The sequence below is a fragment of the Dyadobacter sp. OTU695 genome (assembly GCF_038440355.1).
Lineage (GTDB): Bacteria > Bacteroidota > Bacteroidia > Cytophagales > Spirosomataceae > Dyadobacter.
In genome coordinates this window covers 1-57671 of the sequence record NZ_JASATN010000005.1, presented here as the reverse complement: position 1 = coordinate 57671, position 57671 = coordinate 1, and the positions used below count along the sequence as shown (strand labels likewise).

Below are 57671 nucleotides of genomic sequence, written 5' to 3'. Positions count from 1 at the left end.
TCGGGACGATTTACCAGGACGGTTTGTACAAAAACGGTGCTACGAAATACAAGCAGTACAATTTCCGCTCGAACATCGACGCCAATGTAACCAAGGATTTCAAGGTAAGTCTGGGCGTTTCAGGTCGCCAGGAGAACCGCGCTTTCCCAATTTCTTCGGCAGGAAACACATTCCGTTCGATTTACCGGGCATACCCGACGGTGATCGCACAATATCCTAACGGCTATTATTCGACCGGTGTCGAAAACCAGAACCCTGTCGTGTTGGGTACAAACATGGGCGGTACCGTGAGCAATCCGACGTCCATTTTCAACGGTATTCTGCGTGCGAGCTACAACCTTCCGTTTGTGGACGGGCTGTCGGTGGACGGATTTTACTCGGTGGATAAATCGTTCAACTTCTCGAAGTCGTTCAGCACGCCTTACACGCTTTATAACTACAACAAAGCGACCGGGACTTACACGGGCGTCGTGACAGGCGGATCGGCCGGTGCGGCGTCGATCGACCAGTCGCAGCTCAATATCACCAACATCACGCAGAACCTGCGGTTGAGCTACCTCAAAACATTCGGCAAACACAACATCAATGCATTCGTGGCTTTCGAGCAGAACAAGCGCAACGAGGCTAAATTTGGTGCTACACGGATCAATTTCCCAACCACGTCCACGCCTGAACTTTCCCAGGGTGGTGCCGCGGCGACCGACAAGAACAACTCGGGTAGCAGCTTCAACTTTACCCGCCGGAGCTACATCGGCCGTTTGGCATACAACTTCAATGAGAAATACCTCGCCGAAGTACAGGCGCGGGTCGACGGTTCGTCGGTGTTCCCGAAAGGCAAGCAATATGGCTTCTTCCCGTCGGTTTCAGCCGGTTACCGGATTTCGGAAGAAGACTGGTTTAAAAACAGCGTCAATTTCATCGACGATCTGAAATTCCGTGCATCGTATGGAACATTGGGTAATGATAATGTAGGTCAATTCCAGTTCTACAACAACTATTCGTTCGTGAACCAGTATGTGCTGGGCAACAGTGTGATCTCTCCCGGTATCGACCTTACCAAGCTTGCCAATCCGAATATTACCTGGGAAACTTCCAAGAAGCTGGATATCGGTTTGAATGCGGTTTTCCTGAAAAATTTCAATATTGAAGTGATCTATTTCAATCAGAAAAGATCTGACATCCTGGCTGCAAGAAATGCTTCTATTCCAAATACTTCCGGTATCGTAAACCCTTATAAAACCAACGATAATACCCCGTTGGTGCCAGATGAGAACCTTGGAAAAGTGAACAATACCGGGGTGGAGGCGACATTGGGTTATAACCACAATGGCAAGTTCCGTTACAACATCTCAGGAAATATCACTTATGCTAAAAGTAAGGTGATTTTTATCGACGAAGCACCGGGAGCACTTGACTATCAACGTCAGACAGGCGGGCCGCTTTACACCAACCTGCTCTATAATACCCTCGGAATCTTCCGCACGCAAGCAGACCTGGACGCATATCCGCACGTACAAGGCGCGCGTACAGGCGATCTGATCCTCGAAGATTATAACAAAGACGGCAAAATCACGGCCGATGACCAGGTACGCAGTAAATACGGTAATGTGCCTTTGCTGACTTACGGTTTGACCTTCAACGCGGGTTACGACGCATTCGACCTGGCTGTCGTTTTTGCCGGACAGGGTATGGTAAGCCAGTACGTGTTGCCTGAATCAGGCCAGGTTGGAAACTTTTACAGCAGCTGGGCCGACAACCGTTGGAGCCCTTCGAATCCCGACGGCTCGTACCCCCGTGTCGATACCCGCGCTTCGTCATCGATCAATGGTGGTTTGTATGCCAATAATTTCTGGTTGAACAACGCTTCGTTCGTTCGTCTGAAAAACGTGGAGCTGGGCTATACGCTGCCGAAAGCTGCATTATCGAGGCTTAAAATCTCTTCACTGCGGGTTTACGCAAGCGCATTCAACCTGTTCACGATCACCGGCGTGAAGGATTACGATCCGGAAGGCAACAGCAACAGCGGCCAGTTTTATCCGCAGCAACGCATTCTGAACCTGGGCCTCAATATCAAATTTTAATTGAAATCATGATTGACATGAAAATAAAGAGCTTAACATTACCAGCCCTGGCCGCGGCGATGATGCTTTCGCTGTCAGCCTGTGACCAGAATTTCCTGGACGTAGTGCCGACCGACCGCGTGTCCGATGCGTCCATTCTCTCCGACTCTGTACTTTTCGAAGCATATGTTACGAACCGCTACATGGGCGTTCGCCTGGCCGATAAAGAAGCGGAAGGCACATTGCCCGGCTTTGGCCGCGGGTTTGAATATGCGATGTGGTCGTCCGTTACCGATGAATCCATTTACAATAACGACGATAACACCTGGCTGATCCAGCGCGGGCAGCTCGCACCGGAGAATACCGGTATCGCCGGTACATTCTGGGGCCGCAGCTACCGGAGTATCCGCGAGATCAACTACGCGCTGGCCAATATCGATGCAGTGCCTATGAGCGCCGGTCGCCGCAGCCGTCTGAAAGGCGAATTGCAGTTCATCCGCGCATTCCGCTACCACGATTTGCTGCGCAACTATGGCAAAGTGGTGCTGCTGGGCGATAAAGTATATGAAGTAAGTGACGATCTGACGAGCCCTGAACTGTTCCAGCGATCGGAGATTAAAGCAGGACTGGACTATGCGATCGCACAGCTTGACGAGGCAGCCGCATTACTGCCTGCATCGAACGACAACAGCACCTGGAAACTCGGCCGTGCCACCAAAGGCGCCGCATTGGCATTGAAATCACGTCTGGCACTTTATGCTGCAAGTCCGCTTTATAATGCAGGAACATGGCAGCAAGCGGCTGCCGCGGCCAAGGCGGTGATGGATTTGAACAAATATTCGCTTTATACAGGCGGGTACAGCAATCTTTTCACGACTACCGATAACCAGGAGATTATTTTCGGCCGTTTGTACGCAGTGGGTGCGCGCCATGTGTGTCTCGAAATTTCCAATGGTCCGAACAGCTATAATGCATGGGGCGGTAATGTGCCTGTGCAGAACCTGGTGGACGACTACGAAATGATGGACGGGACGCGCATTACCGATGCCAACACCAGCTACGACCCGAAAAACCCATACAAGAACCGGGATCCGCGTTTTTATGCTACCATTCTTTATAATGGGGCACCCTACCGGGGCAGCACGGTGGAAACGTTTACGCCGGGTGGAAAGGATAGCAAGGACGGCCCTTCGAACTGGAATACCTCGAAGACAGGCTATTACCTAAAAAAATTCATGAACGACAACCTGCCGATCGATAACCCCTGGGACGTAGCCGGCACGCAGACATGGATTTACTTCCGCTATGCCGAAATATTGCTGAACTACGCCGAGGCGCAAAACGAAGCCTCTGGTCCCGATGCGACTGTTTATGCGGCTGTGAATGCGATCCGTCAGCGTACGGGTGTGGGAATGCCCGCATTGCCCGCAGGCCTTACGCAGGCGCAGATGCGCGAGCGTATCCGCAACGAGCGCCGCATCGAACTCGCATTCGAAGAGCACCGGTTCTATGATGTCCGCCGCTGGAAAGTGGCCTCTACCACTGAAAATGTGCCTGCATACGGCGTCGAGATCGGCAAGAGCGGTAGCACGTTTACCTACACCCGTAAGGAAGCGCTTACCGGCCGCAGCTTTGCCGACAAGCAATACTGGCTGCCGATCCCGCGTACCGAGATCCAGGCTTCGAATAACAAGCTCGAACAAAATCCGGGCTATTAATATCCTTCACTCCCGGTGACTCAGTCACCGGGAGTTCTTTTTCTTTCCATTCCCTGACAGACCAATTCATGCAAATTTCTCAAAACCTCGGAACACTGTTCCTCGGGGTGCTCATGGCCGCGTCGACAGGCTGCCACGGAAGCGACCCCGTTGCTAAAACCAACGATCCGGTTGCCGAAACGGTGACGATCCGGATCGATCCGTCTAAAACTTATCAAACGATCCGGCATTTCGGGGGCTCCGACGCCTGGGCCTGTCAGTTCGCAGGCAACTGGCCGCTGACTAAAAAGAATGCGATCGCCGACCTGCTTTTCAGCAAAGACACCCTCGCCGATGGTCATCTGAAAGGCATTGGCCTGTCGCTGTGGCGGTTTAATGCAGGTGGCGGTACCGCCGAGCAAGGCGATGCAAGCGGTATCCGCGACGAGTGGCGGCGGGCGGAGTCGTTCTTTGCCAATGACGGCGGCTACGACTGGAATAAGCAAGCGGGACAAATGTGGTTTCTCAATGCGGCCAAAGAGCGAGGAGTGGGTCAATTTTTGCTTTTTCCAAACACCCCGCCGGTACAGTTTACGACCAACGGAAAGGGATATGCAACGAATGGCCAGCCGAACCTTGCCTCGTCGCAGTTCGACAAATTTGCCGGTTACCTGGCCGATGTGATTGATGGTATCCGCAAGAAAACGGGCATTACTTTTCAGTACGTAAGCCCGGTGAACGAGCCGCAGTGGGATTGGAGCGACGGCGGACAGGAAGGCACGCCCTATTTCAACAACCAGGTCGCTGCCATTGCACGCTCGTTAAGCGCTTCACTGTTGAAGAAGAACCTTTCGACCCAAATCAATGTCGCGGAAGCCGGGCAGATCGAATACCTCTATTCTGAACATAACCGGCCGGGACGCGCCAGCCAGATTACCGCTTTCTTTGACAAAAACAGCACCGACTATATTGGTAACCTGCCAAATGTGCTTCCGGCAATTTCGGGACACAGCTATTTCACCACTTCCCCTTATAAAACCGCTGTTGAGAAACGCAAACAGCTTTTGAGCGGGCTGGCGACCGTACCAGGGCTCGAATACTGGCAGACGGAATATTGCATCCTGGGCGATAATGACGGCGAAATCAGGGGAGAGGGTCGCGATCTGAGCATTACCTCCGGGTTGTATATTGCCCGCGTGATCCACAACGACCTCGTAAACGCCAACGCGACTGCCTGGCATTGGTGGATTTCGGTTTCGCCTTATGATTACAAGGACGGCCTGGTTTACATTGATAAAAACAAAACCGACGGTAATTTCCAGTCATCCAAAATGCTTTGGGCGCTGGGTAATTTCAGCCGCTTCGTCCGCCCGGGGGCAAAACGCATAGAAGCGTCGAGCAGCCTGGGTACCGATGGGTTACTGGTTTCTTCCTATTTAAATACCAATAATGAATTGGTTACGGTGATTGTGAACAGCGATAATGAGGACAGGGAAGTGCAGCTGTCACTCGTATCGGGACAAAAGTCGGGAGTGACCAGGGCTTACGAAACTTCCGCGGAGCTTGATCTGGCACCTGTGCCTGTGAGCAGCAACGGCGGCAGGTTTTCGGTAAAAGCTCGAAGTATTGTTACTGTTACCAATAAAATTTAAATGAAGATGCGTTAATTAGCATGGTCCGGACGGGCAGTCAATCCGTGAAAAATAGGTATGCCTACAAGAAATATCCTTGTTTTGCTCGCAACGCTGCTGATTATCGCGGCAGCGCGGTTCAATTTTGTTGAAACCTTCGCCATCCCGCTGCCTTATTGGGACCAGTGGGATGCCGAAGGGGACTTTCTGCTCCGCCCGTGGATCGAAGGGCGGCTTGAACTTCGTCAGCTTTGGCAGCCGCATAATGAGCACCGCATTTTTCCTACGCGGTTGCTGTCGCTGCTGATTTTTAATGTGACGGGTGTATGGGATAATCTGACCGGCGCGCGGGTGAATATCCTTGTCGCGACATGCATTCCGCTCATTATTCTGCTTTTTCTAATGCGGCAAAAGGCTTTGCACGGCCCGCGTTGGCTGGTGCTGATTGCGATGATTGCTCAATTCTCGCTCCCTTTCGCATTCGAGAACCTGCTGGTTGGTTTTCAGAGCCAGTTCTATTTCCTTATTATTTTCACGTTGTTGGCTATCATTCTGGCCGTCCGGTATCCCGACAGCCTTCCGGCTATGGTAGGCGTGCTTGTCCTATCCTGGCTGAGCATTTTAACGATGGCTTCGGGCATTCTTACGCCCCTTGCAGTGACGGGCGTGTTTGCTTTACAGGGTTTCGAGAGACGGGAATTTAACTGGAAACACCTCGGGCTGGTGGTGGTACTGCTGGGCCTTTCGGTTGCCGGGTATGCCATCATGCCGCAAATCGAAGCCAATCAGATCTACCGTTCTCGCAATATTCCGGAGGTAACCAGGGCCTTGCGATTCATCCTCGCATGGCCGGCGTCCGAAGGCTGGTCGGCCGCTATTGCGTTGTGGTTGCCCGCCTTGGCGGTGGTACCCTGGCTCTTGCACAGCCGTACATGCAGTCGTGCGGACCTGTTCATGGCCGGATGTGTGATGTGGTCGCTCGCGCAGGCGTTCGCGATCGCGTACGGGCGAGGGCAGTCAATGGGTAGCGTCTCTTCGCGCTACACCGAACTGTTTACCATCGGGCTGATCGGTAATGCCTGGTTTGCGGCCCGTTTTATAGAGACTACTGTTAAAAAACCGAGCATTGCCTGGCTGGGCGCTGTTTTTTTCTTTGTCTTCGTCATGGGGCACATTACCCGGTATAGCCACGATATGGAAAATGTACACGAGTCGCACAACCTCTCGCTGAAACAGGAATCGAACGTGCGCAAATACCTGAAAACAGGTGATCCGTCCGTGCTGGTCCAACGTCAGTTCGAAATACCTTATCCGGATTCTGTACGCCTGCGGAGTTTGCTCGATGATCCGACGATCAGAAACATATTACCGTCCTACCTGAGTCAATAGCGCTCACATTCTTCCTCGTCGCATTGCCGCGAGGGTGCGCCTTCGTACTTGATTATCAGAGCGGGAAAGCTGGGAGGAAATTCCGTTAAATAACTGAAATTGCGGGAAATGCCCGGATTTCCTCCTTTGGATAATTATAATTGTTAAACAACGGAAGAACGAATAGAATTGCGGCCGAATCCGGACAATGGTGGTCGCAGCCCTCTTAAAAGCCGACTGCTTTGTTTCGGAACAAATGTTCACAAAACAAAAGCTATGAAAATCAGTACATTTTTTGCAGTTGTTTGGCTCTGCGTAGCCACACAATGCTTCGCTCAGGAAAAGCTCTGGACCGCGGCTGACAAACAGTCAACCATCGATCAATTGGTCCGCACACGCGATGCGATCGTAAAGGAAACAGAAAACCTCACACCCGAGCAGTGGGCATTTCATGAATCGCCCGACCGTTGGTCCATTGGTCAGATTGTGGAGCACCTGGCACTCTGGGAAATCATTTGGTCGAGGGAGCTGAGCATAGGCACCCGCAACAAGCCACAACCGGAATTGCTCAAAACTACGCGGCCCGATAGTTATTATCAAGAATTTATCATGGAGCCGAACCCGCACAAATCCTCAGAAATAGCAACGCCGACAGGTTTTATTCAAGGCAAAGACAACCTGACCTTTTTCCTGCGCGGCAGGGAGCAAAACCTGGCGTTTGTACGCAATAGCGAAGCCGATATGCGCGCTATTTTCGAGTTCACCGGCACCCCCGAACCACGCAATATGCACCAGGTGCTCATTTACGTGTGGGGCCATACAGACCGCCACCTGCGCCAGATCTTAAAGGTGAAAAGCCATTCGTCGTATCCGCGGTAAAGGGAAGAAGGGGAAGAAAGGGAGGAAAGGGAGGAAGGGGAGGAAGGGGAGGAGAGGGAGGAAAGGGAGGAAGGGGGAAGATAGATCTATCCCATCCTCTGTTTCTTCCCTTTCATCCATCCTCCCTTTCCTCCCTCTCCTTCCTTTCCCTCTTTCTCCCAAAATAAAAATTGTTTAATTATATAAAAAGGCGTAGGATTGCAGTCCCGATATATAACCGACGTGCCTCTCCTGAATGCAATCCCATCCCGAAAACAATGCTGATGACGCCGACTTGTGGAAGTCGTTTCGTGCGGGGGATGATGAAGCGTTCGGCAGGATCGCGCGGCATTACTATAAGAGCCTTTTCAGCTACGGAGCGAAGTTTTCACGCGACAGGGAGTTTGTAAAAGACTGCATCCAGGATCTTTTCATGGAGCTCTGGGCCAAACGGGAGACGATCGGCGATACGGCATTTGTAAAATTCTATCTCCTTAAATCCCTCCGCCGCAAAATATACCGCGAAAGCCAGCGTCAGCAATGGATCAACGAAGGCGAAGACCTCGATTTTTCCGCCCAAACCTCCGGCGACGCATCCATTGAAGAGCATATCATTGAGATAGAAACCAATGAAGAGATGCTCAAAACACTCAACCAGCAAATCAACCTGCTAACCCGCCGCCAGCAGGAGGTGATTTACCTCCGTTTTTTCGAAAGCATGGATAACGAGGCCATTGCACAGGTCATGGGGATCTCCCGGCCCGCCGTCGCGAATCTGCTTTACCGCACCATCCAGGAGCTGAAAGACCGTCTATAAACGCAAACAAACATATCCCTTTCCTCTTTCCTCCCTTTCCTCCATCCTCCCTTTTAAAAAATTTTTGAAATATTTTGATTATTCCAATGCAAGTGCTGCCTATGTATGGTTAGAAAACAATTATAACATGGATCAGTACCAGGAATACACCCTTGAAGATTTCGTTCTCGATGTCCGTTTCCAGGCCTGGGTGCGGTATCAGGAAGCCACGGATGCGGTATTCTGGCAGCAATATATCGATGAAAACCCCGCGCAGGCGAAGGATATTCAAAGTGCGCGCAAGCTTCTGGACAGCGTCTACCGCCATTACCGAACGGAAATAGATGAGGCGGAAATCGATCTGGAAATACACGGACTTCTGGACAGGATGCGGGCGGAAAAACATCGGCTTGCGTCGGAGGTGGTCAGTGGGTCAGGAGTTGTCAGGGAGTTGGCCGTGGTTATAGAATCGGATGATGTCAGGGAGTCAGGTTTTGTTAATGGATCAGATCTTGTCAAGGAAGAACCCTTGGGCAGACCCTGGTATGCGGGGATATGGGCGCGTGTGGCGGCTTGTGCGGTGCTGGCGATCGGTTTGGGATGGGCTGGATGGCAATATTATCACTTCGATGGCGGCTATAACGGGCTGGTTTCCGGCAAGGAGCTTGTCGAGCGGGTAAATACTTCCGGTAAGCAGCAGGTGATCAGGCTGATGGACGGTACCCAGGTGGTGCTTTACCCGCAATCCAGATTGAGCTTCGCTGAAACATTTCCGGCGGATCAGCGTACTGTGTACCTGTCGGGCGATGCTTACTTTCAGGTCGCCAAGGATCCCAAGAGGCCTTTTCTGGTGTATACGACCGATTTAGTGACAAAAGTGCTGGGTACCAGCTTTTTTGTGCGCGCAAAAGACGCTTCGGACAAAACACTGGTAGAAGTGCGGGAAGGAAAGGTTTCCGTATTTAAACAACAGGAATTTGCAGGCCGGAAGAACGCGCAGTCCAAAACGCCGAATGGGATGGTGCTCACGCCCAATCAGAAACTGATTTTCGAACACGCCAGCAGCGAAATGCGCAGGACGCTGAGCGACAACCCGGAAATCGTGCCTTCCGACAGCCCGAAATCATTTGAATTTGTAAACACACCCGCTTCCTCCGTGCTTACCGACATCGAAGAGGCTTACCAGATCGACATCATTTTCGACCGTGATGTTATGAAGGGATGCCCTGTAACTGCCTCGCTCGGCGGGCAGCCGATGTTCAGCAAGCTGAGCATTCTCTGTGAGGTGCTCGAAGCGAGGTACGAGGTGCTCGACGGAAAGATCGTCATTTATAGTAAAGGCTGTAAAAGCTAGAAAACCCTTTCAATCCATTCAAACCCCGATATCGATGCGTATATAGCAGAAAGTGACCACAAAAAAGAGTCGGACAATGCTACCAACATATCCGACCCTATGAATCCCCATATTTGTTTTCGACCGCAAATACTATCCATCCTAAGAAGGATAACGGGGATTGTTTTATCAAAATCTAACCTCAATAAAACAGTCAAATGTATGAAAGAAGCTTTTAAGTTTCAATTTATTTTAAGTGTCATGCGGATCTCGCTGTGCCAGTTTTTACTTGTTGGATTGTGGGCGCTGGGTACGGCCAGGGCGACGGACGGTCATGCGCAGGCGCTTTTATCCAAAAAAGTGACTGTGGATGTCCACGAGCAGGAGATTGAAAATGTGCTGGGAAGCCTGGAAAGACAGGTGAACGGCAAGTTTGTTTATAGTGCGAAAATGATCGGCAGCGAGCGCAAAGTAAGTATTAAAGCTGCTCAGAAACCATTATATAAAGTGTTGGATGAAGCCTTGAAACCGCTGGGGCTGCATTACAGGGTTACGGATAACCTGATCATTATCAGCCGGTCGGATAAGTCGGCGGGAGGGCCCTCGACAGGTATCCGGAGCCGGGCGGCGGGATATACCGTGTCGGGGAAGATCACCGACGTGTCGGGCGAAACGCTCAGCGGGGTAACAGTGGTACTCAGCTACAACAACCTCGGCGTCGTGACGGACATTAACGGTACTTACAGCTTCGCCGATATTCCCGATGGTACTTATACGTTGAATGTGACCAGCATTGGTTTTACAGCCATCAAAAAGGAAATACAAGTCGCCGGCCAGGACGTACAGCTGAATATCGAAATGAAAGACGACATTCTGCAATTGCAGGAAATCGTCGTGACGGGCGGTAACCCGAAGAAAAAGATCGAGAGCAGCGTAGCGATTACGACCATTAATAATAAAGACATTCAAACCCGCGCGCCGTTGAACAGTACCGACCTCCTGAAAGCTATCCCAGGCCTGACGGTGGAAAGTACTGGAGGCGACGGGCCCGGCAATGTGTGGGTGCGCGGTTTCCCTCAGCAGGGCGGCTACATTTTCCTCGGCATTATGGAGGATGGTCTGCCGGTGCTTCCAACAGGTTTCAACTCGATCCCTTCTGTGGATCAGTATTATAAGACCGACTTGACTATCAAGAATATAGAGGCTGTTCGCGGCGGCAACGCGTCGATCGTGATGGCCAACACGCCGGGAGCGGTGATCAACAACCTCAGCTACACCGGGGCGGACAAAACTTATGGCAAATTCAAAGCCACTACCGGTCTGTCCCAGGGCCTGTACCGCCTCGACGGCAATGTTGGCGGCAAGGTGAGCGACCAGATCCGCTATAACATCGGGGGCTTCTTCCGTACCGACAAAGGCATTGTGCCTCCGGGCTACACAGCCAACCAGGGAGGTCAGTTGAAAGGCAATATGACCTTCAATTTCAAAAATCAGAAAGGCTTCGTGCGGGTGTATGGGAAGTATCTTAATGATAAAGTGCAGTGGATGCTGACGAGCTTCTATCCCTACGACGGGACCGGTAAACCTACCAAAACCGATCATTTCGACATGGTAACACAGTCGCTGGCGACGATCGATACTAAGTTTAGTTATACCGATGCGAATGGTGTGACGCGCAACTACGATTTTTCCGATGGCATCCATACGAAGCAGGGCTCGGGTGGCTTTCAGTTTAATTACCTGCTCGATAACGGCTGGGAACTGAACAACAACTTCCGCTACCAGCACACCAACCGGACAGTTACCGCGGGCATTCCGGCCAGCATTGTAACCTACAACGGATCAACACCTTATTATTACCTGGATGGCAGCGAGGCCGGTCTGAAAGCGGGAGACAGGATTGTGAATGTGACCGGCATCGGCCAGCAGGGCAAGGATGTGCAGATTGTGGATTATCTGGATTTGAAAAAAACGATCAGCAACCACAGCCTGGGATTTGGTGCGGGCATTCACCAGTTCAACCGAAACGATGGGCCAAACTACAACTTTTCGTACCAGCAGGAATTTAAGGAGAATCCGAAAAGGCTACTTGCCTCGCCTGCTGCCGCAAAAATCACGGCTACGAATCTCACGACTGTCATAGGCGATACCCGTACGCTATCGGCCTACGCATCTGACGAGATCACATTGAACCCCAAATGGCGCCTCGACCTCGGCGTGCGCTTGGACAACCAGAATGTTTCAGGGAAACGGCCGTTCTACGCCTTCAAAGCGGACGGTACGCCTGATCATACCAAAGGCGCGGGCCTGACCATCGCCGGATACACCGATTATTCCGAAACGATCACCAACTGGGCCGCTACCGCGGGTTTGAACTACAAAATCAACAACGAAGCGGCGCTCTTCGCCCGTGCTACACGTGCCTACAATGCGCCTACCATCGCGGATTACAACGCTACTGCGTACGATCCCGCGAAGATTAAGAAACGTCCTGTGTACCTGGGTGAAGTGGGAGTGAAGTATGCGAAAAACGACTTTTCACTGTTTGCTTCTGCCAGCTATTCCGCGATCAAGAATGTGTCGTTGTCCATTACCGTACCGACCATTTCCTCGGGTAACCAGGTACTCGTCGCATTTGGCTCCACGCGCACTTACAGCGCCGAGTTCGAAGCGTCTTACAAGCTGACAAAAGCCCTGAGCCTGCGCTGGACGGGTACCTTGCAGGATTCGAAATACACCGATTATACGGCCAACACCAACACGAACTCGGCCATTGTGGCGATCCTGGGCGACACCACTTACAGTTTTACTGGGAAAAGAACAGAACGCGTCCCAGTTTTTAATACCGAGTTGTCGGCGACTTACGATTACAAGAAGTTCAATATTTACCTGGCCGGAAACTATATCGGCTCCCGCTTTACCGCACCGAGCGACAGCTACAAGCTACCCGCTTATATGTTGATGAAAGGAGGAGCAGGTTACAACTTTACAAAGGCCATCAATGCCCGTTTCTGGGTGGATAACCTGCTTAATGCAAGAGTTTTGACAGAAGGCGATGTCCGCGGAGACCAGTTCCGCAACTTCGCTGCCGTGGAAAAAGGAACAATGATGCCGGGACGCACGATTCTCCCGAGGAGTTTTTGGCTCTCGTTGTCTTACGAGTTTTAATATGATGGATGAAAGGAGGGCGGGGGAGCGATCCCCTGCTTTCCGCTTTTGACGCGCATTCAATGAAAGTCATATACTAAATGGTTCATTTTGATGTACATATCTATGCTTAAACCTTTCCCGATTTCGCGCAAAAGCCTTGCCTCGTCGGTTCGCTGGTCAGTTAAACTGATCATCGTCGCCGCCCTCGCCGCATTTACGATGCAGGACACCGTCACCAAGCCCGACGAAAGCCGGTTCACGCCCGTAGTACTGGCCGATAACCTCGATGAACCGATGGCATTCGAAGTGCTGCCCGACGGTAGTTCCTATATCATCGAGCGCAAAGGCGCTCTGAAAAAGTACAACCCGTCGACCAAAACGACCGAGCTGATCACGACCATTCCCGTTAACACCAAATACGTCAGCAAGGAAGGCGTATCACGGGAGGCGGAGGAGGGTTTAATGGGTATTACCCTTGACCCGAACTTTGCCAAAAACCATTGGATTTACCTCTACTACGCCCACCCGGCCGAGAAAAAGCACGTTCTGGCACGCTGGGATATGGTTGACGACCAGCTGGTGGAAAGCTCCAAAAAAGTGGTGCTGGAAGTTATCACCCAGCGGGAAGTATGCTGCCATACCGGCGGCGGAATGACCTGGGACAAAAACGGCAACCTTTTCCTGACCGTCGGAAACAACACGGGTAACGACCGTGCCGCCCAAACCGACGAGCGTCCGGGACGTGAGAGCTGGGACGACCAGGGACATGCCGGAAATACCAACGATCTGCGGGGTAAGATCCTCCGCATTCACCCCGAGCCGGATGGTACGTACACGATTCCCGAAGGTAATCTCTACCCGAAAGGCACTGCTAAAACCCGTCCGGAGATTTACTCAATGGGCCATCGCAACCCGTGGCGTATCTCGGTCGACAGCAAGACAGGCTACATTTACTGGGGCGAGGTCGGGCCGGATGCCAACGAGGATTCCGAGATCGGACCGAGGGGATATGACGAGCTGAACCAGGCGCGTAAGCCGGGAAACTTCGGCTGGCCGTGGTTTGTGGGTAATGATCAGGCATTTCCCGTTTTCGATTATGGAAATAATAAACCGGGTGAGAAGAAAGATCCGAAAAACCTGGTCAACACTTCGCCTAACAACACAGGCTTGAAAGAGCTGTTTCCGACCGCGCCGAGCTTCATTTACTATCCTTACGGCGTTTCCGAAAAATTCCCGCTCGTAGGTTCGGGCTCGCGCAGCGCGACAGGCGGGCCGGTTTACCACCGCTCCGATTTCAAAGCGCCGAAACGTCCGTGGCCGGCCTATTATGAGAACAAATGGATCGCGGCCGACTTCTCGCGCGGCTGGATCATGGCCATAACCATGAATGCACAAGGCGACTACGAGTCGATGGAACGTGTCCTGCCAAGTTATCACCCGGTACAGCCGATCGATGTCAAATTCGGGCCGGACGGCGATTTGTACATTCTCGAATACGGCAGCAACTGGTTCCGCAAAAGCGACAACTCGCGCCTGGTGCGCATTGAGTACAATGGCGGTAACCGCAAACCAATGGTGGCCGCATCAGCGGATAAGAAAGGCGGAACCGTGCCATTTGAAACGGTTTTGTCTTCCAAAGGCACGAAGGATTTTGATAACGACGCATTGAAATACAGCTGGAAAGTAACCAGCCCCGGTGTCGCACCAAAGGTATTTACTACTGAAAATCCTTCGGTAAAGTTCGATAAGGCAGGCGTTTATACCGCCACGCTGACTGTAACCGACGCCAAAGGAGCCAGCAACAGCCAGTCGTTCCGTATTATCGCAGGCAACGAGCCGCCAAAAGTGGCGATCAGGCTGGACGGCAACAACACGTTTTTCTTTCCAAAGAAGCCGATCGGTTACGCGGTAGGCATTTCGGATAAGGAAGACGGCAGTACGGACGACGGTAAAATCAAGGCGGACCAGGTTGCCGTCAGCATCGATTACACTGCGGAAGGCTTCGACTATGCCGAAGTGGCCCAGAGCCAGCGCAGCGTGGATGCCACAACACAATTCGCGGTAGCACAGACCTTAATAGGTAAAAGCGATTGCAAAGTGTGCCACCAGCCGAACACCAAGTCGGTTGGGCCTTCATTTGCCGATATTTCCAATAAATACAAAGCCGACCCGGGTGCATTGGACAAGCTTGTAAAAAAAGTACGGGAAGGCGGATCGGGTGTTTGGGGTGAAGTGGCCATGGCAGCGCACCCTGCATTGCCGGTAGCCGATGTGGAGGTAATCGTTAAATACATCCTGAACAGTACCGAAAAAACGCTTTCGACACTGCCGCTGAAGGGACAGTATACCCCTGAAATTCCCAAGGGAGATAATGGCAAGGGTTCGGTCATCATCCGTGCGGCCTATACGGATCGTCCCGTGGGCACGACAAAAGCGGTTCCTGCCCAAACCGCCGAGGAAATGATCGTGCTCCGTAGCCCAGAGCTCAATGCGGCCGAAGCACCCGTCACGAAAGGGGTGGAAACCAAGGCATTGGGCGTGGCGGGACAGGGATTTGCCGTAGTTGCATTTGAAAACAGCTACATAGCCTTCCCGTCCATTGACCTCACAGGTATCGATTCCCTGGAACTCAACGCCGCAGCGCAGCAACGTGAAGGGAGCGTGGGAGGAACGATCGAAATCCGACTGGGCTCACCGACAGGCACGTTGATCGGTCAGCAGAAACTTGCCGTAGCCAAGCCGGTAGACGTAGCCAAAATGATGGCTGAATTGGAAAATGGCGCCAAAAAGGAAAGTCCGGCCGGTACTGCGACCGCGGGAGCCGCCGCTCCGGGAGCCGCCGCTGCCAAGCCTGCAACGACGCCCCAGGCGCCTCGTAACCGGTTCGCCCAGCCGCCGGTCCGCATTGCTTTACAGCCTACAACCGGTAAGCAGGACATCTACCTCGTATTCAGAAACGCAGAAGCCAAGCCGATCGAGCCGCTGATGTCTTTCTCTAAAATCAAATTTAAAAACAAACCTTAATCCATTGAAACCATGCGTAATACCATAAACAGAAGGAACTTCCTCACCCGCGCAGGCGCGATGGCGGCAGGTACGCTGTTAGCCCCCTCGTTAGTAGAAGCAGCTCGTCACGCAGGGATTACATTAGCCGAGAGACCAGCCGGTATCCAGCTTTTCACGGTTTTTGAAAAAATGAATACCGACCCGAAAGGCACTTTGGAGCAGATTGCAAAGATTGGCTACAAGGAAATCGAATCCGCATTCAGCACGCGGGGCAAATATTATGGCTACGAGCCGAAGGAATTCAAGGCATTGGTAGAAAGCCTCGGCATGACCTGGCGCGCGCACCACGCAATAGGCGCGCCGTTCAAAATGCAGCCGGGACGCAAGCTGCCTACCGGCTCTGATGGTAAACCCATTACGATCCCGCCGATGCTCAACCTGCGCGATAACTACCAGCAACTCGTCGACGACGCTGCCTCGGCGGGATTGAGCTACCTCGTGTGCGCGAGCACGCCCGTAGGCACGACCGAGGAAATCAAAAACTCCATTGAAGTATTCCAGAAGACGGGAGAAGCCGCGAAAAAAGCCGGAATCAGTTTCGCCTATCACAACCACGCCACCGAGTTCGACCCCGTAGATGGCGGCAAAACGCCTTACGAACTGGTGTTGTCCCAAACCGATAAGGACCTCGTGAAAATGGAGCTCGATCTGGCCTGGGCCACGAAAGCCAAAAAAGACCCGGTCGCATTGTTTAAGGAGCATCCGGGCCGTTTTCCGCTCTGGCATGTGAAGGACATCAAGGCCGATCTTTCGACGATTACCGCGGTAGGAACCGGTGTGGTGGAGTTCAAACGCATTTTCGAAGCCGCTCAAATCGCCGGTTTGAAATACTTCTTTGTAGAATACGACCTTGTGCCAGATATGGAAACGGTGGGAACCTGTTACAAGAACCTGCAAAAAATCCTGGCCTGACAATTTGGGTTTTGTAAAAAAGCACACGCCCGGTGGTTCCGCTGGCGTGTGCTTGCTTTTTAAGGGGCGGGCGGGAAAAGTTGGAACTCGTTCACACCGAAATAACCGTGGTATTCCTGAATGGCGAGCCTGAATTTCTGTGCTTTAACGGGGGCGATGGTCTTGTCCCAATCACCCATTTTGCTATCCTGCGCCAGCGAAACCCATTGATTTCCTTTTAAATAGAGTACTTCGAACTTTTTGATCTCCGATTGCCCGTACTTCGATTCCCCCAACTTGATGCGGCCTACCGTCTCCGGCTTGCCCAGATCCACTTCCAGCCAGCCCGTAGGTTCATACAATGCCATGATTTCGGGCGACTGGTAATGGATGTTTTTGCCATAATATTGGGAGAAATCCACGTCCTTCCTGCGGCCGATCTTCCAGGCTGTTTTGGGGTTATCGTCAAATGCAGCCGTCGCGTCGTGGTAAAACTGGCCTACCGCGCTTGAAGCCGTGGCCCTGCGCGCATAGGCAAGCGAGCCGGTGGCGGGAAGGGGCACGGTGGGCGTTATGGTCGAGGCATTTTTGTCGAGCGTTAATACGGCAATGGTGGCGATCGGATCGATTTTGCCGGCAGGGTACGCGAGGCTGATGTTTTTATTGTTTTGGGTAAACCGGACCGGTGTGCCGTCCAGTAGCCTTGCACTCAATATTTTCGCCGGAATGGCGGGTAATGCGATCGTCGTTTTGTCTGCGTTCAACAAATGGACGAATACTTCTTTACCGCGGTATGAGCTCACATAATCGGGGGCCGGGGTGAATACGCCGCCCCTGGTATTGTAAATCGCGGTCTGGTTCTTTGCGATCCAGTCGCCCATTTCGTGTGCCCGGGCCGCGAAGTCGGTAGGGAATATGCCGGTGCTGTCCGGACCGATGTTGAAAAGCAGGTTTCCGTTCCCGCCCACACAGCGCAGCAGCGTGTGCACCGACTCTTTCAGGCTACGGGGCTGGTCGCCAAACCGCCACGCCCATTGGTGGCCCATATTGGTACAGGTTTCCCACGGTACTTTGCCATAACCGGCCACAAAGCCCTCAGGCGTTGCGTAGTCGGCATATTTGCCTATATAAGCATGCGATTCGTCGGGTGTGAACGGTTCGAGGCGGTTGTTGATGATAATTTCAGGTTGAAGCTTTCTGGCCAGGTCATACACCTTCTTGGGCTCTACCGGTGTCGGCCAGCCTTCGTAGTCGATCCACAGCAGGCTGATTTTGCCGTAGTTGGTCAACAGCTCCCGCACCTGTTCGAGCACACGGTCGGCAAAGATGCCGTTGGTCTGGGGATTGCGGCAGTCGGGGTCCTTCCAGTCGGCCACCGAAAAGTACCAGCCAATGGGCATATTGGCCTCGTGCGCGGCCTGCGCGAGTTCCTTGCACACATCGCGGCCGAATGGCGTGTGCATGATGTTGTAGTTGTTGGTTTTGGTGTCAAAAAGCGAGAAACCGTCGTGATGCTTGGCGGTGAGCACCATATATTTCATGCCTGACGCCTTTGCAAGCGCCACCCATTCTTTGGCATTAAAACGGCTGGGGTTGAAGCCGCGGTAAAGGGAGTCGTATTTAGCCTTACCATAACCTTCTCTCGACCAGCTGATCTCTTTTCCGATGCGCGAGACCGGCCCCCAATGAATGAAAAGGCCCATTTTGGCATCCTGCCACCATTTCAGCCGTTGCGCTTTCGGTATGTCGGTCTGAGAAAATCCGGGTAGAGCGAATGCCAGCAGGAGTAGTGCGGTCAGTCGCGTCGCGAGAATCGTTTTTTTCATCGTTATAAAAATTCAAATTAATGCTTCAAACCCACCACGCTGGCCTGCGTGATCGCGTGCCCGGCGCGTGCGTAATACACGAGGTAGACGTAGCAAAGCACAGGTACGATAAATGCTTTTTGTATTCCAAAACTGTCGGAAACCAGCCCCATTACCGGCGGGATTACAGCCCCGCCCACAATGCTCATAATGATCAGCGAGGAGCCTGTTTTAGTATAAATACCTAAATTTTTAATGCTGAGGGTAAACAGGATAGGGTACATCACCGAGGTGAACAACCCCACCAGCGACAATGCGTACACCGACACATAACCGCTGGTTGTCACGGAAACGCATACCAGCACCAGTGCCGCTGTCGAGCAAAAGGCCAGGGTTACCGGCGGGTTCGCGCTCCGCAGCCAGTAGGCCCCGACCAGTCGCCCGAGCAGCACCAATGCCATGTAGAAGGTGATAAACAATGCCGCGTTCTGCTCGGTAAGCCCCGGAATACCCGAGGATTTGGCATAGCGGATCAAAAAGCTTACAATGCCCACTTCCGCTCCCAGGTAGCAAAAAACGCCCAGCGCGCCGAGCACGGTATGGCGGAATTTCAGGATGTCACGGATGCTTCCCGCATGGTGGTTTTCTTCCTCGATTTCAGGTAGTTTTATAAAATATAGTAGAAGCCCGATCGTCAGAAATAGGCCCCCAAGGCTCAGATACGGCGTTTTGACGAGTTGTGCCTCCGCATTCAGATAGCCTGCGAGCTGTTCCGGGCCGAACTGTCCGACTGCTTCGGGCGAAACCTCCGTCGCGTGCAGCAAAAAGCGGCTGCCGATAAACGGCCCAAGCGTAGCGCCCACGGAGCCTACCGCCGAGGCCAGGCTCAACCTGCTCGACGCGCGCTCAGGATCGCCGAGGACGGAGATATAGGGGGTTGCTGTCACTTCCAGGAATGTGAAACCGGCGGCCATGATGAACAACGCCGTTAGAAATAACGGGTAATAACGCATATCGGCAGCGGGGAAGAACAGCAGGGCACCCGCCGCGGCAGTAAGCAACCCGGTAACCATGCCCGCCTTGTAGCCAAACCGGCCGATAAACTGGCCCACCGGCAGAGCCAAAAGGAAATACCCGCCGAAAAACGCCGATTGAACGAGCGACGACTGAAAGTCGGTCAGTTGACAGGCCCGTTTTAAATGCGGGACCAGTACGTCGTTGATATTCCGGCTGAGGTTCCAGATAAACATCAGGCTCATCACTACCAGCAGCGGCACCACTACATCTTTGCCGTTTTTCATAACAAATGCTCGTTAGGGAAAAACACGGAGTCTTTTGTTGCCATGGTTTACCTTCTATAACCTAACTCGGCCCCGCCGCTTACCGGCATAATGCAACCTGTGACAAACCGCGCCGAATCCGAAATCAGGAACACGGCCGCATCGGCGATCACGTCCCCACCGGGACAATAGCCGAGCGGGTGGATTTCGTCCAGGTACTGTTCTATTTCACCCGTATTGGGCTGTTCACCTGCCCATTTGCGCAGCATGGGTGTCCATACGCCCGCGGGGCAAACCGCATTGACGCGGATGCCGAAAGGGGCGTAATCCAGTGCCATAGCCTTTGTCAAAGTGCTCATTCCGCCTTTGGTAGCCGCATATGCGGCGTGGTTCTCCTGACCGATCTCGCTTACCAGGCTGCTGGTATTGAGAATATTACCGCGGGTTTGTTTGAGGTATTCCAAACCATATTTCGTCGTGTAGTAAACACTTTTCAGGTTGATTTCGAAAAGGCTGTCCCACTCTTCTTCGGAAGTCTCGTCGAGCGGCTTGGAGGGGCTGGCGATACCTGCATTGTTGTGGATCACGTGCAGGTCGCCGAATGCAGCCACGGTTTTTTCGATAGCGGCTTTAATATCTTCTTTTACCCTGACATCGCCCGTGAATGCAAGCAAGACTTCGGTGCCAAATTGCGCTTTCAACTCGTTTAAGGCATTTTCATCACGGTCGAGCACGCTCACGCGCGCGCCCTCGCGCACGTAGGCGGTTAAGCACTCACGCCCGATGCCCGATGCTGCGCCTGTGATGAAAATCGTTTTATTGGTCAGATTCATAATGCTCGTTTTGTTGCGGTCAGTCTTTCAGGTCGCTGCTGCTGCCGGGTGTCTGCGGTGTGTGGTAGTAGCCGTCGCTGATTTCCGCAGGATTTACAAAATACGGCCGTAAATGCGGAATATGCTCTAAAAACAAATGCTCGTGTCCCATGCCGATATGGTTGAACAGCACCAGGTGCTGGTGGATCTGCCCCATATCGCCCACGTGCGGCACGACGGGTATGCCCATTTTCCGGGACAACAGGCTGATCGTCAGGAATTCCGATACCCCGCCCACCCGCACCGCGTCCACCTGGCAAAAGTCCATGGCCCCGGCTTGCAGGAAGTTTTTAAATATCACCTTGTTAGGGATATGCTCCCCGGTAGCCACTTTAAAGGGCGCAATGGCGCGTGCGATTGCCTGGTGGCCCGTCACGTCGTCGGGGTGGGTAGGTTCCTCGATCCAGAACGGATTGATATTGCCCAGTCTTTCACAGATACGCAAGGCCTCGGGCAGGTTCCACTTCTGGTTGGCGTCCACCATAATGGTCGCGCCGTCACCCGCTGTTTTACGGATCAATGCGGCCCTGCGGATATCACGTTCCGGGTCGTCGGAGCCGACTTTGAGCTTCATTGCGTTGAAACCGTTATCCATTGCCTTTTGGGTATTTGCGACGATCTCCTCATCGGGGTAGTTGAACCAACCCACCGAGGTATCGTAGCCCTTGTAACCCGATGAGAGCACCGACCTACGCGCGTCTCTGGTAGGCAAATGCTCGGTCAGAAGTGAAATGGCCTGGTCGCGGTTCAGCACTTCTTCAAGATAGCTGAGGTCGAGGGTATTCACAAGTTGCACGGGAGTGAGATCGAGCAGAAGCTGCCACAACGGAACCCCGCGCGATTTTGCCCAAAGATCATAACAGGCATTCACAATGGCCGCGAGCGCCAGGTGGATCACGCCCTTGTGCGGGCCCAGCCAGCGGAGCGACGGAGAGTCGGCCATACGACGGTATTCGTTTCCGAAGTCGGCCATCAGTTCTTCAATTTCTCTTCCTTTTAGTGCAACAGAAAGATATTCAACGGCTTTGCAAACGAGATCGGTGCCGGCTCCAAGCGTAAATGCGAGACCGACACCTGTAACTGGCGTGTCGGTATGCAGGCTGCAAACGGCGTAAGCGTATTGTGGGTTGGTGTGTGTCGCATCCGAGCCAACCCCATCTGCGAGGTCGAACCGCTTGTCTTTGATCCCGATCGATGTGATATGCATGTGTTTAGCGGATGTTAATATGATACCAGTTCAGGTCCGGATCGACGTTGTTGCGTGAGTGAAATGGAGAATGCTTGCAAAAAGTGTAATGAATCGGGCGCTTATCGGCGTTTTATTTTATTTTAATGTTAAAAGGGTTTTAGGAATTTGGATATCAATTTTTTGCTTGGTTGGTTTGTTAATGAATTTATACAAAATTATGGGTGATAAGTCCTGTAAGCTAATGGCAGATTGATAACTTGTAGTACTATGTTTGCTTAACCTTTCAAACCATGAAAGCGACTTACACCCTGCTCCCCGAATTTGCGCCCTCCCAGAAGCCATTTTTGGTCAAAAAGATCGTCAGACCTTATTTTTCGACCGATTTTCACTTTCATAAGGAGTGCCAGCTGGTGTATGTGTTGTCGGGTTCCGGCACCCGTATTATCGGCCATTCGATCGAACGGTTCGAAGAAGGCGATCTCACATTTGTGGGCCCGAATGTGCCCCATGTCTGGTATAGTGAATCCAGACCCGACGAACCTGCTACCGAGGCCATTTCACTGGCACTTTATATCAACCCCGAGGCTGTTTGCGATCACCTGGATGCGCTGACGGACACAATCGAGCTGAAACAGTTTTTCAGGGAGTCGGAGCGGGGGATACGTATCGGCGGAGAGAAAAATGTACTGGTTACCGATATTCTGAAACGAATGCTGTCGCAGCAGGATCGCCAGGTGGGGATGCTGGCGTCGTTTCTGCAAATCCTCGATCAGCTGCTCGACCCCGGGGACCTGGTCTGGCTCAACGCTCCGGACCCGATCTCGAGCTACACCGCCCAGACTTCCGGCCGTGTCCCCAAGCTCATGCATTATATACAACAGAATTTCAAGGAGGACATTACATTGCAGCAGGCCGCGTCGGTGGCAGGTTTGCAGATCCATTCGTTCTGCCGTTTTTTCAAGACACTCACTAACCGCACTTTCTCCGACTTCCTGAACGAAGTGCGTATCGGTTTCGCCTGCAAGTTGTTGCAGCAATCGGATCTGTCGGTAACACAAATAGCGCTGGAATGCGGCTATACGAATATTTCCTATTTCAACCGGTGTTTCAAAAAGATCAATAAAATGTCGCCCAAAAGTTATCGGCAAGAGAGTGTAGCGAAAAATAAGCCATCCGCCACGGAGTGACGGATGGTGGTAAACGTTATTACAGCGCCGAGCCGACAAGGCTGACAATGCTGCTCAGCTGCTTCGACGATGCTGCCGCTGCGAGTTTGGCAGCAGGGCCTTTTTTGTCAAGTGCAGAAACGCTTTTGGTAGCTTCGCCCAACAAGCCATTCAATTTCGACTCATTGGCATCGCCCAGCACGGAGCTGCCGGCTTTGATCAGTCCGAGGCTGCTTGTGAGGCTGGCCGCATTCCCCAACAGGCCCGAATCGCCCTTTCCAAGCAATCCGCTGATACGGTTGGCGCCGATCAGCATTTTTACAGCGTTAACCACCTTACCCAGCGTGCCGCCCGACAGCTTGCCCGACGACGCCAGGGGGATCAGGTTTTTCAGGTCGCCTGCTTTGCCCAGCAGCTTGTCTTTCAGACTACCATTGGAGGATTTGGCTTCTTTTTCCAATGCGGAAACCCCGTCGGTAAGCGCGCTGGCCGTGCCGGCCTTGTCCCCCTTTTGAGTCAATGATACTGCCTTGTCGAGCAGGCTCTCGACAGAAAGGCCTTGTGCGATAGCGTTGGATGTTACTGCGAACAGAAGTAATGCAGCAGTGAGGGAAAGAAGGAAACGTTTCATAGTTTTTAAATAAAAGATAGTGGTAAATGGCCGGCAAAATAGGTGAAATAGCGTAAAAACCCTCTAAAAAAAACCGGTGGCCGGGCCTAATTTCGACATTCCTCCCTCTCCCGTCTCCCTTACTCAATATTCATCTAACTTTACACCCCCTTATGAAAACATCGCACAGCTACTTCTCCGCTGTATTCAGCGTTTCTGTTTTTTCGCTTCTCACACTGGCTTTTTCCTGTACCGATCACGATGTGCCTGTCAACCTGCCCGAATCCGAATGTACGGCCGTAGACGGTTCTCCGAGGCTTTATCCCTGCGAGTTTGTGGTTGAAAGCATTACATTTCTGGGAAAGGACGGCGTCGACCTCGGCATGGTTACGGGCTCTTCACAAAACGTGGCCCTGTCGCGTTTTCTGGCTAAATCCAATACGAACACCGGGAGTGTTGTGGGTACAAATGGTGCGGCGAAATTCGATCTGAGAATGCGGATCAAAAGAGTGGCGAGCCCTTCGTTCCCGGTTGCCGTGGGTTACCTGATCGGTTACACGCACAACGCGGCGGGGAAAATGATCCTGCACACGCCCTCATCTCCCGGCGATACTTATGGTGAGCGCACGAAAATCGGGTCGCCGGTGACGCTGGATATGCCGATCGGGGAGAGCCGTGAAGTGACCTTTGAACAGACTTACCCTTATGAGCTGGTCAATACCGGTCCCAGCGGTGTCAAACCAATCGCTTTTTTTTCCTCCACATCCTATTTCCTCGATAACGACGTCACTACCCTGCAATTCAACCGCCTGGTGCCTCCCTATTTTTATGTAGGAAGTGTGGTGGAGGATTATTATGAAAAGCTGGGCATCCGCATTACCGACTAGCGGTTTCAGCTTTTAACCAGCCGCCAATCCTTGGGAGATACCCCGAAATGGTTTTTAAAAACAGTCGAAAAGTAGCTCTGGGAGGTAAATCCGGTCTGGTCGGCGATTTCCGCGACGGTCAGGTCCGGGTTTCGGAGTAATGCGCAGGCTTTTTCAAGCCGGATATTCAGGATGAGGTCGTTGGTGCCGCCACCCAGCAGCGCTTTCGTTTTTCGGAACAGCTGCACGCGCGATAGGCCCATTTCCTTGCCGATGGATTCCACCGTGAGGGTGGGGTCGTCGAGCCGTGAAACGATGAGAGCACGTAGCTCGTTCACGAACTTCTTGTCCAGACGCGACAGCCCGCTTTCCGAGTCCCCGATATTCCGGCCGACCTGCGCGGATAGCAGCAATTGTCTGTTAGTGAGAAGGCTGCGAATGCTTTCCTGTAAAAACTGCGGGCTGAATGGCTTTGTCATGTACATATCCGCCCGTGCCTGCATGCCCTCGACCTGCTGCTCGGGCGTATTTTTGGCCGTGAGCAGTATCACGGGAATATGCGAGGTGCGCATATCGGCTTTCAGCGCGGAGGTGATCTGCAAACCATCCATACCCGGCAGCATTACATCGCAAACGATCAGGTCGGGCACGATATCGAAACATTGGTCGAGGCCGGCCTTTCCGTCGGTGGCTGTGATAACCTCGTATTGGTTTTGCAAAAGGCCGCTAATGAAGCTGACCAAATCTTCATTGTCTTCGATCAAAACCACGGTCGGCAGGTCGGGGTGCCGTGGCGTGGCAGGTTGATCTTCCGGTTCAAAGCCGGTGGAAGTCCAGGCGACGGATTTTTCAATGGCCCCGGCTGCCGGGTCGGCCATATCCTCTGGCCGGAAATGGGTGTTTCCGAGCGGTAATGTAACGGTAAATGTCGCGCCGTCGCCTTTTTTGCCGTCAGCAGTGATGGTACCCTGGTGCAGTTCCACAAACTCGCGCGAAAGCGGCAAGCCGAGCCCGGTACCTTTGGTGGAGTTTTTTCCCTGGTAAAACATTTCGAATGCGCCTGCAATGTCCGCTTCGCTCAGTCCCGAGCCGTTATCCTGTACTTTAATGGTCACTTCGGAAGACGTGTGGGTGATATGAATGTAAATATGGCCCCAGTCGGAAGTAAACTTGAATGCATTTGAAAGCAGGTTGAATAGCACCTTATCCATCATATTCCGGTCGAACCAGACATTCAGTTCGTGCAGCGTGGTGACGAGTCGGAAATCGATCCTGCGTTTTTTGGCCACCTGTTCAAAAGGGAGCATCAGCTCGCTGATAAATGCGACGATATCGTTTTCCGTAACCTGCAGGCGGATCTTGCCGCTTTCGATTTTGCGGAAATCCATCAGCTGATTGACGAGCCACAGCAGCCGCGTGGCGTTCTTTTGTACTAGAGAGAGGTTTTTCTTAACCGCCGGGCTTTCGTTTTTCTGTCGCAGCAATTCTTCCACAGGAGCAAGGATCAATGTTAGCGGCGTCCTGAATTCATGGGAGATGTTGGTAAAAAACCTGAATTTGGATTCCGTCGCTTCCTGCGCTTTTTCGGCAATGTCCTGAATACGGTTCCGCTGGATAACGATTTCCGTGTTTTTGGAATTCAACTCCCGGTTGATCTTCTTGTTTTCGATCAGCGAATACAATGCGACCGAGCCAAGGATGATCGAGACGATAAACAGGACGGTCATCACATAGAGCAAGCCGCGCTGGGTTTGGTAAATTTCCAGCTGCTCGTCGATTCGCGCCTGCTGGCGTTCGATATCGTTCTGCTGGGAGATCATCTTGTCGGTCTGCATTTTGATCATCCGCACATTTGAAGAATCGATAATGGCGGTTTGCAACAGGTTTTCCTTTTGATAAGGCTGTTTTTGCAGGATATTCATCGCTACCCGTGCCGCTTCCTCACCGCCGGTGGGGTAAAGTGCCGTCGCGGTAATGTGGCCGTCGTACACCATCTGAATATCGCCAAACTGCCCCGGTAGCCCGTCCACACCGATCACGTGGATCTTGCGTTCGGGGTATATTTCGTTGCAAACTTCCCGCGCGCCCATCGCCATTACCTCGTTCTGGGCGAAGATCAGGTCAAGGTCGGGAAAGCGGGGAAGGACCTTGCGTAATTCCTTTTTGGCAATATCCTTTTCCCACTGGCCATTCAATGTGGCCACGCGCTGAATGCCCGGCCGGGTCGCGAGCGCGTCCACGAGGCCGCGGTGGCGGTCGGAGGCGGGTGAGGAGCGGGGAAGGCCCGTGATTTCGATCATCTTGCCCTTGCCGCCGAGCAATGTTGCGGCATATTCGCCCACAGTTCTGCCTACCTGGTAATTGTCGCCGCCGACATAGGCTGTATAATAGGGCGAAGAAGTACGCCTGTCGACTACCACCACCGGAATGCCCTTTTTGTAAGCCTTTTCGATCACCGGCGTGAGTGGGTCCGATTCATTGGGGGATACGATCAGTAGCTGAATGCCGCTCCGGAGCAATTCTTCGATCTGTTGTACCTGCACGGCGCTGTTGGCGTGCGCATCCTTGAAAATCAGCTTCGTATTGTTGTGAAATGCGAGCTCGCGCTGCATACCGTCGAGCATGGCACGCCGCCACTCGTCGTCGCCCGTGCATTGGGAAAACCCGATGACATAATCGTCTCCCTGTTTTTCGGCACAGCCCGCAAACAACGTCATCAACAGGAAAGCGATCAGCGCGAATCTCATCATGATAGAATACCCCGGGGTCGGCCGGGGTATCACTTTTTTTAGAAGAAATAATTCCTTTTCAAATATAATACAAAATCAGGCGCAGTTCCCCGGCTATTCGATCGACGGTTTCAAGGCACTGTACTGCAAATCTTCCACACGAATGCCCTTCGCTGACTTGATACTCAGACCGGACATCGGCGTGTCGGGAAAGAAAATGTCGGTCATTACAATAAGACCACCGTCGGTGAAAAGCTCCACGGAAGCCACGTCGGCAACGAGCGTCAATGCAATTTTGCTGTCCTTCGACAATCTTGGAGCCGTATGTTTTTGGCCGAAGCCAGCTTCGAAATCCGTCTTGCCCGACTTGGAGCGATCAATATAATACTGGTTGCTGGCTTTGTCGAAACCGATCAGCAGCTCGTTGCCGGCCTTGTTGGACAGTACGAGTTCAAAATCGTCGGCCGTCGCGGTCTGGAGATCGAGGCGGAAGAGACCGGACGCATTGCCGCCCTTGGGTGCCAGGTCGACAGGCGATTTGACAGTCAGGTCCTTTTTGGAATAACCTTCCGTTTTAATCGCATCCAGTTCTTTGGCGGGTACCGAGGTCAGGCACAGTTCTTTATCGACGGATTTCAGACCCAGTTCGCGGGAAATGGTGTTGGCGCTGCGCCACGGGTCGGTGGGGACCTGGTTGGCGTATTGCCAGTTGCTCATCCAGCCCATCAGCAGCGACCGGTTCCCGGTGTTAGAGAACGTGACGGCGGCATAGTTGTCGGCGCCCCAGTCGAGCCATTTGGTTTTTTTGGAATACGCGGTAAATGTCTTGCCGTCGAAATCGCCAAGGAAATACTGTCCGGCCGAGCCCTTGTTGGGGCCGCCGGGGTTGATGTTGACGATGAGCACCCACACCTGCTTGCCATTGTGCATGAGCGGGAGAAGGTCCGGGCATTCCCATACGCCCCCATGCTCTCCCGCGTCGGCCCCGAACTCGCTTTCTTTCGACCAGCTTTTAAGGTCGGGAGAGGAGTAGAAGGTAATGCGGTCTTTGGTGGCAAGGGTCATGATCCACTTTTTCTGCGGCTCGTACCAGCGCACTTTCGGGTCGCGGAAATCGGTGATGCCGGGGTTGGGCAATACCGGGTTGCCGGCGTATTTGGTCCAGGTAACCCCGTCATCAAGACTGTATGCAATGCTCTGGTACTCGTGGCGGCCGGTTTTCTGTTTTTCCAAAACCGGGTTATGGTGTGTAAAAATGGCCACCAGCGGCGCTTTGCCATCTTTGCCAAAGCCGGAGGTATTGTTTACATCGACCACGGCGCTGCCCGAGAAAATGTAGCCGAGGCTGTCGGGATAAAGCGCGATCGGCTGTTCTTTCCAATGCAACATATCCTTGCTGGTAGCATGGCCCCAGTGCATCGGCCCCCAGATTTTCGCTCCGGGATAGTATTGATAGAACAAATGGTAGGTGCCGTTGTGGAATACCATGCCATTCGGGTCGTTCATCCAATGCGCTTTCGGGGAGAAGTGGAACTGGGGACGGTACTTTTCGGGAACGTCCTGTGCGTTTAATAAATGCGCCGCCAGCAGCGCGGTCAGTATGAGTAGTTTTTTCATATTTTTTGATGCCACGAATGCACGAATGGCCACGAAGCCCTTCGTGATCATTCGTGCATTCGTGGCTATTTAAATTTAATATCCCGGATTCTGTACATAAAGCCCTTTCGTAAAGCTGATCTCCCGTTGCGGAATAGGCAAATATTCATCCCGGCCCGCAGTAAATTTCGCAGTCGCAAGGAATGGCCGTCTCACTTTTTCCTTTTCAAGATACGCATTCAAAGTTTGCGCTGCGATACCCCAGCGCACGAGGTCGAAGAAACGTGGGCTTTCCGTCGCGAATTCGAGCCTTCTTTCCCAGCGCAGCGCCTTTCTTGCATAATCCTGCGTCCAGCCGGAAGCGGAATATTCTTTGATATTATATTTCGAAGGCAGGGTACCATCCGTTTTTTTCAATCGTCCGGTGCTGGCAGCCGCGCGTTTGCGGACCTGGTTGATGAGCGGTAATGCAAGCGCATGCTGCCCGAGCTCGATATAAGCTTCGGCCTGCATCAGCAGCACATCGTCGTAACGGATAATGTCGATGTTCTTGGAGCTGCCGATAAACGGTCCTTCTTTGTGGTACGACGAACTTGTCGCCAGCTGCTGCTCTTTCATAGTATGGAAAAAACCATATACTCCCGGGTCACGCACCCAGCTGTTACTAAACGGCTTGGTAGCGTCGTATTTGTACGGGTGGCCGTCGATGCCGATGGTATGGTCTACACGCGGGTCGACGGTTTCGGTTTTGAAATCGACATTCTGATCGTTAAATGTCTCGAAAAGCGGCAGGCCGTTCGCATCGGTGCGGTAAGCGTTGGCAAGGTTCTGGCTTGGCTGATGGAACCCGCAGCAGCCATATTGCGGCGCGCCGTGGGGGTAGTTCAGGCCGGTCACGTAGCTGAGCCGCCCCACGGCGGTTCCATCGTTGATCGAGTACTGGATCGCGAAAATGGATTCGGGGCCGTTCTCGGTTTCGGCGATGAAGTTCTCGGCGAAATCGGGTTGCAGGCTGTACTGGCCCGAGGCGATCACCTGTTGGGTGAGCGTCACCACTTCCTGCAAACGGTTTTTGTTGATAGCCGTCACTTTATGGTTCGCATCCTGCTCGTATGCCTGGAAAAGCCTCAGTTTGGCCAGGTAAGCGGCTGCCGAAAGCTTGTTGGCCCGGCCGATCTGCGCCTGCTTCTGCGGCAGGTTATCGACCGCAAACTGAAAGTCTTCTCCGATTTTATTCCAAAGCTCGTCGTTGGTGTACTTTACATTCGACTCTTTCAGGATGTCATCGCTGGAAAGCTTTTCGTCGATATAAGGCACATTCTTGAACAGCATTTTAAGCATGAAATGGGAATGGCCGCGCAGGAAACGCATTTCCGCAATGCGGGCGGAGCGGAGAGGGAAGTCCGCGTCGGTTAGTGCATTGAGGCTCGTGAGTGCCGCATTGGCGCGGGAAATGGCTTTGTAAAAGTTCTCCCATGTGAATGGGTGCATGATCCCGAGGTCGGGGCGCGTGAGGTTGTAATGTTCGTAAAAATCCACTTCCGCTACGTCGGAAACGCCGCCTCCTCCCTTGTAGGCATCGTCGGAACGGACGCTGCCATATACCCACATGCTCGTCATGGGGCCGATCATATCGTCGTTGCCGATGCCGGCATAGGCAGCCGTCACGAGCGATTCTACCGCCGAGGCCGATTTAACATTTTCAGACGACAGCAGCCCCTGCGGCTGGTAATCGAGAAAATCATTACAGGAGGTGGTGATCAGCAACGTGCCGCCGATGACCAGACCGAATATGTATTTGCTTTTCATAACAATGCGCTTTTGGAATTAGAAAGAAATGTTCAACCCGAATGTGAATGTCCTCGGGATCGGGATCGCATTAATGTCCGTCCGCTCAGGGTCGGGGCCGCTAAACTGCTTCGATTTGATCAGGAACAGGTTTTCGGCCATCACGTACATCCGTACGCGTTGCAGTTTGATCTTCTGGACAAGCTCCGGGTTCAGCGCGTAGCCCAGCTGGACGTTGCGCAGTTTGAAATAGGAGGTATTTACATTGAAATAATCCGAAGTACGTGTCTCGTTATTGGCGTCCGAAAGCGACAATGCAGGGATTTTGGAACCGGTATTCGTCGGCGACCAGGCATCGAAAACCCCGGGGCCTACATTCTCGCGGCCGCGGATGAAGTTGTTATAGAAAGTATAGATGTCGAAACCCTTCCTGCCTGCGATACCGGAGCCGAAAATGGAGAAGTCGAATGACTTGTAGAATGCCTCCACTTTCAGATTGTACTCGAATGCGGGTAATGTAGTGCCGAAAAATACGCGGTCGAGGTCGTCGATACGGTTGTCGCCGTTGGTATCCACGTAGCGGATGCGGCCCGGGCCTGCGCCCACTTGTGCGGGAGCGGCGTCCACTTCGGCCTGGTTCTGGAAGAGGCCGTTGGTCTTATAACCGAACAAATCGAACTGCGAATGCCCCAGGATCGTCTGGATAGCATTGCCGGGATAAGCTGCACGCACTTCTTCGGGCAGCTCGGTGATCTTGTCACGGAAGCGGCTCACGCCTGCCATCACATTGTAAGTGAAATCGCCTTTCGGACGGGCATAGTAACCTGCCGAAAACTCGAATCCCCGGTTGGACTTGGCAGCCCCATTGAGCACGCGCAGCTGTCCTTCGCCCACCGCGGAAGCTACCGGCGGGGTGATCAGGATGTCGCTCGTTTTGCGGGTAAAGTAGTCGAACGAGCCCTGGATCATGCCATCGAAAAGCCCGAAGTCGAGCCCGACGTTTGCTTCATCGGTCGTTTCCCATTTCAAATTCGGGTTAGCACCCTGGATCGACACGAAGCCGGATGGCAGGTTACCCGTGTTGGCACCGTTGAGGTCATAGGCCGTACCGATGTTATAAAACTGGTCGAAAAAGCCATTATGACCATTCGGGAACTGCGATTGCCGCGCACCGTAACGCGTGTCGTACAATCCAAAGCGGGCGAGGTCACCGATCTCCTGGTTTCCAACCCTGCCGACCCCGGCCCGCAGTTTCAGATTGCTTATTTTAGTTACACCCTTGAAAAACTGCTCCTTGTCAATGCGCCAGCCAACCGATGCCGCGGGGAAAATACCGTACGCATTCTCCAAACCAAAGCGGGAAGAACCGTCGCGGCGGATGGTGATCGCCGCCAGGTAACGGTCGGAAAAACCGTAGTCGATCCGGGCGAACTGCGAAAGCAGTCTGCTGCCTGAGCCGCTGCCAGTCACATTGGTATTGCCGGTTCCCGCATTGAGTACAAAATACTCCTTGGTTTGCACGGCAAAGCCTTCTTTACGGGCTATTTCAAAATCAGCGTCGTTCTTGATGGCTTCGATACCGGCCAGGAACTTGAAATGGCTGTTGCCGAGGTCGAGGTTATAACGTGCCGTGTTGGACCAGGTAATGCTCAAGTAGCGGTTTTGATCGATCGTCAGGCTATTGTTGGCCCGGCCGAACGAGCCTTCTTCAAAGGACTGTTCGATGTTTTTGAAACGGAAGGCTGCATTATCCGCGCCGAGGCTGGTTTTCAGGAAAAAGTTTTTCAACGGCTGAATTTCCACAAACACATTGCCAAACAGCGTGAGCCGGTGCGCATTATCCCATTTGTTGATCTCCTGCATATGCAGCGGGTTGTTGCGGTCGGAGTAACCCGAGCCGATCGCGCCGCCCCAGGAGCCGTCTTTGGCATACACCGGAATAGTAGGGGCGAGGGTAACGGCCAGTCCGGGCGTCGCCGCGCCACCAATGTCGGTCGAAGCGAGCGTCTCGTTTGAGGAAGCGATCTGCATATTCGCGCCGATTTTCAGTTTGCCGTCGAATGCGCTGGTCAGGCCATTGATACGCCCGCTGATCTTGTCGTAATCGGTATAGCGCAGCATGCCCGTATTTTTGTAATAACCCAGGTTGATTTGCAGCGAAGATGTCCCGTTACCGCCCGAAATCGTCAGCTCATTGTTGGTCACAATGCCGGTTTTGTACATTACTTTCTGCCAATCGGTATCTCCGGCGGGCATATTGGCATTGCCGCCCACAAGGGGCTGTACTTTTAAACCATTCAATACGGGGTTGGTGAAATCCTTGTTCCAGTCGAACTGGTAAAGCGCCCCATAACCGTCCTCCGGATTAACCTTATCGTTCACAGAAGCCTGCCATAATGCCCGACCCCGGTCGACCGCGTTCAGCATTTTAAACCGGGCATACTTCTCCGATTGCGCGGAAATGCTGGTGTTGAAGTCGATATTGATCTTTCCATTGGTATTCGCACCGTTTTTGGTGGTAATGATAATCACCCCATTGGAAGCCCTCGATCCATAAATAGATGACGCCGAGGCATCTTTCAGCACCTGAATCGACTCGATGGAGTTCGGGTTCAGTCCCTGGAACACCTCCGGGCGCTTGGTAGGCACGCCGTCGATGATGTACAACGGGTCGGTATTGCCAAGCGTATTGGCCCCGCGGATCAGGATACGCGAGTTGGTACCGTTCGGGGAGCCCGTTTTTTCGATGTATAAGCCCGGTACGCGTCCCTGCAAAGCCTGCATCGGGTTACCGGAACTGATGTTTTTCAAGGGGGCCATATCCACTACGGCAATGGCGCCGGTCAGGTCTTCTTTTTTGGAAGAAGTATAACCGACCACTACCACTTCATTGAGGCTTTTCTGGTCGTAGTCGAGGGTTACGTTAATCGTCGTCTGGTTACCGGTCGCTACTTCTTTGGTTTGCATGCCAATATAGGAGAACACCAATGTCGCGCCAGCTGCGGGAGAAATGCTGTAAGCCCCTGAAACGTCGGTAACGGCACCATTTGAAGTCCCTTTTTCGAGGACATTCACACCGGGAAGCGGCTCGCCGTCGGTACTCTTGACGACGCCCTTGATTTGCGCCCTGTTTTGCGCGTGGGCGGGCAGGTGCACCACGCAGGCGACCGCGAGGGCCACCAGCAGTAAAATTCTTCGCATACGGTTTGAGATTAAATAGGGTAAGTTGAAAATCAGTGGGTAACGGGGTACTGCGGCAGCGACGGCTGCTGTGTGTGAATGAAGTCCAGGATATCGGTTTCGCCGAATGCGGGCAGTGCGCCCGCTTTCCCGGCCACGAATGCACCGGCGGCGCAGGCAAATTCCAGTGATTCGGAAAGTGGATGCCCGGTGGCTGTTTGGTACAGGAATGCGCCCAGGAATGCGTCGCCGCTGCCGATGGTGTCGGCTACTTCCACGGTAAATCCGGGATGCTGATGGTATTCGCCACTGCCGGTAAGCACCCTGGCGCCTTCGGCGCCGCAGGTAAGCACGAACATATCCAGTTTGAAGTGATCGATGAGGAATGCCATAGCCTGTTTTTCGTTTTCGAACGGCGTGAGCCAGCCCGTCACCTCGCGGATTTCGTGTTCGTTCATTTTCACGATGCCGGCGAAACTCAGGAGTTCCAGCACCTGTTCGCGGGTGTAATGCGGCGGGCGCAGGTTCACGTCAAATACGGGTATACATGTATGCCCGGAGCCTGGCCGTGCGAGATAGCGCAGGAGCGTGTCACGCGTGGTATGGTCGCGTGCGGCGAGCGTGCCGTACACGAAGAAATCGCTGTCTGCTACCTGCTGTGCGGCAGCGGCGTCGAACTGAATGTAATCCCATGCCACCGGGTGCAGGATTTTGTAGGTAACCTCGTTGCTGTCCGATACGTTGGCTTTGGCAATGCCGGTCAAATGCGTTTCGCCCGTTTGCACCCATTGCGTATCGAGCCCCTGCTGCGTCATGAATGCAAGCAGTTCGGCGCCCAGCTCGTCGTGGCCTACGCGGCTGATGAACGAAACGTCCATGCCGTAGCGCTGCAGGTGTGCGGCGACGTTCATTGTGGCCCCTCCGGCGAGGCGCACATCAGGCAGAACGTCCCAGAGTACTTCTCCAAAAACAGTCAGTTTCGGTGTCATATTCGATCGGTTAAAGTGGAGATTTTAGTGGAGAATCAATGTTTTTTCAATCTGTTCAAGGGAAGTGCCTTTGGTTTCGGGCATGAGCTTCCAGACAAAAATCAGTTGGAGTACCATCATCCCGCAGAAGATCATGAAAGTGTTGCCGCCGCCGAGCGTTTCGGCGATATAGGGGAATGTGAAGGCGATCACCGCCGCAAGCAGCCAGTGCATGAAGCTGCCCATCGACTGCCCCGCAGCCCGTACCTGGTTAGGGAAAATCTCGGAAATAAAAACCCAGATCACAGCGCCCTGCGACAATGCGAAGAATGCAATGTAGATGAACAAATACACCGGTACCGCGTAACCGCCCAGGTTGCCGCTGTAAAATGCCTGCGCTACCAGCCCCAAAGTGGCGATAAGTCCGAAAGACCCGATGAACATCAGCGTGCGACGGCCGAAACGGTCGATCAGGTTGATTGCGATGAATGTAAAGCAGAAATTGACCAACCCGACGCCAGCCGACGACAACAGGGCAGAACTTTTGCCCAGCCCGGCCATTTCGAAAATACGGGGCGCGTAGTAAATGATCGCGTTAATGCCCGAAACCTGGTTGAAAAAAGCAAAAAGCAACGCCAGCGCCAGGGGTAGTTTGTATTGGGATGAAAAAATGGACAGGCTGTTTCCGCTTTGCTTACCCGCGTCGGCTGAGTTCTGAATGTCGGAAACAATGCCGCTCACGTCGATTCCGCCATTGGCAACGGACAATATATGCCGCGCTTCCTCCACTTTGCCTCGCTTCACGATGAGCCAGCGGGGGCTTTCAGGTACGAAAAGGATCGCTACGAGGAAAATCAGTGAGGGGAATGCCTGCACGCCCAGCATCCACCGCCAGTCGTTTTCGCCCATGCCCACGAGCAGGAAGTTGGATAGGTAGGCGATGAGTATCCCCAGCACGACATTGAACTGGAACATAGCCACGAGGCGGCCGCGGGAGTTGGCGGGTGAAATTTCAGAAATATATAACGGGGCGGTGACCGACGAAATGCCGACGCCGATGCCGCCCAGGAAGCGGAAGATGAGGAACGAAATCCAGTCGGAAGCGAGCGCCGAGCCGATCGATGAAAGCAGGTAAAGGACAGCAATCGCGAAAAGGGTGTACTTGCGCCCGTAACGCTCGGAGGGGATGGCGCCGGTGAGCGACCCGAGGACCGTGCCGATCAATGCGATGGAAACTGTAAACCCGTGCTGTACCGTGGTGAGGCCCCACAATTGCTGGATCGATTTCTCGGCGCCCGAAATGACCGCCGTATCAAAACCGAATAAAAAACCGCCCAGCGCTACTGTGAATGCCCAGAAGATTACCTTTTTGCTTGTCATGATTGTTGAATTAATTTCTGACGAAGCTACCGGCTCTCCGGGCAATCTGTTTTAGAATCCGTACCAAATGTTTTTAAATTTCACATTTGATGTTTTTCTAAATAACTAGCTGGTTTAAAGGTTTTTATATTAATTTAAAAAGAGGCTGTTTTTGAATTTGCTCCAAAATTTTCAGGAAATGTTTCAGGCTCTGTCAGTCACATAAAACCGGTAAACCCGGATCGGCAGCGAATGGCAGCAGCAGGCTGATCTGCGAATAGGCAACCCGGTTCACCGACAAGTCCAGGGTGGGCAATGCATCGAACTTTATCCATTCGACGCCGGAGGTTTCATTGGTCTGGTCGAGTATTTCGCCGCCGGTGACCCGGCACAGGATGAAGAATTTGTAAACATACCAGAGCTCTTCCGGGTGGTCGTGTTTGCGTTTGTCAAAAACTGCGAGCAAACGAACGGCTTCCGCTTCCAGGCCGGTTTCCTCCAATGTTTCTTTTACAGCTACTTCAAATGGGGTATAACCTACGTCCGCCCAGCCGCCGGGCAAAGTCCAGCGATCGTGATCGATTTTTTCCTGCACCATCAGGATCTCGTCGGTGCCCCGGAAAATCACGGCGCGGATATCGACTTTCGGTGTAACATAACCGACTTCATACGGCAGGAGGTGGATAATCTGCTCAATAGGCGCATTACTCATATCGGCCAGCAAGCCCAGGCTGATCTGGCGGATTTCTTCGTAACGCTCGCGGTCATATTCTCCGGGCTGGAAAGCAAGGCCCGTTTGCGAAAGGGCAAGAATGCGTTTGACGGCGGCCAGCCAGGGATTTGCGGACATAGCAATGAAAAAGGGACAAGCGTAGATCGATTGACACAGCCGGCTCGGATAACCGGTACCGTGTAAGTAACCGGCGAATATCTGAAACATTTGTGTGAAATCAATCCTGCTTGCCCCGCTATCAACGTTGAGTATTAGCTTTTGTACTACTGCGAAACCCCGAGTTTCAGGCTATACCGGTTCCCATCTTTCATTTCTATTTCAACGGCGTAAGTGCCTGATGGGAGCCTGCCGACGTCCATAGCACCTTCCCGCAATACAGGATGCAGAACAAGCCTTCCGGCGGTATCGAACAGTCTGACGTTCCGGATGTTTTCGGGTTTTACGCCTTTCACGCGAATCGCCGGTACGCCGGTCGCCGGTACGCCGGTCGCCGGGTTGGGATAGACTGCCACAGTTTCACCTTCAAACTCCAGCACGGCAATGCGACTGTACGAGAAGGAGCCGTCCATGCCGTCCGCGGCCCGATCTATCATTTTAAGCCGGTACATATTGGTACCGGCCTGTGGAAGGGCGTCGGTATAGGAATAGTCGGTGTGGGTCGCTTCGCTGCCTTTCGAAGCTACCTGGCCCAGGTACTGCCAGTTTTTGCCATCGCCGCTGCGCTCGATTTCGAATGAGGCGGCGTTGATTTCCGAGCTGGTCTGCCATTGCAGGTACGCTTTATTTTCGCGCTTTTGGGCCTGAAAGGACACGAGCGTAACCGGTAATGCGGCCTCGGATTGTCCCGAAATAAAGAACCCGCTGAACCCGCTTACCTGGAATGAAACAAGGTACATGGTGTGGTCTTCGCTTTCGGTCACCGTCACATTTGAGATCAGCTGTGTAGGGCCGGAGTAAGTGCCCGGGAAGCCGTACGGACTGGTGCCATGGTATTGTACCACTTTCAGGTTTGCCGGAAGCGAGGCATTGTTAGCGTTGCCGTAGGCCTGATTGTAGGCATCGAAATCCTGTTTGGAGAAAAACAAGGTCACTTTGGCGGGGCCGTCGGTTCCGGAAGGGGTGATGTCGTAATGTCTTTTTACAAACACTTTTTGCCCCTCGGATACGGTATTGCCCGCCGCCAGAAAAGTTTTCACCGTCACGTTGCCCAGCGAGCCCGGTGTGCCTGTGGGTTCGATGAGTCCGAAGGTTTTGCAATCACTGGTAATGGCGGTCGCACCTGCGTACACGGGCAGGGTAGCCTGCTCGCCGCTTGCAGGTAATGTGCCCGGGCCAGGTACTGCCTGCAGTTCATACGCGCCCATGTCAGTCTGTGTATTGAAAATCCTCGGATTGTTTGCCAGGTCGGTAGGCGGCATCAGAAAGTCCGGCAGGGGCTCGTCGGTGCCGCGGTTAATGGCCGGGGAGCAGGGAAGGAGCGTCCAGTCGGTTTCGCCGGCGAACTGCGGGTTGGTGGTACCAGCGAGGTTATGGTCTTCATCGCTGGCGTTCATGCCCTCTATCAGGCTGTATGTGGCCAAAATGGTGCTTTCCTCGCTGGTAATGCCGCTGTCGTTGCCATAGATAATGCTGTTGCGGACGGTTACATTACCATTATATCCGGTGATGGTACCGGGATACGCCTGCGTGTTGCCCGCAACCGTACAGTTTATTAGGGTCAGGTTGGCGTCGTTATTAAAAACGGCTCCGGCAAAATCGCTGGCCGAGTTATCGGCGATCAGGCAATTAATCAGTGAAGCAATTGAACCGTCCTTGTTCATGATCGCGCCCCCACTGCCGAAACTCGCGTAATTGCCCTGAAACACGGTATTGGTAATCAGCAACGATGCATTGTCATTATAGATAGCGCCGCCGTCAGAAGCAGAGTTATTCAGGAACGCGCAATTGGAAATGGTCAGTGCCACACCGGCGTTATGCATGGCCCCGCCGTCGTTTCCGAAAACCTCTGTGATGGTAAAACCATCGAAAACATCGTCCCGCGTGAGGTTGTTGTATGAGTTGTTGATAAACGGACCAACGGATGAGGTCAGCACGGTAGCGGTCGCGGGATCGCCGTGGGCAATGGGCATCGGGCGCTGGTCGAGCGCGGTTTCCGTGCCGGCAAAGCTGCCGTACATTTTTACCCCGTGGATAAACTCCAGTTGGCCGCCGTTGTTTTCGTATTCTCCGCGCGCCACCCACACCTGGTCTCCTTCGGATGCGACATTCAGTGCGTCACGCAGATTGGGAAATGCATTGGCCCAGCTATCGCCGGCAGGGTCGGGCATCGAGCTGGTCGCGCTTACGTACCAGATCGCGCTCGGCGTCACTTCATAAGGTCCCAGATCGATAGCCTGGCTGGTGAGCCGCCGGTTACCATCCAGGCCAAGCGGCGTATCGTCCACATTTTTTGCAAAAGCTGAAAGATCGGTTGCCGGGTTACCCGCATTGGTCGCCGGGCTGCCTTTGCGTTGCACGAAATTGTACTGTGCAGGATCGGTGAACTGCGGGTCGGTGTCGAGGATGTTGGCACCTCCGGCAAACCCGCCCTGAACGAGCGAGTAGGATACGACCGGCGTTCCCCCTCCGCTGATGCTGCTGACAGTGCCGGGAGAAGCGGGGTCGGTGTTGTTCCAGATAATGCTGTTTTCGATAACGGGCGACGAGCCCGCCACTGCATACAATGCGCCTCCGTTGTCCGCTCCGGCGTTGCCGCCCACTTCGTTGGTCGAGAAAGTACAGTTCCGGATCGTCGGGGATGAATTGTCGAGAAAGATCGCACCGCCTTTGCCACCAGCAGTACCTTTGGCCGAGTTGCCGGCGAAAAGGCATTGTAGGATAAATGCATTTGAATTGAGCAGGTAAATCGCCCCTCCTTTTCCTTCGGTTGCCGCAGGATCAGTGGCATTCTCGCCGAATGTGCAGTTGGCGATCACCAGCGAGGAGTTGGTCGCGTGCAAAGCGCCGCCGCGCCGCTCGTCGCCGACGGAATGCCCGGTACCACCCGTAATCGAAAATCCGTCGAGGCGTGTGGACGCTCCGGCGCCTGACGCGGTTATAACGGCACCTCCCTGGCCCATGAGCACAGCCTGACCCGTGAGCGTTCTCTCGCGCAAATCACTTTCATACCCCTCGAAACCACCGTAATAGGCCACACCGTCGGTTAGTGAAAAAGGCGTGTTGGCTGCTTCTGTCTGGTACTCGCCATTCGTCACCCACACCTGCTTGATAGCCGGGTTCATTGCGGCTGCCTGGGTAGCATAATACATACGTTTAAGCGCCTTATCCCAGCTGCTGCCATCGCCGGGCGTGTTAACGTTGCGGTCGACATACAATATCCCGTTGCCATCGGGCGTGGCCTCGGCCGCAGGGTCGTAACTTGTCACGGACCCATTGAGCGTGAAATTGTCGATAGCCGAATAGTTTTGATAGGGCGTCGTGCTATTGGTCACGGCGATCCTGATCTGCATGCCGTTCCGCAGTTTGGAAACGGTTTTGGTACGGGTAACAGGAAGCATATCCGAACTCGACGAAAACGAGTTCCCGTAATTGACGCCGTCGACCTGGATCTGGAACGTCGCATTGTCCGACGAGAACCGGGAGAACGTAATGCTGGTTAGTTCCACCTGGTAGCCTTCCTTGATCGTCAGCGTAAGCACGTACACGTGGTTATGTGCAACGAGGGCCATGGCGTTGTTTCCATTGTAGCTGTACGAGTAGGGCTGGTCACCAATCCCCGTCCAGGCGCTCGTGAGGTTGGCGTTGATGGACGTCGGGGAATTGAAATTGCTGTTAGGAAAGGTGTGGTTGTAGATCACCGCCGAATGGGCGACGGTGGCAACCAGCAGTGCGCAAAACAGTGTGAAAAGGGGTCGTAGTAGTTGTGCATTCATAGCGCGGTCCGGAATTGATGAGTGATCATTTTTTGAGCCGCAATATGGGCGGTGCGCATGCCCGGGGATTGTCAAATTTTAATCAGAAACTGTTCATTTTTCGTCATACAAGGCTGTTTTGTCGTAAATTAGCCTCAAAGCACGCCATTTGAAGAAATTCTACATGCTCCGTACGGTTTTCGTCTTTTTACGGTATTGGCTGGCTGCCGCCTGGTGCCTTCCGGCAGGCTTGTCGGCGCAGCCTGCCGGCCTGCCGGTTCCCGAAAGTATCACGGCCAAGCAGGGACTTCCGCAAGGCTTTGTTCCCGGCATTGTTCAGGACAAACGAGGCTTTATGTGGCTCGCCACCCGCGACGGACTGTGCCGCTACGATGGCCGGAGTTTCAGGGTATTCCAACCGTCCGACACGCAGGAAATATCGCTTTCGTCCTTAGGCCTTGAAAATTTACAGACCACCGCCGACGGAAAAATCTGGATCACCACCGACCAGGGCCAGATCGATCTTTTTGACCCCGTACGGGAGACTTTCATTAATTTTTCCCGCCAGGCATTTTACCAGAAACAGTTCGGGAAACGCTATCTGAGGGATATGTATGCCGATCGGCAGCAGCGGCTCTGGCTGACGTCGGACGGCGAAGGACTTGCCTGCGTTCACTTAAATACCCAAAAAATCAGTCGCTATTACGCCACCGATGGCGATACCAGCGCCATTGCGCACGCCCACGTACGGTTTGTGAAGGAGGACAAAGCCGGTAATATCTGGGCGGTTACGAACAAGGGGCTTTTTTTGCAGAAACAGGGCACGGATCGTTTTGTAAAATACCATTCAACCACGCTTACAGATGCTATTGATCAGAAAATTAATGCATTGAGCGAGTTGACCGACGGCCGCCTCCTGTTACTCTTCAATACCGGGATGGTGCTGCTCGACCCCGGTACCGGCATCGGGCAAACACGGGAGCTCGTTCTGGATACCCGGGCCCAGTACAGGCATCCGATCGTGACCGATAGCAAGGGGAATGTCTACTTTTTTCGGGTGAACTACCTGTACAGGCTTGGCAAGGACGATAGCCTTGCTGAATTTCCCGTTCAGGACGATGTAGATGAATTCAAGAGCCTCTATGTAGACCGCTCGGATCTGCTTTGGGCGGGTACCAACGGGCAGGGAATCCGGAAGTACAATCTCAGGGCAAGCTATTTCAATACAAAAGCTTATTCCTCCGATTTCATTTCCGATCTCCTGCGTGAATTTTTGAAAGTGCCCCAGGCTGAAATGGCTAAACTGCCCACCGGTCTGTTTTCCTACAATTTTCGTTACGCATTCGATAGCCCGCAGAAAATGTGGTTCAGTGCCGGACGGACGCCGTTGTATGAGCTGGATCTGAGCACGCACGCGTTGAAAAGCATTCCGTTTCCCGTGAAAATCATGGATATCAAGCGGTCGGAGCTGGCGATCAGCCTGGCGAAAGATCCCGACGGCCGGATGTGGGCCATGCACGACAGCCTTTTGTTTTCTTACAAAAATGGTGTTTGGACGCATTTCCCGCGCGATATCCGATCGAGGCCAGACCACCCGGGAATCGAATCGGGTATCTACCAAATCGTGGCTGACAGGCAATATCTCTGGGTCGCGACGACGGCGCGGGGGCTGTACCGCGTCGATAAAACCTCGGGCGCGATCAGGCGGTACGGACAAGGGGCCGGTTCGCTCAGTAGCGACAATTTGTATTGCCTCTTCGCCGATCCTCTTGACGACAACTTGCTCTGGATCGGCACATTCGGCGGCGGTCTTTGCCGTTTCGACAAGCGAACCGGGCATTGCCAGCGGCTTACCAAACAAAATGGCCTGCCTAATAATGTCGTGTACGCCGCAATCCCCGACCGCCAGGGCAATGTATGGGTCGCCACCAACCAGGGATTATGCCAGGTGAACAGGAACACCCTGCATACACATACCTACACGCGCGAGGATGGGCTGATGGCCGACGAATTCAACCGTTTCCACGCGCTCGCTTTACCGGATGGCCGCATTTTTCTGGGCGGAATGGAAGGAATAACCGCTTTTGATTCAAAACAACCGAATGAAGACCAGTACCGGCCGCCGGTGTACATTACAGGCATTTTCATCAACAATGCGCCCTTGGAACCGCGTCCGTCTGCTGGCGAAGCGCCGGTTGCTGCGATGCGGGGGCTCGACCTGGCCCACTGGCAGAACTTTCTTACGATCGAGTTTGCGGCGATGCAATACAACCGGAGCGACAAGATCCGCTACCGGTATCAGCTGAAAGGTGTGGACGATCGATGGATCGAAACGGAAACGCCTGTGACCAAGTACACCGACCTCCGGCCGGGGCATTACGTCCTCCGGCTGAATGCGTCCAACACGCTTGGAGTTTGGAGTCCGGAGATCCGCGAACTGCATATTCGCGTCAGTCCGCCCTGGTGGCAGACCTGGTGGGCCTACTTCATTTATTTTTTGGCATTTCTGGGAGTGGTTTATGGTTTGTTGCGTGCTTACGTAAATCGTGTCAGAATGCAGCAGTCTATTCTTTTCAAACAAAAAGAAATAGACCTGAAAGCGCGGGAAGCAGATCAGTTACGGGAACTGGATGAAATGAAAACCCGGTTTTTCTCTAACATTACCCATGAATTCAGGACGCCGCTGACGTTGATCCTCGGGCCTGCGGGACAAATGCTGGAAGAGCCGCGGGAGCAAAAGGACAACAAGCGCCTGTCGCTGATCGACCGGAATGCGCGGCAGTTGCTCGGGTTGATCAATCAGCTACTCGATCTTTCCAAGCTCGAAGCCGGTACCACGCGCGTGGTACCGGCCTGGGGCGATCTGGTGGGTTTTATAGAATCGCTCACCGGCACATTTCAGCTGGCGGCGGAAGCTAAAAATGTGGCATTGGAGTTTGGCAGCCATCTTGAAAACCTGTATTACTGGTTTGACCACGAAAAACTGGAAAGAATTGTCACTAACCTGCTTTCCAATGCGGTAAAGTTTGCGAATGAAAACGGACGGATACTCGTCACCCTGAATGCGACCGGTCCGGAAGTAACGGAAATAACGGTCGCGAATACAGGCATCAGGATTCCGGACGCTCAGCTTAGCCGCATTTTCGACCGGTTCTATCAGGCCGACGGGCCGGGTGGCTACCATGAGGGTACGGGCATCGGGCTGGCCATTGTGAAGGAGCTGGTAGGTTTGCAGGGCGGCACTGTTTCGGTCAAAAGCGATGCGGAAGGCTTCGATACCGTTTTCACCGTGACTTTACCTTATCGCCGGGCTGAGGAGCGGAATGCAAAAGAGCGTGTAGCCCCGGAGATCAATGGAAACGGCCATATCCCTCACAATGCAACGGATTTACCGAAAATCCTGCTAGTGGAAGACAATGCGGGTCTGGCTGAGTTTGTTTCCGACAGCCTGGCGGAAAATTACCGGTTTTACCATGCGCCAAATGGGGGGGAAGGACTCGCAATGGCTGGCGAAGTGATGCCGGATCTGATTATCAGCGATGTGATGATGCCAGGTATGGATGGTTATACTTTTTGTAAACACATTAAATCCAATCTGGAAACAAGCCATATTCCGGTGGTATTGCTGACGGCCAAATCGGCCCTGGAAAGCAGGGTGGAGGGGCTGGAACTCGGTGCGGACGATTACATTACCAAACCTTTTCACCTGCCCGAGCTGCGCCTGCGCATACGTAACCTGCTCGACAGGCAGGCGCGCCTGTATGAACGCCTGCGGACGGTGTTCGCGACGCCTACCAGCCTGTCGGCGGAGGAGGAAATGGTCACAGATCCGTTTCTGGGCAGACTGTATGATATCCTCGATGCCCGCCTCGACGATCCCGATTTTGGGGTGACCGAACTGATCCGCGAGATCGGCATGAGCAACAGCAGCCTGAACCGGAAACTCAAAACGCTGACGGACCTTTCGGCGGTGGAACTGATCCGTAATTACCGGTTGAAGAAAGCGGCGACATTACTTTCGGATGGTGTTCAGGTGTCGGAAGCTGCCTACGCGGTGGGTTTTGATAACCTTTCCTATTTTGCCAAATGCTTCCGTGACCTGTACCATATGACACCCCGCGAATTTGCTGCGGGCAGCCTTCAATGAGCCGTCAGGCTGCGTCCCTGCCCAGCGCATCAAATTTGGCGCAAATACCACCGCTGATTGTCGTTAAACCCCGCGCATTTTCACCGGCAATCGTATTAGGTTTGTAAGATCATCAGCACATCTTAAAACATGAGGGTTAAGGACTATCACCACACGATCGACATCTGGCTTCAATCGCTGGAACCTTACGATATTGCCAGACTGCTGGCCCAACCCGGGCCGGGTGCCTGGTCGCTGGGCCAGGTTTATGTGCATATTCTGGACGAAGCCGAGTTTTATTTCAGCCAAATCAAAATCTGCCTTTCGTCGAATGACCATGCCATGGAGGACTGCACGTCCGAGGCCAAAGCGATGCTGCGCGACAATGCGTTTCCCGATGCCATGCTGGAAGGGCCGCCTTCCAATGCTTTTGTCCGCCAGCCGGGAAGCAAGCAATTCCTGGTCGACCGGCTGGTCCGCCTGAAAACGGTTGTCGCCGAGACAGACCTTCTGATCGCCCAGAGCTTGTTTCATGGAAAAGCAAAACATCCTGGTCTGCACTATTTGTGCGCGGAAGAGTGGTTTCAGTTTTCAGAAATGCATTTCAGGCACCATTTGCGGCAGAAAGCCAGGATAGAGTCGTTTTTGGAACGTACATTTGGGAAGTACGAGCCTCAAAACTGATTTGAAATGAAACTGAACCTCCTGATTCTTGTCTGCTGGCTGGCATGCGCTCACGCTTACGCGCAGGCGCCCTCGCGCGTAAAACCGGACACCGCATTGCTGGGGCGTAATCCCAAGGCAGGCCATTTCGCCGATTTACGAGGTGTGAAGTTGTATTATGAAGTGTACGGCGTCGGCTCTCCGGTACTGTTTATCCACGGTAACGGGGGTTCGATGCACGATTTCCGGCATCAGCTCGGCGCATTCGCTAAATCTTATAAAGTGATCCTGGTCGATAGCCGGGCGCAAGGGAAATCAAAGGATGCGGGGGATTCCTTGTCCTATGAAATGATGGCCGACGACCTGCATGCATTGCTCGAACATCTCAAAATCGATTCCTGTAATGTAGTGGGGTGGAGCGATGGCGGCATCAATGCCCTACTGCTGGCATTGCGGCATCCCGAAAAAGTCCGTAAACTGGCTGCCACCGGCGCAAATCTGTGGCCGGATTCGACCGCGTTGGACCCATGGATATATAAAAAGATTTTAGAATGGGACGCCGACCTTTCCACCCAAATCTCTGATCCGGTGAAACGTAACCAAAAGAAGCTCATGCACCTGATGGCTGTTCAGCCGAATATAACGCTTGACCAGTTACATGCCGTTCAATGCCCGTCGCTCATCATCGGCGGTGATCATGATGTGATCCTGCCCGGGCATACCGTTCAGATCGCAAGGGCCATTCCGAAGTCCTACTTGTGGATACTGCCCAATTCGGGGCATTCGACACTGGTGCATTACGCGGCAGAGTTTAACCGCATGACAATGGCATTTTTTGAAAAGCCGTTTCGCGCGATCCGGGAGGAGAAGATGTTTGAATAGCGACTCAGCGAATGACCCATTCGGGTCCGAAAAACCCTACAACCCCGAAATGGTATAGGTGACCGTCGTCGTGTAGGTTTTTACCGGTAACATGACCGACAGTCCTTCGATTTTATATTGAATAGGAATGTTGTCGCGGTGAGCGAGGAGGTTGAGAAGGCCGGTGAAAAAAACCTGCGGGGTGCTGCTAAGCTGCATGTAGGTGGTACCGCCGCTCACAATGGCGATACCTGTGCCATTGCCAGTCCGCTGCACGTAAAGTTTGAGTGAGGAGTCCCAGTTGGAAGTCGTGCTGAGGTGCGCGCTGATCGACCATCCGATCAGGGCATTCACTTTCAGCAAGGTTTGGGAGGCGCTACTGGTTTCGACATGTTCATAGTTTTTACCAGCCTTTGTGATCGTCGACGACAGCGTGGGAATAGACCAGGTTGTTCCGCTGTTGATCGAAATCGTCTGGGCGGAGGAAGCGAAGGCATACAGGCTTGCAATGCAGAAAGCGATTGTGTATTTCATCAGTTGTCGACCATAGTGTAACGTACCGTCACATTGGATGTGCCGCTGCGGATATTGGCATAAGTCTGTATTTCAAGTGAATATGTCAGTTGGAAGCCGCTGCTGCCATAGGTAATGCCGGTGTAGGCACCTTTAATATTATCGATGAAACTAACGGGGGTGTTGCCCAGGTATTTGTTGGCCGTAACGTAACTGTTGCCACCCGTGAAGCCTAGTCCCGTGCCGACGTATGCCGATATATCCAGGCGCAGGCGGATGCCTGCCGGCAATGTTCCAATCACATCGCCCTTAATGCTCCGCGATGCCCCGTTGGTGACAGCCGAAGTAAATATGAGCCAGTTGGCGTTGTTCGAAGTGCCTGTTCCGATGGTGTTGCCGGCTTCCGTCGGTGCGGTCATTTGCAGGGTAACGCTGTTGGAACTTGACGGCAGAATGTCCACCAGGGCTACCGACGGCATGGTAAGGCTCACGTCCACGTTCGCGACCGTCTGTGCATGAGAGGCCAGACCGGATAAAACACAACCTATGAGCATTACATACTTCATTTTTTGACAGATACTTCAAAATTTCTTTCCGAGAAATGGATCCGCTTCTCGTTCGGCCTGATCCGAAAGGTCAGATCGAGCGTTTTGTCTGTTTCTACTATGAGTTCACGGCTGCTTTCTTCCACCACAAACCGGTCCTGGCTGCCGGGAATGAATACCGATATTTGCCAGGCTCCCGGCCGTATCTCGCGGAACGAGAACTCGCCTTTGGCATTCAGTTCCGTGAGGTAACTTCCGTTTTCGCCGTTCAGTTTTACCAGCACGGGTGGCTTTTCGGCGAGTACCGCCGACAAGCCGTTCTGTTTGGCCTTTAAAAACTCGATCTTGCCGACGATGCTTCCCGTGCGCGTCAGCGGAATTTCTAACACATTAAGACTGTCGGGCCGCACATCTACCAGCATAGGCATCCGCGTCACCGGTACCACGCCTTCGCTGCCCGATTCGTTTTGGGTAATGCTGAGGTAATAGCGATCGGGGGCCACGCCTTCGAAGGAGAACATACCCGTGCTGTCGGTCATAAACTTGTGGCTCCCCAACTGGATGAGGTTACCCTGCTTACGGTAACCGAGACCTGTAAGTTTTCCCTTTACTGTACCGATGTTCTTTTTTCTTCCGAGCGGTACATTCAGTCGTAATGCATATCTGAGGTTGAAAAACAGCGTGTTCTGTCCCGTGTTGGTTGCGTTGGGAATGTAGGAATGCCCGCCGGACAATGAGAAAACGTGCCTTTTCAGATCCAGGATGACCGAGGCGTCCAGAAAAGTCCTTCTCATGTAGAGCTCGTCGGGCGCGTAATTATTGCGATAAAGAAAGCTTGCATAGAGGTTCCTTTTGACATTGACTCTGGCATTTCCTCCGTAAAAGAACAAATTCTCAACCACGCCCGAGGCCGAAAATTTGCTCGTATGCTGATGTTCGAAATACCCGCCGACCCAAATCCACGGGAAAAATCGTACGGTCGGTTGTACGAGGTTCGAGAACGACTCGTTCAGTCCGCTGTTGTCGGGCGCAAGGTGGTTTCTGGAATAACCGTACCGGCCTTGATAAAAGAGGGTAAACTTCTCGGATGTGAGGTTATAGGAAAAATTGCTGAAATTTTCGGAGTAATGAAATGCCGCGGGTTGCTGCCGGTCCTTGCGTTCAGCCTTGGAATAGAAGAGGAAAAAGCGGTTCCGCTGGTCGGGCTGGTAGGAAATGTAGGCCATATAGCTGCGGTCCTTTGGCGACACACTGTACAGGTTGGCATCGAGACCCGGGTTAACGTCGGAAAAGTTATTGCTGGCACCGATTATCAGTTTACGGGTGATATTGAAGCCGACATTGTTGTTGAATAGCCGGCTGTTGTTGTAAAAACCATAAAAGTGTTTTCCGGCGTAAATAACGTTGCTCGTAATGCTGATCCATTTCTTCGCCAATTGAAGCCGCAGAAATGCGCCGTAATCGGTTTTCCCGATTGCCCGGCCGGTACTCACCTCGCCTTCGAGATTGAATTCCCTGGTGTGTACGTTGGCTGCGAGGCCCGCCATGTGCGACCAGAAACGCTGGTGGTGAAACAGCACATTTTTGGAAGCGTAATGCGCCCCGATATTGGCAGACTCATTGATTTTAAATAAAAACTTGCCTCCCAATGCTTCCTTCTGGTTCATGAAAAACCGGGCCCTCTGGTAAAATACGGTATAAGCCACTTTCTTAAACTGCTGCTCGACCCGCAGTCCGCGCCCGAAACGGCCGAATTCCATCAGGTTGTTGAGTTGTAAAGTGTAATCGCCCGCCGATACGAACAGTCGTTTGCGCCAGGCATAATCCAGCGAGTACTGGTCGTAGGTGCCTATTGCCGGGAATACGAACTGATTGGGCCCGCGGACAGTGAAATCGAGGTAATGACGTTCTTTCTGGTCGAGGAAACCTTTGCCGGTGGCCTGGTACTGGTAAGCTGCGACCCGCCTGCCGCCGAAGCTGTACGACAGGTACGCGCCACCTACTTCTACGGGAAAGCGGAAGTAGCGGTCGATCTTTCTGATTTTGGAGGAAAAAACGGGTATGCTGGTGACGGAATACACCGGCTCCACGCCGCCTGTCATCATTACGGAGAGGCTCGACGATGCTTGCCATGCATTATGGTCGGTGGCCGGGATGACCTGGGAAACAGTCACATTGGTACCGGCTCCCGGTTCGAGGGCAAGACTGTCGGTCATGTTGTCGATCTTGCCGTGGTCGGACTTTAAAAGAAATTTCTCGAGGTTGTTGCCCGAATTGCGGATCAGGTAATTGATCCGGAGCGTGTCGCCCTCGCGGATAAATTCCGGCTGCGTCACGACAAATAGTTCGATGTTGCGGATCTGGCCGATCGCCAGCGGAACCTGGGTGCTGATCTCCTGGCCGCCCGTGTGCACGTCGCCTGTGTGCACGTCGCCTGTATGCACGTCGCCTGTGTGCACGTCGCCTGTGTGCACGTCGCCTGTATGCACGTCGCCTGTATGCACGTCGCCTGTATGCACTAGGAAGCGCACCTGGTAGTCGCCCGAGGGACAACCCGCCGGGGTGCCTATTACATAAATGTAGCGCGCGCTCAGGTCGCCGGCTGTTCTTATGGGTCGCCGCTGGGAAAGCAGCCGCCATTTTTCAGGCAGCCGGATCTCTTCCCGCAGCGAATCCGGTAGGGGTGAGGAGGATTTTACGTCAAAAAACAACGTGAAATGTCCACCCGGCACGACCGTGCTCGTTGTGTTGGCCAGACCAACGGTTATGGGCGATTGCCCATAACCATTCAGTCCTGTCATTAAAAGCAATATGGCGCTGAGCCGGTACAATAGCGGAGGAGGATTATTCAATCTGTAAAGAAATGTTCGAGCCGAACAGGTCCTTTTTCGTGTCGGCGACGATCACGCAATCGTATTTGCCTTTCGGCACGTCGGTAACGGGTATTTCAAACGTGCTGCAACTGCCCGGATAAAGCATACGGGTATTCGGTTGCGTAGTTTTGAGTTTGTTACCGTTGCTGTCGTAAACTTCGAGGATCACATTGGTACGTGCACCATACGCGCCGTTGTTCTTCAAAACGACTTTCAGAACCGACTGTTCAGCCGAAACCTTTTCATAGGCAACGTTTTCATAGGACAGCGGCGGCCCTTCCACCGGCCCGATGTCCAAAATCACCTGAATGGCATAACGTACTTTCGAATTGACCTGAATGCCCTTGTGCGTTTCCTCGCGCACGGGATCGGCCACTTCCACCATGATCACCTCCCAGTAGGTACCGGGCTGACGGTTCGGATCGGCTTCGATCGTGTACCGCAGGTCGTACTCCTCGCTCATGGCGATCACCCGCTCATCGACATTCGTTTTCAGGCCAGCCGCGAGCGACCTGCTGTGGCTGCCCACTTCCGGGTAGGCCGCCTGCTGATTACACAGGGATACGAGGTCCTGACGGTATACCAATATACGGGAGTCTTTACCACCGTCATTTTTGACTTTAATGACCCCTTGAACCTTCGTGGCGGCTGTCGGAATGCTGTGGTGATGCGTCAATCCGTTCAAGATCACTACCGATGCCCGTACATACTGGGGCATCAGTAGCATCATGCTGAGTAAGGCAATCCATTTCATCGGGATCTCAATTGTCCGCGAGTGTATAAGTCACGGTAACCGTCGTAGACCCCGAGCGCAGGTTTGCGTAATTGGCGTCGTCAGCGATGAAAGTATAGGTGAGCTGGTGTCCGCTGGTTGGCCCAGAAGAAGTATATGCGCTTCCAATGTCGGAAACGAGCACCTGATCGGTTGTAAGCAGGTTGAAGCCGGCTGTCGGCGTTCCTTTCGTGCCGGCACCGCCCACCGCAGCCGCTGCCACGAGGTGGATGTCTACGCCTGCCACCAGCGGGGTCGCTTTTACATTTACATTTTTGGTTGTTGTTCCTGCCTGGATAGACGTGTAATTGAGCCAGATCGTGGCATTTGCTGCCGGAGCCACGATTTTTTCACCTGCCTCGTCATTGGCGGGTTTAGTAAAACTGGCCGTGAAATTTTTAGTTGCGGAAGTTTCAAGATCGAGTAGAGCTACTGTTGGTACAACCACGGAGATCTGATGGTTATCGGTTTGGGTATCCACCTGCGCAACCGCACGGCCCGACAGGCCTGCCAACATCACCACAAACAATAAAGAGACGAGGGTAAAACGTGTTTTCATAGTCAAGAAAGAATTAAAGTGAATTTGCCCACCCTGGGGAAAGCTCTCAAATGTAGAAGTACTTTTATGTATAAACAATAGTAGTCCGATTTTTTTTTGCTACAAACTACTGGTTTATAGCACCTTCGGTTACATGTGCCCGAAAAGGCAAGAATGGACGATTAAGCACTAGTAATGAGCGCCGCTGACTTTTATCCGCAGATCATTTTGACGGCTACCGGGAGGGCATTATTATTACATCAAAAACTGAAACGATGAAAATAACCTATTATGGCCATTCCTGTTTCTCCGTGGTTGCGGGAGGCAAAACGATCCTGTTCGACCCTTTTATTTCGGGCAACGAATTCGCCAGCGGCATTAATCCGGACGATATCCGGGTAGATTATATTTTTGTTTCGCACGGGCATTTCGATCATTCCCACGACGTGGTGCGGATCGCCAACAACAACGATGCGATGGTCGTGGGCAGCTGGGAGCTCTACACGCATTTTGGAGCGCAGGGCGTGAAAAAAGTACATCCACTGAATCCGGGCGGTAAATGGGCGTTCGATTTCGGAACGGCGAAGGGGACGTCTGCCGTGCATTCGAGCAGCTTCCAGGACGGTAGCTATGCCGGTGTGGCGGAAGGGTTTGCATTCAAGACCGAGGACGGTAACTTCTATTACAGCGGCGATACCGCCCTGACGCTCGATATGACGCTCATTCCCAAATGGGCAAAACTGGATTTCGCGGTATTACCGATCGGCGATGTGCTCACGATGGGGATCGAAGACGCCATTGAGGCAGCTAAACTGCTGGATGTGAAGCAGGTTCTGGGCGTGCATTACGATACGTTCGGGTTTATCAAGGTCGATAAGACAGCGGCGATCGAGGCGTTCAGCAACGCCGGCCTGACGCTGTATTTGCCCGGAATAGGGGAAACGATCACGATCTAGTTGGGGAAGGCGCATTTTTAATTCATTTTTAATCACACCGCCTTCTTCTTAACGATATATTTCGAACACAATAACAAATGCACCAAGTGCGGTTATTGCTATTGAGTTATGTAGTTAAAAATCCATTGTTCATATTTATGTTCAATGGATTTTTTTATGCAATGTTCAGCGGTTTTCGAGCCAGTTCAGAAAATGGCTTACTTTTTCCTTTCCTATCAGCAGTTTTTCGGGTGTCGGGATCGTCAGTTTGATAAACAGCTTTCTTGAAAAATAATGCTCCACTTCTTTCACGGCATCAAAATTGACAAGATACTGGCGGTTTAGCCGGTAAAACTGCGACGATGCCACCATACCCTGCACTTCTTCCAGCGGCTGGGTAATCGTATAATCCTGGTTATCGAATGTGCGCAGCCACGTGGTTTCGTTGTGAATGTAAAAGAATGCGATTGTCTCGGTTTTAATGGTGATGTATTTGTTTTGCTTGAAAACGAGGAAGCTCTTTTTGCCTTCGGGTTCGCCGAGTTTCTTTAAAAGTATTTCCAGCTCGGGTACCAGCGGTTTTTCACTGGAAAAATAGCTTTTCAACTGGCTCAGTTTGTCGAGGGCTCCTTCAATGTGTTCTTTTTTAAATGGTTTGAGCAGATAATCGATGCCGTTGGCCTTGAATGCTTCGATCGCGTAATGATCGTAAGCCGTGCAGAAAATGACCGGCGGCACCACTTTCACCGACTCGAAAATTTCGAAACAAAGCCCGTCCGAAAGCTGGATATCCATGAAAATGAGGTCGGGCTGGGGTTTTTCGGTGAGGTAGGATACGGCCCGTTCCACACTCTGGATCGTGGCTACTACTTCTGCTTCGGGGCGAAGGGTGGTGATTAGCTGCGCCAGCGAGCGGGCCGTCTTGATTTCGTCTTCAATGATTACGATTTTCATGAATAAGCGGCAGTTTGACCCTGAAATATTCCTGGTCGTTTTCGATTTCTACTTTTTGGTTCAACAGGTGGAAATACCGTCGATGGATATTGTCGAGTCCCACTTCGGTCGAATGCTCGGGGTTCTTTTTCAATTGCAAAGGGTTCTCGACGATCAGCCGGCCATTCTCTTCAAATATCGCGATATGCAGCGGGTAATCGAGCGAAACGACATTGTGTTTGATACAGTTCTCGACGAGCAGTTGCAACGTGAATGGCGGTATCCAGGTCTTGTAAACGTCCTCCGGAATGCGGTATTCCAGCTCTATACCTTCCTCGAACCGCGCTTTCAGCAAATACATATAAGCGTCGAGTATTTCGATCTCCTCCGCCAGCGAGATGAGGTCGAGTTTTCTGTTTTCGAGGGTAAACCGATAGAAATCGGACAGTTTGAGTATGAAGTCAACGCTGTTTTTATCTTCCAGTTCCACCATCGATTTCAATGTGCTGAGGCTGTTGAAGAGAAAGTGCGGATTGACCTGCTGTTTCAGCAATTCGTATTGCGCGCCGAGGTTATCGGCCTTGCTGCGTTCGAGTTCGAGGATTACCTGCTGGTTGCGGTGCGTCTGGTAAAGCAAATGCAGCAGCATATAGAAGATCAGGTTGATCATGATGCCCCTTACTTCGAACATGAGTACCACGGGCCCGAAATCCACCGAAGGGATCGCCAGCTTCTGCGCACCTACCATCAGGAACATAAGCACCATACCGATAGCAATGCTCCGGAACAGCAGCGTGTACGAAAAGCCCGTGGACGAATGCTCTTTCGTGAATTTGGGTAGCGAATAAATATTGAAATACCACACAAACAGCGTGAACGAGGTGGTGATCAACGCGCTCGTAATGGCCTCGAAACCATTGGGATGCTTCTCGGCTATTTTGGGGACGGTGGTGAGCACGCCCAGCGACAGCGAACTCAGCCAGACGATCACCGCCGAAACCCTGAATGTCTTTTGTAGCATGATTGTTCGTGAACCGGTTTACGGAAAAACAGACGCCTGTTGGGCAAATATAAAACTAATCCGCTCTGCATTGCCAGAAACGGCATTTCCGCCATTTTTTTGACCAGAATCCTCCCGTGTATAGTCGACAGCCGGACCCGCGTCACCGGCAGAAACAGTAACCGTTTCCACCGACTGCAAGCCACCATTGATATTGCTGCCGAACCACAGCGGATTCAGTTTCAGGTCCCAGGTCACAAGCTTGAAAACCGCGCCGGGCGTCGGTACGCCGAGCGTCGCTACGCCGGGCGTCGCCTCGCCCGGCGTGTGTGCCTCACGCCCGGTACCTGCGTGTGCGAGGGCTTCGTCGTTGCCGTACAGCACCGAAATCGTGCGGGTACGGTCGTTGTGGAAGGAGGTAATCACGTGCAGCCCCTGGTCGTCGAAGATTGTTTCGGGATTCGGCGCTAGCTTGCGTGGCTCCTGGCAGGCTGCGAATGCGAATGCCAATGCGGCGGAAATGAAGGTTAGAATGAGGCTTTTCATCATTTCAAAAGGTTATTGTTAAGGACTTGAATTGGTGCCAGAACCGCCCCGGAGGGGCATCCTGTTTCTAGAAAAACACCCGGATCCCCGTGTTGCACCCCGTAGGGGTATCCTGCAACGGTACAAGGAGGCTCCTACGGAGCCGGGCATCGGTCGCGTCGACGATTGCTACAAGCAGGAAGCCCCTCCGGGGCCGCAAGGCGGCAGAATCTAAGGTCGGCGGTGGGCCGTCAGTGGTCGGCTGTCAGCACCCACTTGTGGCCGATCCGCCGCGACAATCGCACCCGTTTGGGTGTTTTGAAGGAATGTAATCACCTCCCATCCGTTCGGGTTGAAGCCCTCGGGAAGGTTTACGGCCACATTGCCGCTTGCACCGGCCGCAAAGCCCTGGACATGCCGGACGATCTGAACGTGTGGCAGCAGCCGGCCCGCGTTCTCGCCGCGTTTCACCATTGTATGTGCCACTTTTTGTACCAATGCAACCTGTAAAACGGTACCGCGGGCATTCGTTGCCTGATAAGCGAGTTTCAACTTGCTGCCTTCTATTTGGGCTTCCGCACTCAGTTGTGCCGGTGCAGGCGCGCGCAGTTCGATATTCAACGCACGTTTGAGCGCCTCTTCCTGCGAGCCGATGAGCTCATGCTTCCCATTCACGACTGCTTGTGGTGTATAAACCGTTTCGAGGTTAAGCCAGCTCGCATATTGGTACTGGCGTTTTGTGAAGTCTTTGTCGCTGAATACGTCCCGCCAGCCCTGATGGTTCCAGTAATCGACATGAAAAGCGAGGATGTAGACAGGCTTGCCTGCATTCTCCTCCTGAATCTTCGCCAGCAACTTATCGGCAGGTGGGCAGCTGGAACAGCCTTCGGAGGTGAACAGTTCGACGACGGCGAAGCTGCTACCCGCGGTATTTTTGTCAGTATCTGAGGAATTTGCATGAAAAGCCATGGCTGAGATAGAAATGCCAAGTGAAAGAAAAAGTGAAGTGATGACTGTGTTTTTCATGATTTCAAAAGGTTATTGTTAATAATCAAAGTTCAATGCGTGCCAGACTTGCCCCAGAGGGGCATCCTGTTTGTGGGGAGTGTCGTATGTCACCCGGTTTTGCAACCCGGAGGTGTATCCGGCACCGTCCCCAGGAGGCTCCTCCGGAGCCCGACGCTGTTCGTTACGATGCTTTGCTACAAACAGGAGGCCCCTCTGGGGCCGCGGTGGCGGCAAAATTCATGGTATATTCCATGGTCATTGGTTGGCGGTCGGTTTCTGGAGGTCACTCCCCAACCGGCTTCGTCGGAATATCGAATACAAACCCGGTACCCTTCGCCAGTTGGTGGCAGTTGATGCAACTCGTTGCAAATGCGGCCGTCGTGCCGTAGGGCTTCAGATCGAGGCCGTTGAACCGGGCGAAGCCCCAGCCTTCGGTTTCGGCAAATTTTTTGGCGTCGCGGACCATGATCTGGATGTTGTTGAAATTTCCGGCTTTTACGTTTCCGTCAGCGTCGGGCGCCTGGCTGTTCCATACTACTTTCACGATCACCGCTCCATCGGGCCAGGGGAGGATGTTGTTTTCTACCAGGGCTTTTACAGCTATATCGTTGCCGTAAATGATGCGTGAAGTGCCGTTGTCGGGACGGCCGGTAGAGCTGATTACCTTCCAGTTTTTGTAGTCGTCGAAATAGCGGATGCCGTTGACCGATGTCGGGACCTGCGATACTTTGGGTTTTTCGATGATCGCAGCGGTATCTCCGAGGGCATGTTGTTTCTTTGAGATGCCGGTTACATAATTTTTCAGGATCGTAAGTTCCACGGGCGTCACCTTCGCATCCGGGTGTGCGGCGGCATATTCGGGTAAGGGCATTTTGCCCGCATCGATCATGTTGACAATGTACCAGAGCTTGCCTTCCTGCTCTGCCTTGGGAATGCTATCCCATTCTGAAAAATTAAACCGTTTGCGGGCTTCCTCTACATCGGCAGCGACTTTGTAGGAGAACGGCGCGATTTTGTCGTACCAGCGCAGGTTGGTTTCATTGGAGTGACAATCGTAGCACGAGCGTTTCAGAATGCGGGTGACCTCTTCCGGTCCATGAAATTCCGACGTTACCGGTGGATTTTCGATGCTTGGGCTGTTGACCTGCAATGCAACGAAGCTGGTGAAAAGAATGCCCGCCAGGAGTGCGGCGGCATTGCGATATCTGTGGTGTTTAAGGGCGTTCATAGCGGTTTGTTTTTGTTCAAAAGTAGGGTGGGACGCCGCGGTGAGGAATTGGTTTCGGGCCGAAGTGGACGGATTCGGGGGTGAAGTGGACAGGGGAAAGGGAGGAAGGGGAGGAAAGGGAGGAGGGTACTTTAATGCGATTGCGCGAAGGTAGACCTTCGTGTATAGCTATTCGCAGGCCTCCGGCGGGTCTGTAACAGCAGGGCGATTTTGCAGTACTGAGCGGCCGGAGGCCCGCGAATAGTATGT

General features: G+C 53.0%; 39 protein-coding genes (1 of these 39 running past the window's edge). 16 read left to right on the top strand and 23 right to left on the bottom strand.

What is annotated here, in order from left to right; translation table 11 throughout:
• The 10 genes from AAHB90_RS11930 to AAHB90_RS11885 all read left to right on the top strand — a co-directional run.
• A protein-coding gene (locus AAHB90_RS11930; protein WP_342085323.1) for a SusC/RagA family TonB-linked outer membrane protein crosses the window boundary here: on the top strand, positions 1–2081 show its 3' portion. Its footprint begins 1105 nt before the window's first position; only the last 2081 of its 3186 coding nucleotides appear in the window; its start codon lies off the left edge, out of view; the stop codon is at positions 2079–2081.
• A 17-nt stretch (positions 2082–2098) separates the two neighbouring features.
• Positions 2099–3778, top strand: a complete 1680-nt coding sequence (locus AAHB90_RS11925; RefSeq protein ID WP_342085322.1) for a RagB/SusD family nutrient uptake outer membrane protein — start codon at positions 2099–2101, stop codon at positions 3776–3778.
• A 68-nt stretch (positions 3779–3846) separates the two neighbouring features.
• The gene (locus tag AAHB90_RS11920; RefSeq protein ID WP_342085321.1) at positions 3847–5409 is read left to right on the top strand and encodes a glycoside hydrolase family 30 protein; all 1563 of its coding nucleotides are present in this window, start codon (positions 3847–3849) and stop codon (positions 5407–5409) included.
• A gap of 57 nt (positions 5410–5466) precedes the next feature.
• The gene (locus AAHB90_RS11915) at positions 5467–6777 is read left to right on the top strand and encodes a hypothetical protein (protein ID WP_342085320.1); all 1311 of its coding nucleotides are present in this window, start codon (positions 5467–5469) and stop codon (positions 6775–6777) included.
• A 255-nt stretch (positions 6778–7032) separates the two neighbouring features.
• The gene (locus tag AAHB90_RS11910) at positions 7033–7635 is read left to right on the top strand and encodes a DinB family protein (RefSeq protein ID WP_342085319.1); all 603 of its coding nucleotides are present in this window, start codon (positions 7033–7035) and stop codon (positions 7633–7635) included.
• 235 nt (positions 7636–7870) lie between these two features.
• Positions 7871–8431, top strand: coding sequence for an RNA polymerase sigma factor (locus tag AAHB90_RS11905; protein ID WP_342085318.1), 561 nt, complete (start codon positions 7871–7873; stop codon positions 8429–8431).
• 127 nt (positions 8432–8558) lie between these two features.
• Positions 8559–9764 (top strand): FecR family protein, encoded by a 1206-nt coding sequence (locus AAHB90_RS11900; RefSeq protein WP_342085317.1) that lies wholly within the window; start codon positions 8559–8561, stop codon positions 9762–9764.
• Between the two features lie 201 nt (positions 9765–9965).
• Entirely contained in the window at positions 9966–12911 is a 2946-nt protein-coding gene (locus AAHB90_RS11895) for a TonB-dependent receptor (protein ID WP_342085315.1), read from the top strand.
• A gap of 201 nt (positions 12912–13112) precedes the next feature.
• Positions 13113–15917 carry a PQQ-dependent sugar dehydrogenase gene (locus AAHB90_RS11890; RefSeq protein WP_446717899.1) on the top strand — a complete coding sequence of 935 codons (2805 nt, stop codon included), beginning with the start codon at positions 13113–13115 and terminating at the stop codon, positions 15915–15917.
• Between the two features lie 12 nt (positions 15918–15929).
• A complete protein-coding gene (locus tag AAHB90_RS11885) occupies positions 15930–16871 on the top strand; it encodes a sugar phosphate isomerase/epimerase family protein (protein ID WP_342085312.1) in 942 nt (313 codons plus the stop codon).
• A gap of 59 nt (positions 16872–16930) precedes the next feature.
• Here AAHB90_RS11885 and AAHB90_RS11880 read toward each other — a convergent pair whose 3' ends face one another.
• The 4 genes from AAHB90_RS11880 to AAHB90_RS11865 are packed head-to-tail and all read right to left on the bottom strand — an operon-like array spanning position 16931 to position 22014.
• A complete protein-coding gene (locus AAHB90_RS11880; protein ID WP_342085311.1) occupies positions 16931–18676 on the bottom strand; it encodes an alpha-L-fucosidase in 1746 nt (581 codons plus the stop codon).
• A gap of 17 nt (positions 18677–18693) precedes the next feature.
• A complete protein-coding gene (gene fucP, locus AAHB90_RS11875) occupies positions 18694–19956 on the bottom strand; it encodes an L-fucose:H+ symporter permease (protein ID WP_342085308.1) in 1263 nt (420 codons plus the stop codon).
• Between the two features lie 47 nt (positions 19957–20003).
• Positions 20004–20768, bottom strand: a complete 765-nt coding sequence (locus tag AAHB90_RS11870; RefSeq protein WP_342085307.1) for an SDR family NAD(P)-dependent oxidoreductase — start codon at positions 20766–20768, stop codon at positions 20004–20006.
• 19 nt (positions 20769–20787) lie between these two features.
• A complete protein-coding gene (locus tag AAHB90_RS11865) occupies positions 20788–22014 on the bottom strand; it encodes an enolase C-terminal domain-like protein (RefSeq protein ID WP_342085305.1) in 1227 nt (408 codons plus the stop codon).
• A gap of 272 nt (positions 22015–22286) precedes the next feature.
• On the opposite strand from AAHB90_RS11865, the gene AAHB90_RS11860 reads away from it, so the two are divergent.
• Positions 22287–23183 carry an AraC family transcriptional regulator gene (locus tag AAHB90_RS11860; RefSeq protein ID WP_342085304.1) on the top strand — a complete coding sequence of 299 codons (897 nt, stop codon included), beginning with the start codon at positions 22287–22289 and terminating at the stop codon, positions 23181–23183.
• Between the two features lie 19 nt (positions 23184–23202).
• Here the strand turns inward: AAHB90_RS11860 and AAHB90_RS11855 are convergent, their stop codons facing one another.
• On the bottom strand, positions 23203–23793 hold the full coding sequence (locus AAHB90_RS11855; protein WP_342085302.1) for a hypothetical protein: 591 nt from the start codon (positions 23791–23793) through the stop codon (positions 23203–23205).
• Positions 23794–23945: 152 nt separating this feature from the next.
• Between AAHB90_RS11855 and AAHB90_RS11850 the strand changes: the two genes are divergently transcribed.
• Positions 23946–24659 carry a hypothetical protein gene (locus AAHB90_RS11850; protein ID WP_342085301.1) on the top strand — a complete coding sequence of 238 codons (714 nt, stop codon included), beginning with the start codon at positions 23946–23948 and terminating at the stop codon, positions 24657–24659.
• Between the two features lie 5 nt (positions 24660–24664).
• Here the strand turns inward: AAHB90_RS11850 and AAHB90_RS11845 are convergent, their stop codons facing one another.
• From AAHB90_RS11845 to AAHB90_RS11810, 8 genes are all read right to left on the bottom strand, one after another.
• Positions 24665–27388, bottom strand: a complete 2724-nt coding sequence (locus tag AAHB90_RS11845) for a substrate-binding domain-containing protein (RefSeq protein ID WP_342085300.1) — start codon at positions 27386–27388, stop codon at positions 24665–24667.
• 93 nt (positions 27389–27481) lie between these two features.
• Entirely contained in the window at positions 27482–28984 is a 1503-nt protein-coding gene (locus AAHB90_RS11840; protein ID WP_342085298.1) for a glycoside hydrolase family 32 protein, read from the bottom strand.
• A gap of 75 nt (positions 28985–29059) precedes the next feature.
• Entirely contained in the window at positions 29060–30772 is a 1713-nt protein-coding gene (locus AAHB90_RS11835) for a RagB/SusD family nutrient uptake outer membrane protein (RefSeq protein WP_342085297.1), read from the bottom strand.
• 18 nt (positions 30773–30790) lie between these two features.
• On the bottom strand, positions 30791–33952 hold the full coding sequence (locus AAHB90_RS11830; RefSeq protein WP_342085296.1) for a SusC/RagA family TonB-linked outer membrane protein: 3162 nt from the start codon (positions 33950–33952) through the stop codon (positions 30791–30793).
• Positions 33953–33984: 32 nt separating this feature from the next.
• Complete coding sequence (locus AAHB90_RS11825; RefSeq protein WP_342085294.1) at positions 33985–34920, bottom strand: carbohydrate kinase family protein; 936 nt, start codon at positions 34918–34920, stop codon at positions 33985–33987.
• A gap of 24 nt (positions 34921–34944) precedes the next feature.
• A complete protein-coding gene (locus AAHB90_RS11820) occupies positions 34945–36279 on the bottom strand; it encodes a sugar porter family MFS transporter (RefSeq protein ID WP_342085292.1) in 1335 nt (444 codons plus the stop codon).
• A gap of 193 nt (positions 36280–36472) precedes the next feature.
• Positions 36473–37108: an NUDIX hydrolase gene (locus AAHB90_RS11815; protein ID WP_342085291.1), complete on the bottom strand. Its 636-nt coding sequence runs from the start codon at positions 37106–37108 to the stop codon at positions 36473–36475.
• Between the two features lie 146 nt (positions 37109–37254).
• On the bottom strand, positions 37255–40923 hold the full coding sequence (locus AAHB90_RS11810; RefSeq protein ID WP_342085290.1) for a choice-of-anchor Q domain-containing protein: 3669 nt from the start codon (positions 40921–40923) through the stop codon (positions 37255–37257).
• 148 nt (positions 40924–41071) lie between these two features.
• Here AAHB90_RS11810 and AAHB90_RS11805 point away from each other — a divergent pair, with 148 nt between their 5' ends.
• The 3 genes from AAHB90_RS11805 (at position 41072) to AAHB90_RS11795 (ending at position 46573) form a co-directional block, all read left to right on the top strand.
• The gene (locus AAHB90_RS11805) at positions 41072–45049 is read left to right on the top strand and encodes a hybrid sensor histidine kinase/response regulator transcription factor (protein WP_342085288.1); all 3978 of its coding nucleotides are present in this window, start codon (positions 41072–41074) and stop codon (positions 45047–45049) included.
• A 129-nt stretch (positions 45050–45178) separates the two neighbouring features.
• Positions 45179–45712, top strand: a complete 534-nt coding sequence (locus tag AAHB90_RS11800) for a DinB family protein (RefSeq protein ID WP_342085286.1) — start codon at positions 45179–45181, stop codon at positions 45710–45712.
• Positions 45713–45718: 6 nt separating this feature from the next.
• Positions 45719–46573 (top strand): alpha/beta fold hydrolase, encoded by an 855-nt coding sequence (locus AAHB90_RS11795; RefSeq protein ID WP_342085285.1) that lies wholly within the window; start codon positions 45719–45721, stop codon positions 46571–46573.
• Between the two features lie 36 nt (positions 46574–46609).
• Here the strand turns inward: AAHB90_RS11795 and AAHB90_RS11790 are convergent, their stop codons facing one another.
• Genes AAHB90_RS11790 through AAHB90_RS11770 form a run of 5 tightly spaced genes read right to left on the bottom strand, consistent with a single transcriptional unit; the run spans position 46610 to position 51814 of the window.
• Positions 46610–47086: a hypothetical protein gene (locus AAHB90_RS11790; protein WP_342085284.1), complete on the bottom strand. Its 477-nt coding sequence runs from the start codon at positions 47084–47086 to the stop codon at positions 46610–46612.
• The gene (locus AAHB90_RS11785) at positions 47086–47631 is read right to left on the bottom strand and encodes a hypothetical protein (protein WP_342085283.1); all 546 of its coding nucleotides are present in this window, start codon (positions 47629–47631) and stop codon (positions 47086–47088) included. Before AAHB90_RS11785 ends, AAHB90_RS11790 begins: the two co-directional genes overlap by 1 nt.
• Positions 47628–50411 carry an MSCRAMM family protein gene (locus AAHB90_RS11780; RefSeq protein ID WP_342085282.1) on the bottom strand — a complete coding sequence of 928 codons (2784 nt, stop codon included), beginning with the start codon at positions 50409–50411 and terminating at the stop codon, positions 47628–47630. Before AAHB90_RS11780 ends, AAHB90_RS11785 begins: the two co-directional genes overlap by 4 nt.
• Positions 50412–50454: 43 nt before the next feature.
• Positions 50455–51237: a hypothetical protein gene (locus tag AAHB90_RS11775; RefSeq protein ID WP_342085281.1), complete on the bottom strand. Its 783-nt coding sequence runs from the start codon at positions 51235–51237 to the stop codon at positions 50455–50457.
• Positions 51238–51244: 7 nt separating this feature from the next.
• The gene (locus tag AAHB90_RS11770) at positions 51245–51814 is read right to left on the bottom strand and encodes a hypothetical protein (RefSeq protein ID WP_342085280.1); all 570 of its coding nucleotides are present in this window, start codon (positions 51812–51814) and stop codon (positions 51245–51247) included.
• Between the two features lie 254 nt (positions 51815–52068).
• Between AAHB90_RS11770 and AAHB90_RS11765 the strand changes: the two genes are divergently transcribed.
• Positions 52069–52749 carry a metal-dependent hydrolase gene (locus tag AAHB90_RS11765; RefSeq protein ID WP_342085279.1) on the top strand — a complete coding sequence of 227 codons (681 nt, stop codon included), beginning with the start codon at positions 52069–52071 and terminating at the stop codon, positions 52747–52749.
• Positions 52750–52914: 165 nt separating this feature from the next.
• Here AAHB90_RS11765 and AAHB90_RS11760 read toward each other — a convergent pair whose 3' ends face one another.
• From AAHB90_RS11760 to AAHB90_RS11740, 5 genes are all read right to left on the bottom strand, one after another.
• Complete coding sequence (locus tag AAHB90_RS11760) at positions 52915–53682, bottom strand: LytR/AlgR family response regulator transcription factor (protein WP_342085278.1); 768 nt, start codon at positions 53680–53682, stop codon at positions 52915–52917.
• Positions 53663–54682 (bottom strand): sensor histidine kinase, encoded by a 1020-nt coding sequence (locus AAHB90_RS11755; protein ID WP_342085277.1) that lies wholly within the window; start codon positions 54680–54682, stop codon positions 53663–53665. Before AAHB90_RS11755 ends, AAHB90_RS11760 begins: the two co-directional genes overlap by 20 nt.
• A gap of 18 nt (positions 54683–54700) precedes the next feature.
• Positions 54701–55210, bottom strand: a complete 510-nt coding sequence (locus tag AAHB90_RS11750) for a hypothetical protein (RefSeq protein ID WP_342085276.1) — start codon at positions 55208–55210, stop codon at positions 54701–54703.
• 207 nt (positions 55211–55417) lie between these two features.
• Positions 55418–56212 carry a DUF1223 domain-containing protein gene (locus AAHB90_RS11745; protein WP_342085275.1) on the bottom strand — a complete coding sequence of 265 codons (795 nt, stop codon included), beginning with the start codon at positions 56210–56212 and terminating at the stop codon, positions 55418–55420.
• Positions 56213–56477: 265 nt separating this feature from the next.
• On the bottom strand, positions 56478–57422 hold the full coding sequence (locus AAHB90_RS11740; protein WP_342085274.1) for a heme-binding domain-containing protein: 945 nt from the start codon (positions 57420–57422) through the stop codon (positions 56478–56480).
• Positions 57423–57671 lie beyond the last annotated feature (249 nt).

Bases quoted from the DNA above. Each gene is read 5' to 3' on its own strand.
- AAHB90_RS11800 (WP_342085286.1), top strand. From the start codon at position 45,179: ATGAGGGTTAAGGACTATCACCACACGATCGACATCTGGCTTCAATCG.
- AAHB90_RS11790 (WP_342085284.1), bottom strand. From the start codon at position 47,086: ATGAAATACACAATCGCTTTCTGCATTGCAAGCCTGTATGCCTTCGCT.
- AAHB90_RS11745 (WP_342085275.1), bottom strand. From the start codon at position 56,212: ATGAAAAACACAGTCATCACTTCACTTTTTCTTTCACTTGGCATTTCT.
- AAHB90_RS11785 (WP_342085283.1), bottom strand. From the start codon at position 47,631: ATGAAGTATGTAATGCTCATAGGTTGTGTTTTATCCGGTCTGGCCTCT.
- AAHB90_RS11845 (WP_342085300.1), bottom strand. From the start codon at position 27,388: ATGATGAGATTCGCGCTGATCGCTTTCCTGTTGATGACGTTGTTTGCG.
- AAHB90_RS11890 (WP_446717899.1), top strand. From the start codon at position 13,113: ATGCAGGACACCGTCACCAAGCCCGACGAAAGCCGGTTCACGCCCGTA.
- AAHB90_RS11920 (WP_342085321.1), top strand. From the start codon at position 3,847: ATGCAAATTTCTCAAAACCTCGGAACACTGTTCCTCGGGGTGCTCATG.
- AAHB90_RS11870 (WP_342085307.1), bottom strand. From the start codon at position 20,768: ATGAATCTGACCAATAAAACGATTTTCATCACAGGCGCAGCATCGGGC.
- AAHB90_RS11840 (WP_342085298.1), bottom strand. From the start codon at position 28,984: ATGAAAAAACTACTCATACTGACCGCGCTGCTGGCGGCGCATTTATTA.
- AAHB90_RS11750 (WP_342085276.1), bottom strand. From the start codon at position 55,210: ATGATGAAAAGCCTCATTCTAACCTTCATTTCCGCCGCATTGGCATTC.
- AAHB90_RS11820 (WP_342085292.1), bottom strand. From the start codon at position 36,279: ATGACAAGCAAAAAGGTAATCTTCTGGGCATTCACAGTAGCGCTGGGC.
- AAHB90_RS11885 (WP_342085312.1), top strand. From the start codon at position 15,930: ATGCGTAATACCATAAACAGAAGGAACTTCCTCACCCGCGCAGGCGCG.
- AAHB90_RS11880 (WP_342085311.1), bottom strand. From the start codon at position 18,676: ATGAAAAAAACGATTCTCGCGACGCGACTGACCGCACTACTCCTGCTG.
- AAHB90_RS11835 (WP_342085297.1), bottom strand. From the start codon at position 30,772: ATGAAAAGCAAATACATATTCGGTCTGGTCATCGGCGGCACGTTGCTG.
- AAHB90_RS11815 (WP_342085291.1), bottom strand. From the start codon at position 37,108: ATGTCCGCAAATCCCTGGCTGGCCGCCGTCAAACGCATTCTTGCCCTT.
- AAHB90_RS11905 (WP_342085318.1), top strand. From the start codon at position 7,871: ATGCAATCCCATCCCGAAAACAATGCTGATGACGCCGACTTGTGGAAG.
- fucP (WP_342085308.1), bottom strand. From the start codon at position 19,956: ATGAAAAACGGCAAAGATGTAGTGGTGCCGCTGCTGGTAGTGATGAGC.
- AAHB90_RS11765 (WP_342085279.1), top strand. From the start codon at position 52,069: ATGAAAATAACCTATTATGGCCATTCCTGTTTCTCCGTGGTTGCGGGA.
- AAHB90_RS11775 (WP_342085281.1), bottom strand. From the start codon at position 51,237: ATGAAATGGATTGCCTTACTCAGCATGATGCTACTGATGCCCCAGTAT.
- AAHB90_RS11755 (WP_342085277.1), bottom strand. From the start codon at position 54,682: ATGCTACAAAAGACATTCAGGGTTTCGGCGGTGATCGTCTGGCTGAGT.
- AAHB90_RS11825 (WP_342085294.1), bottom strand. From the start codon at position 34,920: ATGACACCGAAACTGACTGTTTTTGGAGAAGTACTCTGGGACGTTCTG.
- AAHB90_RS11830 (WP_342085296.1), bottom strand. From the start codon at position 33,952: ATGCGAAGAATTTTACTGCTGGTGGCCCTCGCGGTCGCCTGCGTGGTG.
- AAHB90_RS11865 (WP_342085305.1), bottom strand. From the start codon at position 22,014: ATGCATATCACATCGATCGGGATCAAAGACAAGCGGTTCGACCTCGCA.
- AAHB90_RS11780 (WP_342085282.1), bottom strand. From the start codon at position 50,411: ATGACAGGACTGAATGGTTATGGGCAATCGCCCATAACCGTTGGTCTG.
- AAHB90_RS11900 (WP_342085317.1), top strand. From the start codon at position 8,559: ATGGATCAGTACCAGGAATACACCCTTGAAGATTTCGTTCTCGATGTC.
- AAHB90_RS11925 (WP_342085322.1), top strand. From the start codon at position 2,099: ATGAAAATAAAGAGCTTAACATTACCAGCCCTGGCCGCGGCGATGATG.
- AAHB90_RS11810 (WP_342085290.1), bottom strand. From the start codon at position 40,923: ATGAATGCACAACTACTACGACCCCTTTTCACACTGTTTTGCGCACTG.
- AAHB90_RS11910 (WP_342085319.1), top strand. From the start codon at position 7,033: ATGAAAATCAGTACATTTTTTGCAGTTGTTTGGCTCTGCGTAGCCACA.
- AAHB90_RS11795 (WP_342085285.1), top strand. From the start codon at position 45,719: ATGAAACTGAACCTCCTGATTCTTGTCTGCTGGCTGGCATGCGCTCAC.
- AAHB90_RS11855 (WP_342085302.1), bottom strand. From the start codon at position 23,793: ATGAAACGTTTCCTTCTTTCCCTCACTGCTGCATTACTTCTGTTCGCA.
- AAHB90_RS11915 (WP_342085320.1), top strand. From the start codon at position 5,467: ATGCCTACAAGAAATATCCTTGTTTTGCTCGCAACGCTGCTGATTATC.
- AAHB90_RS11850 (WP_342085301.1), top strand. From the start codon at position 23,946: ATGAAAACATCGCACAGCTACTTCTCCGCTGTATTCAGCGTTTCTGTT.
- AAHB90_RS11895 (WP_342085315.1), top strand. From the start codon at position 9,966: ATGAAAGAAGCTTTTAAGTTTCAATTTATTTTAAGTGTCATGCGGATC.
- AAHB90_RS11760 (WP_342085278.1), bottom strand. From the start codon at position 53,682: ATGAAAATCGTAATCATTGAAGACGAAATCAAGACGGCCCGCTCGCTG.
- AAHB90_RS11740 (WP_342085274.1), bottom strand. From the start codon at position 57,422: ATGAACGCCCTTAAACACCACAGATATCGCAATGCCGCCGCACTCCTG.
- AAHB90_RS11770 (WP_342085280.1), bottom strand. From the start codon at position 51,814: ATGAAAACACGTTTTACCCTCGTCTCTTTATTGTTTGTGGTGATGTTG.
- AAHB90_RS11860 (WP_342085304.1), top strand. From the start codon at position 22,287: ATGAAAGCGACTTACACCCTGCTCCCCGAATTTGCGCCCTCCCAGAAG.